The 57,671-nt window shown below is 47.3% G+C and carries 51 protein-coding genes (2 of these 51 cut by a window edge); 16 read left to right on the top strand and 35 right to left on the bottom strand.

The window, feature by feature from the left end; translation table 11 throughout:
• Nucleotides 1–371 carry the 5' end (the start) of an L-threonine 3-dehydrogenase gene (locus K8U60_RS12915; protein ID WP_223640082.1) on the bottom strand. The gene continues 574 nt to the left of window position 1, outside the view, so only the first 371 of its 945 coding nucleotides appear in the window; it begins with the start codon at nucleotides 369–371; its stop codon lies beyond the left edge, outside the window.
• 446 nt (nucleotides 372–817) lie between these two features.
• Here K8U60_RS12915 and K8U60_RS12910 point away from each other — a divergent pair, with 446 nt between their 5' ends.
• Genes K8U60_RS12910 through K8U60_RS12900 form a run of 3 tightly spaced genes read left to right on the top strand, consistent with a single transcriptional unit; the run spans nucleotide 818 to nucleotide 3,116 of the window.
• Nucleotides 818–1,642, top strand: a complete 825-nt coding sequence (locus tag K8U60_RS12910; RefSeq protein WP_223640080.1) for an amino acid ABC transporter substrate-binding protein — start codon at nucleotides 818–820, stop codon at nucleotides 1,640–1,642.
• Nucleotides 1,629–2,330, top strand: coding sequence for an amino acid ABC transporter permease (locus tag K8U60_RS12905; RefSeq protein ID WP_203339677.1), 702 nt, complete (start codon nucleotides 1,629–1,631; stop codon nucleotides 2,328–2,330). Before K8U60_RS12910 ends, K8U60_RS12905 begins: the two co-directional genes overlap by 14 nt.
• A gap of 36 nt (nucleotides 2,331–2,366) precedes the next feature.
• Nucleotides 2,367–3,116, top strand: a complete 750-nt coding sequence (locus tag K8U60_RS12900) for an amino acid ABC transporter ATP-binding protein (RefSeq protein WP_223640077.1) — start codon at nucleotides 2,367–2,369, stop codon at nucleotides 3,114–3,116.
• Between the two features lie 66 nt (nucleotides 3,117–3,182).
• Here the strand turns inward: K8U60_RS12900 and K8U60_RS12895 are convergent, their stop codons facing one another.
• Nucleotides 3,183–4,298: a mandelate racemase/muconate lactonizing enzyme family protein gene (locus K8U60_RS12895; protein WP_223640074.1), complete on the bottom strand. Its 1,116-nt coding sequence runs from the start codon at nucleotides 4,296–4,298 to the stop codon at nucleotides 3,183–3,185.
• A gap of 100 nt (nucleotides 4,299–4,398) precedes the next feature.
• Between K8U60_RS12895 and K8U60_RS12890 the strand changes: the two genes are divergently transcribed.
• The gene (locus tag K8U60_RS12890; RefSeq protein WP_223640071.1) at nucleotides 4,399–5,604 is read left to right on the top strand and encodes a M20 metallopeptidase family protein; all 1,206 of its coding nucleotides are present in this window, start codon (nucleotides 4,399–4,401) and stop codon (nucleotides 5,602–5,604) included.
• A 120-nt stretch (nucleotides 5,605–5,724) separates the two neighbouring features.
• Here the strand turns inward: K8U60_RS12890 and K8U60_RS12885 are convergent, their stop codons facing one another.
• The 9 genes from K8U60_RS12885 to K8U60_RS12845 form a co-directional block, all read right to left on the bottom strand.
• Nucleotides 5,725–6,915 (bottom strand): glycine C-acetyltransferase, encoded by a 1,191-nt coding sequence (locus K8U60_RS12885; protein ID WP_223640068.1) that lies wholly within the window; start codon nucleotides 6,913–6,915, stop codon nucleotides 5,725–5,727.
• A 93-nt stretch (nucleotides 6,916–7,008) separates the two neighbouring features.
• Nucleotides 7,009–9,117: a M6 family metallopeptidase gene (locus K8U60_RS12880; protein WP_223640065.1), complete on the bottom strand. Its 2,109-nt coding sequence runs from the start codon at nucleotides 9,115–9,117 to the stop codon at nucleotides 7,009–7,011.
• A 206-nt stretch (nucleotides 9,118–9,323) separates the two neighbouring features.
• On the bottom strand, nucleotides 9,324–10,457 hold the full coding sequence (locus K8U60_RS12875; protein WP_223640052.1) for a bifunctional cystathionine gamma-lyase/homocysteine desulfhydrase: 1,134 nt from the start codon (nucleotides 10,455–10,457) through the stop codon (nucleotides 9,324–9,326).
• The gene (locus K8U60_RS12870) at nucleotides 10,457–11,389 is read right to left on the bottom strand and encodes a PLP-dependent cysteine synthase family protein (RefSeq protein ID WP_223640049.1); all 933 of its coding nucleotides are present in this window, start codon (nucleotides 11,387–11,389) and stop codon (nucleotides 10,457–10,459) included. Before K8U60_RS12870 ends, K8U60_RS12875 begins: the two co-directional genes overlap by 1 nt.
• Before the next feature lie 11 nt (nucleotides 11,390–11,400).
• Entirely contained in the window at nucleotides 11,401–11,874 is a 474-nt protein-coding gene (locus K8U60_RS12865) for an S-ribosylhomocysteine lyase (RefSeq protein ID WP_223640035.1), read from the bottom strand.
• Nucleotides 11,875–11,893: 19 nt separating this feature from the next.
• Nucleotides 11,894–12,529, bottom strand: coding sequence for a class I SAM-dependent methyltransferase (locus tag K8U60_RS12860; RefSeq protein ID WP_223640033.1), 636 nt, complete (start codon nucleotides 12,527–12,529; stop codon nucleotides 11,894–11,896).
• Nucleotides 12,530–12,781: 252 nt separating this feature from the next.
• Nucleotides 12,782–13,423 (bottom strand): YczE/YyaS/YitT family protein, encoded by a 642-nt coding sequence (locus tag K8U60_RS12855; RefSeq protein WP_223640030.1) that lies wholly within the window; start codon nucleotides 13,421–13,423, stop codon nucleotides 12,782–12,784.
• Between the two features lie 66 nt (nucleotides 13,424–13,489).
• On the bottom strand, nucleotides 13,490–13,981 hold the full coding sequence (gene ybaK, locus K8U60_RS12850; protein ID WP_223640027.1) for a Cys-tRNA(Pro) deacylase: 492 nt from the start codon (nucleotides 13,979–13,981) through the stop codon (nucleotides 13,490–13,492).
• Nucleotides 13,982–14,043: 62 nt separating this feature from the next.
• A complete protein-coding gene (locus K8U60_RS12845; RefSeq protein WP_223640024.1) occupies nucleotides 14,044–16,203 on the bottom strand; it encodes a DNA topoisomerase III in 2,160 nt (719 codons plus the stop codon).
• A 265-nt stretch (nucleotides 16,204–16,468) separates the two neighbouring features.
• Between K8U60_RS12845 and K8U60_RS12840 the strand changes: the two genes are divergently transcribed.
• The gene (locus K8U60_RS12840) at nucleotides 16,469–17,407 is read left to right on the top strand and encodes a nuclease-related domain-containing protein (RefSeq protein ID WP_223640021.1); all 939 of its coding nucleotides are present in this window, start codon (nucleotides 16,469–16,471) and stop codon (nucleotides 17,405–17,407) included.
• Nucleotides 17,408–17,566: 159 nt separating this feature from the next.
• Here the strand turns inward: K8U60_RS12840 and K8U60_RS12835 are convergent, their stop codons facing one another.
• Complete coding sequence (locus tag K8U60_RS12835) at nucleotides 17,567–18,130, bottom strand: NADPH-dependent FMN reductase (RefSeq protein ID WP_223640018.1); 564 nt, start codon at nucleotides 18,128–18,130, stop codon at nucleotides 17,567–17,569.
• Nucleotides 18,131–18,282: 152 nt separating this feature from the next.
• Nucleotides 18,283–20,106: a cation:proton antiporter gene (locus tag K8U60_RS12830; RefSeq protein WP_223640015.1), complete on the bottom strand. Its 1,824-nt coding sequence runs from the start codon at nucleotides 20,104–20,106 to the stop codon at nucleotides 18,283–18,285.
• A gap of 147 nt (nucleotides 20,107–20,253) precedes the next feature.
• On the opposite strand from K8U60_RS12830, the gene K8U60_RS12825 reads away from it, so the two are divergent.
• Nucleotides 20,254–20,436: an SE1832 family protein gene (locus tag K8U60_RS12825; RefSeq protein WP_142827060.1), complete on the top strand. Its 183-nt coding sequence runs from the start codon at nucleotides 20,254–20,256 to the stop codon at nucleotides 20,434–20,436.
• 37 nt (nucleotides 20,437–20,473) lie between these two features.
• On the top strand, nucleotides 20,474–22,039 hold the full coding sequence (locus K8U60_RS12820) for an ABC-F family ATP-binding cassette domain-containing protein (protein ID WP_223640012.1): 1,566 nt from the start codon (nucleotides 20,474–20,476) through the stop codon (nucleotides 22,037–22,039).
• Between the two features lie 42 nt (nucleotides 22,040–22,081).
• Here the strand turns inward: K8U60_RS12820 and K8U60_RS12815 are convergent, their stop codons facing one another.
• From K8U60_RS12815 to K8U60_RS12805, 3 genes are all read right to left on the bottom strand, one after another.
• Entirely contained in the window at nucleotides 22,082–23,536 is a 1,455-nt protein-coding gene (locus K8U60_RS12815) for a phospholipase D family protein (RefSeq protein WP_223640009.1), read from the bottom strand.
• Nucleotides 23,537–23,666: 130 nt separating this feature from the next.
• Complete coding sequence (locus tag K8U60_RS12810) at nucleotides 23,667–24,203, bottom strand: RNA polymerase sigma factor (RefSeq protein ID WP_223640006.1); 537 nt, start codon at nucleotides 24,201–24,203, stop codon at nucleotides 23,667–23,669.
• A 696-nt stretch (nucleotides 24,204–24,899) separates the two neighbouring features.
• Nucleotides 24,900–26,144, bottom strand: coding sequence for a CNNM domain-containing protein (locus K8U60_RS12805; RefSeq protein ID WP_223640003.1), 1,245 nt, complete (start codon nucleotides 26,142–26,144; stop codon nucleotides 24,900–24,902).
• A 149-nt stretch (nucleotides 26,145–26,293) separates the two neighbouring features.
• On the opposite strand from K8U60_RS12805, the gene K8U60_RS12800 reads away from it, so the two are divergent.
• The 4 genes from K8U60_RS12800 (at nucleotide 26,294) to K8U60_RS12785 (ending at nucleotide 30,428) form a co-directional block, all read left to right on the top strand.
• Nucleotides 26,294–27,670: a dipeptidase gene (locus K8U60_RS12800; RefSeq protein ID WP_411730366.1), complete on the top strand. Its 1,377-nt coding sequence runs from the start codon at nucleotides 26,294–26,296 to the stop codon at nucleotides 27,668–27,670.
• 78 nt (nucleotides 27,671–27,748) lie between these two features.
• On the top strand, nucleotides 27,749–28,321 hold the full coding sequence (locus K8U60_RS12795) for a glycerol-3-phosphate acyltransferase (protein WP_223639987.1): 573 nt from the start codon (nucleotides 27,749–27,751) through the stop codon (nucleotides 28,319–28,321).
• Nucleotides 28,322–28,415: 94 nt separating this feature from the next.
• Nucleotides 28,416–29,273, top strand: coding sequence for a DegV family protein (locus K8U60_RS12790; protein ID WP_223639985.1), 858 nt, complete (start codon nucleotides 28,416–28,418; stop codon nucleotides 29,271–29,273).
• A 135-nt stretch (nucleotides 29,274–29,408) separates the two neighbouring features.
• Entirely contained in the window at nucleotides 29,409–30,428 is a 1,020-nt protein-coding gene (locus K8U60_RS12785) for a DUF2804 domain-containing protein (protein WP_223639982.1), read from the top strand.
• 108 nt (nucleotides 30,429–30,536) lie between these two features.
• On the opposite strand, the gene K8U60_RS12780 is transcribed toward K8U60_RS12785, so the two are convergent.
• Together K8U60_RS12780 and kynA are read right to left on the bottom strand one after the other, a co-directional pair.
• Nucleotides 30,537–31,250: a glycerophosphodiester phosphodiesterase gene (locus K8U60_RS12780; RefSeq protein ID WP_223639979.1), complete on the bottom strand. Its 714-nt coding sequence runs from the start codon at nucleotides 31,248–31,250 to the stop codon at nucleotides 30,537–30,539.
• Between the two features lie 10 nt (nucleotides 31,251–31,260).
• Nucleotides 31,261–32,115: a tryptophan 2,3-dioxygenase gene (gene kynA / locus K8U60_RS12775; protein ID WP_223639976.1), complete on the bottom strand. Its 855-nt coding sequence runs from the start codon at nucleotides 32,113–32,115 to the stop codon at nucleotides 31,261–31,263.
• Nucleotides 32,116–32,252: 137 nt separating this feature from the next.
• Here kynA and K8U60_RS12770 point away from each other — a divergent pair, with 137 nt between their 5' ends.
• Entirely contained in the window at nucleotides 32,253–32,768 is a 516-nt protein-coding gene (locus K8U60_RS12770) for a YusW family protein (protein ID WP_223639972.1), read from the top strand.
• A gap of 93 nt (nucleotides 32,769–32,861) precedes the next feature.
• Here K8U60_RS12770 and K8U60_RS12765 read toward each other — a convergent pair whose 3' ends face one another.
• The 6 genes from K8U60_RS12765 to K8U60_RS12740 form a co-directional block, all read right to left on the bottom strand.
• Nucleotides 32,862–33,707, bottom strand: a complete 846-nt coding sequence (locus K8U60_RS12765; protein WP_223639969.1) for a GNAT family N-acetyltransferase — start codon at nucleotides 33,705–33,707, stop codon at nucleotides 32,862–32,864.
• 154 nt (nucleotides 33,708–33,861) lie between these two features.
• Complete coding sequence (locus tag K8U60_RS12760; protein WP_223639966.1) at nucleotides 33,862–35,688, bottom strand: ABC transporter ATP-binding protein; 1,827 nt, start codon at nucleotides 35,686–35,688, stop codon at nucleotides 33,862–33,864.
• On the bottom strand, nucleotides 35,681–37,408 hold the full coding sequence (locus K8U60_RS12755; protein WP_223639963.1) for an ABC transporter ATP-binding protein: 1,728 nt from the start codon (nucleotides 37,406–37,408) through the stop codon (nucleotides 35,681–35,683). The genes K8U60_RS12760 and K8U60_RS12755 overlap by 8 nt, the downstream gene beginning before the upstream one ends.
• Before the next feature lie 640 nt (nucleotides 37,409–38,048).
• Nucleotides 38,049–38,981: a DMT family transporter gene (locus K8U60_RS12750; protein WP_223639960.1), complete on the bottom strand. Its 933-nt coding sequence runs from the start codon at nucleotides 38,979–38,981 to the stop codon at nucleotides 38,049–38,051.
• Between the two features lie 54 nt (nucleotides 38,982–39,035).
• Complete coding sequence (locus K8U60_RS12745; RefSeq protein WP_223639957.1) at nucleotides 39,036–40,097, bottom strand: copper resistance D family protein; 1,062 nt, start codon at nucleotides 40,095–40,097, stop codon at nucleotides 39,036–39,038.
• Complete coding sequence (locus K8U60_RS12740; RefSeq protein ID WP_223639952.1) at nucleotides 40,094–40,621, bottom strand: copper resistance CopC family protein; 528 nt, start codon at nucleotides 40,619–40,621, stop codon at nucleotides 40,094–40,096. Before K8U60_RS12740 ends, K8U60_RS12745 begins: the two co-directional genes overlap by 4 nt.
• Nucleotides 40,622–40,786: 165 nt before the next feature.
• Between K8U60_RS12740 and K8U60_RS12735 the strand changes: the two genes are divergently transcribed.
• Entirely contained in the window at nucleotides 40,787–42,793 is a 2,007-nt protein-coding gene (locus K8U60_RS12735; RefSeq protein ID WP_223639949.1) for a bifunctional diguanylate cyclase/phosphodiesterase, read from the top strand.
• A 430-nt stretch (nucleotides 42,794–43,223) separates the two neighbouring features.
• On the opposite strand, the gene K8U60_RS12730 is transcribed toward K8U60_RS12735, so the two are convergent.
• From K8U60_RS12730 to K8U60_RS12710, 5 genes are all read right to left on the bottom strand, one after another.
• On the bottom strand, nucleotides 43,224–43,691 hold the full coding sequence (locus tag K8U60_RS12730; RefSeq protein WP_223639946.1) for a threonine/serine exporter family protein: 468 nt from the start codon (nucleotides 43,689–43,691) through the stop codon (nucleotides 43,224–43,226).
• Nucleotides 43,692–43,703: 12 nt separating this feature from the next.
• Nucleotides 43,704–44,459, bottom strand: coding sequence for a threonine/serine exporter family protein (locus K8U60_RS12725; protein ID WP_223639943.1), 756 nt, complete (start codon nucleotides 44,457–44,459; stop codon nucleotides 43,704–43,706).
• Nucleotides 44,460–44,573: 114 nt separating this feature from the next.
• The gene (locus K8U60_RS12720; protein ID WP_223639940.1) at nucleotides 44,574–45,713 is read right to left on the bottom strand and encodes a zinc-dependent alcohol dehydrogenase; all 1,140 of its coding nucleotides are present in this window, start codon (nucleotides 45,711–45,713) and stop codon (nucleotides 44,574–44,576) included.
• Nucleotides 45,714–45,819: 106 nt separating this feature from the next.
• Entirely contained in the window at nucleotides 45,820–47,985 is a 2,166-nt protein-coding gene (locus K8U60_RS12715) for a beta-propeller domain-containing protein (protein WP_223639937.1), read from the bottom strand.
• A 68-nt stretch (nucleotides 47,986–48,053) separates the two neighbouring features.
• Nucleotides 48,054–49,235 carry an alanyl-tRNA editing protein gene (locus K8U60_RS12710; protein ID WP_223639934.1) on the bottom strand — a complete coding sequence of 394 codons (1,182 nt, stop codon included), beginning with the start codon at nucleotides 49,233–49,235 and terminating at the stop codon, nucleotides 48,054–48,056.
• A 109-nt stretch (nucleotides 49,236–49,344) separates the two neighbouring features.
• Here K8U60_RS12710 and K8U60_RS12705 point away from each other — a divergent pair, with 109 nt between their 5' ends.
• Complete coding sequence (locus K8U60_RS12705) at nucleotides 49,345–50,256, top strand: diacylglycerol/lipid kinase family protein (protein ID WP_223639931.1); 912 nt, start codon at nucleotides 49,345–49,347, stop codon at nucleotides 50,254–50,256.
• 99 nt (nucleotides 50,257–50,355) lie between these two features.
• Here K8U60_RS12705 and K8U60_RS12700 read toward each other — a convergent pair whose 3' ends face one another.
• Together K8U60_RS12700 and K8U60_RS12695 are read right to left on the bottom strand one after the other, a co-directional pair.
• Nucleotides 50,356–51,522: a saccharopine dehydrogenase family protein gene (locus tag K8U60_RS12700; protein WP_223639914.1), complete on the bottom strand. Its 1,167-nt coding sequence runs from the start codon at nucleotides 51,520–51,522 to the stop codon at nucleotides 50,356–50,358.
• An 18-nt stretch (nucleotides 51,523–51,540) separates the two neighbouring features.
• Entirely contained in the window at nucleotides 51,541–53,025 is a 1,485-nt protein-coding gene (locus K8U60_RS12695; RefSeq protein ID WP_223639911.1) for an aldehyde dehydrogenase family protein, read from the bottom strand.
• A 322-nt stretch (nucleotides 53,026–53,347) separates the two neighbouring features.
• On the opposite strand from K8U60_RS12695, the gene K8U60_RS12690 reads away from it, so the two are divergent.
• Both K8U60_RS12690 and K8U60_RS19060 read left to right on the top strand, forming a co-directional pair.
• A complete protein-coding gene (locus tag K8U60_RS12690) occupies nucleotides 53,348–54,217 on the top strand; it encodes a MerR family transcriptional regulator (protein WP_223639908.1) in 870 nt (289 codons plus the stop codon).
• Nucleotides 54,210–54,338: a hypothetical protein gene (locus tag K8U60_RS19060; protein ID WP_263298663.1), complete on the top strand. Its 129-nt coding sequence runs from the start codon at nucleotides 54,210–54,212 to the stop codon at nucleotides 54,336–54,338. The genes K8U60_RS12690 and K8U60_RS19060 overlap by 8 nt, the downstream gene beginning before the upstream one ends.
• 55 nt (nucleotides 54,339–54,393) lie before the next feature.
• Here the strand turns inward: K8U60_RS19060 and trhO are convergent, their stop codons facing one another.
• From trhO to K8U60_RS12670, 4 genes are all read right to left on the bottom strand, one after another.
• Nucleotides 54,394–55,356, bottom strand: coding sequence for an oxygen-dependent tRNA uridine(34) hydroxylase TrhO (gene trhO, locus K8U60_RS12685; RefSeq protein ID WP_223639905.1), 963 nt, complete (start codon nucleotides 55,354–55,356; stop codon nucleotides 54,394–54,396).
• 252 nt (nucleotides 55,357–55,608) lie between these two features.
• A complete protein-coding gene (locus K8U60_RS12680; protein WP_223639902.1) occupies nucleotides 55,609–56,559 on the bottom strand; it encodes a 2-hydroxyacid dehydrogenase in 951 nt (316 codons plus the stop codon).
• 75 nt (nucleotides 56,560–56,634) lie between these two features.
• On the bottom strand, nucleotides 56,635–57,246 hold the full coding sequence (locus tag K8U60_RS12675) for a DedA family protein (protein WP_223639899.1): 612 nt from the start codon (nucleotides 57,244–57,246) through the stop codon (nucleotides 56,635–56,637).
• Nucleotides 57,247–57,259: 13 nt separating this feature from the next.
• Nucleotides 57,260–57,671, bottom strand: partial view of a metallophosphoesterase gene (locus tag K8U60_RS12670; protein ID WP_223639896.1) — the 3' end only. It continues 677 nt past the right edge of the window; the window shows 412 of its 1,089 coding nt (coding positions 678–1,089); the start codon falls outside the window, past its right edge; it ends in the stop codon at nucleotides 57,260–57,262.

Here is a 57,671-nt window from a genome sequence, read left to right as displayed (position 1 = left end):
TTTTTAGGTGTTGATGGACCGAATGCGCCAATGGAACTGGGTGTAAAAAATTGCATGCCAAGCTCACGAGATGCTTCGAGCGCATTTACAAGGCCGCCCATGTTCAGGTTCCAGGCAAGCAGCGGTTTTTCTTCAGCAGTCGCTGACAGCAAAGCCGCCATGTGGACCATTGTATCCGCTCCAAAATCCTTTGCCAAATCGTGCATTCTCTGTGCGTCTGTCACATCCAAAATTTCAAAAGGACCGGATTGATCGGCAGTTTGGCGGATATCCGTCGCCAATACATTGTCATTGCCATAGATGCTGCGCATTTTCCCCACAAGCTCCGACCCAATCTGTCCTAAAGCACCTGTAATCATAATTCGTTCCATTTTCAACACTCCTTTTCTCCAAAACATTTGTCCTGTGTGAAAACACAAAAAATAGCTTATAAACCTTGTTAATTTAACCTTTAATATTTAGTTATTATAATGTGTTCTCTTTAAAAACACAAATGATTTCTAAAAAAAGATTACCGTCAATTGATCTCCAACTAGCAAAACGTTCTCTATCAGTGCATAACCGCTGAATCATCGAACTTCAGAAAATCTGTCTTTTTGCGTTCGCTTCATTTGAGACTGCAGGGTAGGCGTGCTATAATAAATCAGCTTTAGGATTACTTGTAGATTTCGCATCAATTTTCCTTTTTTTAAACTTTAAACCTACTAATCCGGTTGGTCATTATGTCTTTATGAACTATATTTACAGTAGGTTTAAAATACGGATGCGGCATTCGGGTAAGGAAATCCAAAAAATACAAAAGAATAGAGGAGAGTTTATGAAGAAATTTAGTTTGGCGTTTTTATTGTTGGTGGCAATGCTGGTTTTGGCTGCATGCGGAGGGTCACCCGAAGAAGATCCAACGACAGATGATGCAGTAGGAGACGAAAGCTCAGAGCAAGATCTATTGGCTAAGGTCCAGGAAGAAGGAACATTGGTTATCGGAACGGAAGGAACCTACCCTCCTTTCACTTTCCATGATGCTTCGGGTGACTTGACTGGATTTGATGTGGAAATAGCTCGTGAAGTGGCAGATCGCCTTGGCGTTGAAGCTGAATTCCTTGAAACGCAATGGGATGCCATGTTTGCAGGATTGGATGCCGGCCGTTTTGATATGGTCGCGAACCAAGTCGGGATCAATCCGGAACGTCAGGAAAGCTATGAGTTTTCAGACCCGTACATCACCTCTACTGCCGTATTGGTGGTTGCAGAAGACAACACGGATATCCAGAGCTTTGAAGACTTGGAAGGCAAATTGTCTGCGCAGTCACTGACCAGCAATTATGCTGAAACCGCAACTTCATTCGGCGCAGAACTTGAAGGCGTCGAAGGATTTAACCAAGCAATCGAATTATTGAATTCGGGCCGTGTTGATGCGACTGTCAATGATAATTTGACCGTTTTGGATTTCCTGAAACAGCGTCCGGATGCACAAGTGAAAGTTGTCGATGAGTCTGAAGATGCTGCTCAAAGTGGATTATTGTTCAGACAGGACAGCGGCGCAATCGTCGATGAAGTCAACCAGGCATTGGCCGATATGATCGAAGACGGCACCTACGATGAAATTTCAGAAAAATGGTTTGGTGAAAATGTACTTGAATAGTATTTTCTCCGATCCTGTCAGAATGGAACGGCTTGTGGACATTGCGCAATCCTCATTCCTTCCATTAATCGAGGCAACTCTTCAATTCACCTTGCCTCTATCGATCATATCCTTTATTTTCGGATTGGTACTGGCGATTTTGACAGCTTTGGCGCGAATTTCTACGGTTAAAATTTTCCAGATCATTGCCCGCGTCTATGTTTCCATCATTCGGGGTACACCGCTGCTGGTCCAATTGTTCATCCTGTTTTACGGATTGCCGACACTCGGTATCACGATTGATCCATTTCCAGCGGCAGTGATCGGTTTCTCCTTGAACGTCGGAGCTTATGCTTCCGAAGTGATCCGGGCAGCCATCTTGTCGATTCCCAAAGGCCAATGGGAGGCAGCCGATACCATCGGCATGTCTTACACACAATCCCTGCGACGCGTCATTTTACCGCAGGCATCACGCGTTTCGTTGCCTCCCTTGTCGAATACATTCATCAGTCTGATTAAAGATACATCGCTGGCATCGCTTATTCTGGTTACCGAGATGTTCAGGGTCGCCCAGCAAATCGCTGCGACCAATTACGAGTTCCTGCTGCTTTACGGGCAGGCGGCATTGCTTTACTGGGTCATCTGCTTTGCCTTGTCTCTGGTTCAAGGAAGACTCGAACACCGCTTTGACCGGTACGTTTCCAGATAATAAAAGCAGTTCACTTATTGCAGTAAGGAGTCCCAGATGATTTCAATCAAAAATTTGCATAAAAAATTCGGCGATCTTGAAGTATTGAAAGGCATTGATGCAGACGTCCAAAAAGGTCAGGCCATCGTGGTCATCGGGCCATCCGGGTCCGGAAAAACGACATTCCTGCGCTGCCTAAATACGTTGGAGACACCGACTTCCGGGTCCGTAACAATCGACGAACAAACCATCGACTTCTCCAAACCTTTGTCGAAAAAGCAGATTATGGCTTTTCGCAAGCAATCGGCTATGGTCTTTCAGCATTACAACCTGTTCCCGCACATGACAGCTCTTGAAAACGTCATGGAAGGTCCGGTTACTGTCCAAAAGCTGGACAAAAAATTAGCCCGCAAAAAAGCCGAACAGCTGCTGACGAAAGTCGGTCTCGGCGAAAAGATCAATGACTACCCGTTCCAGCTGAGCGGCGGCCAACAACAGCGCGTCGGCATCGCACGCGCGCTGGCACTCGAACCGAAAGTCATGCTGTTCGACGAACCGACGTCTGCGCTCGATCCGGAATTGGTCGGCGAAGTGCTGCAGGTTATGAAAGACTTGGCTGCTGAAGGCATGACGATGGTCGTGGTGACACACGAAATGCGCTTTGCCAAAGGCGTCGCTGACGAAGTGCTGTTCATGGACGAAGGACGCATCGTCGAGCGCGGCAAACCCGAAGACATCTTCAACCATCCGACAGAAGAACGGACAAAACGTTTCCTGAGTTTGATACAGAAAGCCGATACGATTTAAGAAAAGCGTAAACTGAATGAAACAGAAAAACTCGCCTCTCTTTTGAGATTGCGAGTTTTTTTGCGGTCATTTTTCGATGATGCATGATTTAACCGTCAATTTCTCCAATTGCGCCTGATCCACTTCCACACCCAGACCTGGCTTACCGGATAATAAGACATTCGGGTGCTGATAGGTCAAGTCGCCGATTTCTTCACTGAACAGCAACGGCCCCGTCAATTCGGTGCTTTCGATATTGATGCGTGACATCGCAACGTGGTAGCCTGCGGCTGAACCGATGGATGATTCCACCATGGAACCGATTTGGCACAGCATACCCGCTGCTTCAGCCGTCTTTGCCATTTGCGCAGCATGGAAAATCCCCGCACATTTCATCAATTTGATGTTGATGACATCCGCCGCCTGCAGCCGGATGATTTCCAACAGGTCTTCCATCGATTGGATGCTTTCGTCGGCCATGATCGGCACGGCGGTCTTCGAACGGATTTCAGCGAGTCCCCGGATGTCGCCCATGCGGATCGGCTGCTCGATCCAGGCAATGTTGGCCCCTTCAAGTTGTTTGATTGCCGCCACGGCAATGCCTGGAGACTTCCATCCTTGATTGACATCGACTCGGATCGGCATGTCTTTGCCGACTGCTTCGCGAACGGCCAAAATCCGGTCGACATCTTCCTGCGCCTGCCCTTTCCCTACTTTCAGCTTTAGGGAAGCATAGCCCATTTCAACGGCTTTCTTCGCTTTTTCCGCCATGATTTCAGGTGCTTCGATGCTGAGCACTTTCGGATAATCCAAATGAGCCGTTGCCTGCCCGCCAATCAGGTTATAGACTGGCTGCCCGGACGCTTTACCCATCAAATCATAGCAGGCGATATCCACAGCGGCTTTAGCCGCTGGATTGCGGGCCATCAACGCGTTTAGTTTCGAATGGATAGTTTCAATATCGAACGGGTTCATTCCGATGATCGCCGGGAGGAACAGCTCTTTCAATAGTTCAAACGCTGCAGTGAAATACTCTCCCGTCACATGTTCATCCGGAACTGCTTCTCCGTATCCGACAAGGCCGGTGTCTGTTTCCAGTACCACAATCAATGCCGGCATATCTGGATAAGTTGCATAAGAGATGATGAATGGTTCGCTGAGAGGAAATCTGACTGCATGCAAAGATGCTTTTGTGATTTTCATTTGAGTGCCTCCAATGATTTTAACTTATTGTATACTTACTACTATAGTGAAATTAAAGAATAATTGGTATTTTATTTTATATCCAAAGGAGCTTACATATATGACATTAGCTGAGCAGATTGATTCACTGTACGAGGAAATGGTGGAAACAAGAAGACACCTGCATATGCATCCCGAGCTGTCGCATCATGAGATTGCGACTCCGGCTTTTATTGCGGACCGTCTGGAAGAATTGGGCGTTGAGGTTCGCCGGGGAGTTGGCGGGCGCGGAGTCGTCGGGACGATCGGTGGCGGCAAGCCTGGCAAAACGATTGCATTTCGTGCAGATTTTGATGCCTTGCCGATCGATGATCAAAAAGATGTCCCTTATAAATCCACTGTTCCCGGCGTCATGCATGCTTGCGGACACGATGGACACACTGCTGCTTTACTCGGCTTCGCTAAAGCGATGATGGCCATTCGGGAAGAGCTTCCGGGCACGATTGTGCTGATCCATCAATTCGGCGAAGAGTTGTCGCCGGGCGGTGCACGTGCCATGATTGCAGATGGCTGCCTGGACGGTGTGGATGCCGTCTACGGCGCTCATCTGCAAAGCAAAATGGACAGTGGCCGTATTTATTTGCGCGATGGCTTTCTGCAGGCGTCCGAGGATACGGTCAAAATTATCGTCCACGGCTCGGGAAGCCACGGAGCCGAACCGCATAACGGCGTCGATCCAATTCTGGCAGCGAGCCATATCATGGTGGCGCTGCAATCCATCGTCAGCCGAAATGCGGACCCGCTGAAGGAGTTGGTCGTCTCCATCGGAAAATTCCATGCGGGTGATGCCGATAATGTCATTCCGGGCAAAGCCGTGCTGGAAGGCACCATCCGCGTCTTCGATCCTGAGCTTCGCGAGCTGGCCAGCCAGCGCCTGCGGACGATTGTGGAGAATGTCGCCATCGCAATGGGCGCCACGGCTGAAGTGATCATTGAAAATGGCTATGATGCGCTGTGGAACCATCCGGCTGAAACCGAGCGGGTCCGCAGCGCAGGCCGCGGCTTGTTGGGTGAAGAAAACGTCGTGGAAATCGACCCGGTCATGCCGGTCGAGGACTTCACTTATTTTACGCAGGCAAAGCCTGGCGCCTACTTTTTTATTGGGGCGAAAATGGCAAATAATGCCGCAGTTTACCCCCATCACCATGAAAACTTCGATTTCAATGAAACCGCCATGCTGGTGATCGCAAAAATGTTCGCTGCGATTTACTTTGAGGCGCAGGAAATGCCTACGGACAGTATTCTGGTTGATTTGGACAGTATTTAAGCTAGTTTGGACAGTATTTCCTGCCACCTGGACTGTATATCACACCATCCGAACTGTATATCCTATATTTGGAAATAAAAACACGCCCAGCGGCGTATCGCCGGGCGTGTTTTCGTTTATTTACTTGATGACGCCTAATTCTTTGCCGACTTTTTCGTAAGTGGCGATGGCTTCATCCAACATTTCTTTCGTGTGGGCAGCTGTCGGCATGTTACGTACGCGTCCAGTGCCTTTTGGAACGGTTGGGAAAACGATCGACTTGGCATAAACGCCTTCTTCGAACAAACGCTTCGAAAATTCCTGCGTCAGCTTTTCGTCGCCGATGATGCAAGGTGTAATCGGCGTTTCGGAATGGCCGATATCAAAGCCTAATGCATCCAGCCCTTTTTTCAGGTAATCGCCGTTGCTCCATAATTGATCATGCAATTCCGTTGAATCCATGATCATTTGGACTGCAGCGGTGATAGCTGCCACGTCGCCTGGAGTTACCGCTGTCGAGAACAGGAATGGACGTGAACGGACTTTCAGCCAATCGATGAGATTCTTTTTGCCGGCTACATAACCGCCGACAACTCCGACTGCCTTAGACAAAGTTCCCATTTGCATATCGACTTCTTTTTCAAGGCCGAAATGCTTCACAGTTCCTTTTCCTTTGCCAGTGACGCCTGAACCGTGCGCATCATCCACGTACGTGATCAAGTCGAATTCCTTGGCGATTTCCACAATCTCAGGAAGTTTGGCGATATCGCCATCCATTGAGAAGACCCCGTCCGTGATGACCATAACTTTATTGTAGAGGCCTGATTCTGTCGCTTCTTTCGCTTTCATGCGAAGGTCTTCCATATCGGAATGCTTGAACGCGATGATTTTCGCTTTTGACAAGCGGCAGCCATCGATGATTGATGCATGGTTCAATTGATCGGACAGAATCGCATCGTTCTTGTCCATTACAGCTGAAATCGCCGCCATGTTGCAATTAAAACCGGATTGGTAGGAAATAGCCGCTTCGGTTCCTTTAAACTCGGCTAATTTCTCTTCCAATTTCACGTGCAGATCAAGCGTTCCGTTGATAGTGCGGACTGCCCCTGCACCGACACCATATTTATCGATAGCATCTTTTGCCACTTGCTTCAACTCTTCGTTGGTCGCAAGCCCCAGGTAGTTATTTGAAGAAAGGTTGATCAGTTCCTTGCCGCGCACTTTGATGATGGCGCCGTTCGGTCCTTCAACCGGATCGATTTCATTATAGAGGCCCTGCTCTTTTAATTCTGTTAAATTTTCATCTAAAAATGTATCTAGTTTTTTCGACAATGTCCTCTTCCTTTCACAAACAATCTCAGTTTCCATCTTACCATACGGGGCTTTTTCTCCAAAAGAAAAAGCGGACCGAGGTCCGCTTTCAGCTTATTTATTGCTTTTTTCTTTGTTCTTGCCTTTGTTCGGGTTGTCTTGCTTATAGATTACTTCATACGTGAATTCTTTCGCTTCTTTTTGCCCTTCTTCTGCAGCGTAAGAAGTGATCATTTTCACATTGCCTTCACGAAGAACCTGGTTAAGGTCCAACGCCTGCTTTTCTGTCACGTTAAATGGATCAACGTGGAAAACGCGTTCTTTGCCGTTTTTCTTGGTTTGGATGAATGTTGTCGTGAAGTTGACATAGTCACCTTTCAATTGACCCAATGACTGGAACACATCCGTTGAAGTGCCATCAGCTGTGAACTCGCCTAATTCAATATTCTTGATGAACCACCCTGAATTGTTTGAACCCCAGTCAGTCAGGTTGCGGAATGAAACCAGAACATCCTGTCCTGCATAAGCGGATAAATCAAAGCTTTCAGTTGCCCAATCACCATTCGTTCCAGTAAATCCAGGCACGTTTTCCTTGATGGTCGGGTAACCTTCTTCAACTACATCACTGCGCGTGTTTTCATTTTCAAGAGAAGTCCATGAATCGCCATTGTCAGTTGAAACCTGAACCATACCGAAATCCCATTGCTCTTCAGTATCGTAGTAATGCTCGAACGTCAATGTCGCGTCGGCAGCAGGAATAGTTGCTCCAAAAATCAATTCCTGATCTGCTTCGTCGCCGTTATTTGCGTGTAGCACCTGTGCACCAGAACCTTTTGGATCTGCTACAGTTTTCCATTGCAATGGCAGGAAGTCGACGCCGTCAAATTCCAGGCCGCGGACATCTTTGCCGAAGTTGAATTCCTTAAAGTCGCCGCCCCATGCTGGAACGCCTTCTTTTTCAAAGGTCTTCGCTTTTTCAAAGTCTACCGTTTTGCCGCGCACGTCACCATTTGTACCGACCGGCAGTTCACGCAAATCAATGCTTTCGAAATTATAATCGCTGCTGACGTCTGAGTTGTCCAACGTCAACGCCGTCATGAAATTCTGGTAGACTTCAGTGAATGTCTTATTGGTGCCATAATCCTGCAATACTTTATCGACGCTCGCCATTCCCTGGCTGTCGCCGTCTGTCGCTAATTCACGGATGAACTCTTGTCCGAACTTGTCGTACATATAAAGAGTGAACAGGTAAACCTGGCCGTAATCCGCAATTGTTTCAGGACCGGTTGCTGCAGTTCCATGCTCGTCCCAGTTGACTAATGAGTTTTCCGGGTGGTCCAAATAGAAGTTGATTGATCCTTCTCCGTGACCATATCCGCCCAGAAATTCAGAGAATGTCGACATGCCTTCATTCAACCATGTTTCTTCAGAAGGGTCATTATCAGCTTGGATCAAATGCTGCAATTCGTGGATTGTTGTCCCGAAGAATGTGCTCTCCAAACGTGTTTCCCATGAATTCGTATCGATGGTGATGATGTTGCGGTCTGTGTAGTTTTCAAGCGTCTGCCAGAAGAAGCCGGCAACAAAGAATGGGTAACTTGGGTTGTTCCAGCCTTCATCCTGGACATTATCGACCAGCATGATGACTTTATCAGATCCTTCGTAATAGCCTTCAGGAAGGTTAACCATACCGGGAAGTGGCGAGTTAGAGCCATCCAATTGATCCGGTGTTCCGAAGAAGTCAGTTGCTACCGGATAGATGTTGCTGTCAAACTCAGCCTTTAATTTATCCACCTGAGCCTGTGTGACCACGTCAGCCGGTTTCGGGTTATTTGGCCCGTAAGCCAAATCTTTGGCTACCCAGATTTCCACGTTGTCGCCAATGCTCCGAAGTGTAAATTCTTTAAAAGCTAAATTGCGGTCCAGGAATAATTTCGTCCCGTGATCTTCTGTAAATGCTCCGTCGGCTGCCGCCTCAGACGTTCCGTCTGTCACGTCATCCGCCTGTTCTTTTATCTTTTTATCCGCTTCTTTTTTGAAATTTTCATCCTGCGCTAAATCATTCAAGCTTTGGTCGATATCGATCCGGTCCCCGTATCGTTCACTGTTCCAGTCGTTTGCTGATGGTACTGCCTCGGTTGGTGCCGCTGCAGCTGCTGGCGCGAATAAAGATAGGGTTAACGCACTAGCCGATAAGATCGATACCCATTTGCTGTTCTTCATGTTGCATCCCCTTCCAAACTGTCAGAATATTATTTCTTTCAAAATCTTACCATGACAGAATAGTCAGAAGAATAGGGGAAAAGGTATATTTCGAGTTACGAAATTACAGGTTATAAGATTCATTTTTCCCTATTACAAATAGTTCAAATGGTTTTAATTATAGAAAGAGAACGTAAAAAAACCGCCTTTATTAGGCGGTTTGTCACTTATTTTAAAGCATTTTCCAGATCTTCGATCAAATCTTCAACATCTTCGATTCCGACTGAAATTCGAACGAGTCCTTCGACGATGCCCAACTCGCCACGGCGTTCAATAGGAATTGAAGCATGGGTCATTTGTGCCGGTACGGAAATCAAGCTTTCCACGGCGCCTAAACTTTCAGCCAAGGTAAAGTATTTCAGCTTCGCCAATAATTCTCCGGCCTTTTCCTTGCTGCCTACATCAAATGAAATCATGCCACCGAAACCAGTCGCTTGTTTCTGCATTAATTCGCGTCCTGGATGGCTTTCAAGTCCTGGATAGATGACTTTGCCGACGGCGTCATGCGCTTCCAAAAACTCTGCAATTTTCTGTGCATTGGAATTGGCTTCTTCCATGCGTAAGCCCAATGTCTTCAATCCACGGATCAGCAGCCAAGAATCCTGCGGCCCTAAAATCGCACCGATGGAGTTTTGCACAAAGTGGACCTCTTCAGCAAGTTCCGCTGAATTGACGACAACCAAACCTGCTACGACATCACTATGCCCGCCGATGTATTTGGTCGCACTGTGCACAACAATGTCAGCACCCAAAGCAATCGGATTCTGCAGGTAAGGCGTCATGAACGTGTTGTCGACAATCGTCAGCAGATCCTTCGATTTAGCGAAGGCAGCGACCGCTTCGATATCTGTCACTTTCAACAGCGGATTGGTCGGTGTTTCAATGAAAATCGCTTTGGTATTTTCTTTGACTGCCGCTTCCACTTCCGCCAGGTTGCCGGTATCGACAAACGTGAATTCCAAGCCGAAACGGTTCAGTACTTTATTGATGACACGGTAGGTACCGCCATAAACGTCGTCTGTCAGGACGACGTGGTCTCCGGCTGAAAACAGCATCATGACTGACGAAATCGCAGCCATCCCTGAACCGAATGCAAAACCGGCGTGGCCGAATTCCACATCCGCGATCAATTCTTCCAGTGCATGGCGTGTCGGATTGCCTGTCCGTGAATATTCATAGCCTTTAAATTTGCCGACCGCTTCCTGCTTATAGGTGCTGACCTGATAGATCGGCGTAGACACGGCGCCTGTCGCTTCATCTCCGACAATGCCACCGTGGATTAATCTTGTTTTTGGTTTCATTACTGATCCTCCTCAAAACTTCTGCTATAAATATTTTGGCTCATATAACGTTCGCTTGAGTCAGCAAAGACAGTCACAATATGGCTTCCCGGCGTAGCAGTTTCCGCTTCCCTGAGCGCTGCTACAAAAGCTGCACCGGAAGAGCTTCCTACTAATAAACCCTCGTTTTTTGCCAACTCGCGAACGGCCATAAATGCTTCTTTATCCAGGATGGTGTGGATGGCTTCAAAATAGCTCTCATCCATGTAATCCGGCAAAAATTCCATGCCGATGCCTTCCGTCAAATGTGGTCCTGATGGCCCGCCGTTTAAAATCGAGCCTTCCGGTTCCACAATGACGGTTTTGATGGCTGGCTTTTTTGATTTCAAATAACGCGCTGTGCCCATGAAAGTGCCTCCGGATCCTGCCCCGGCAATAAAAATATCGATTTCACCGTCTAGCGCTTCCCAGACTTCCGGCCCAAGTGTCCGGACATAGGTTTCGGGATTGGCTGGGTTGGAAAATTGGGAAGGGGAAAATGCCCCTTGCTCTTCCACCAGTTCCTTGGCTTTTTCGATTGCGCCTTTGATACCCTTTTCAGTCGGCGTATTAATGACTTCCGCTCCCAATGCGCGCATCAGCCCCTGTTTTTCCTGGCTGAATTTTTCAGGCACTACAAATTTCACGTGATAGCCTTTGCCGATGGCGGCGATCGCCAAACCGATGCCGGTGTTGCCGGCTGTCGGCTCGATCATCGTACCGCCCGGTTGGAGCAGCCCGCGTTTTTCAGCATCTTCAATCAACGAAACGCCCAAACGGTCTTTGACGCTGCCGCCGGGGTTAAAATACTCCAGCTTGGCAAAAATGCGGCAGCCGTTCGGAATTTCGCTGTGTGTCAGTTCCAACAGTGGCGTATTGCCGATCAGTTGTTGAATTTCAGTAACATAGTTCATCGTTATTCTCCTTAGATCGCTTCATCCGCGAAGACTTGGCGCCATTGGTCTTTTTTCGCCAGCATTTCACGCGCCAGTTCTTTTGCGCCTTCTAAGCTATGGCTCGCAGCCCAACCGCATTGAACTTCATTGCATGCCGGCACTTCGTCCGCTTCGATTACATCCTTCAATGTGTTTTCAAGAATGCGGAGAATGTCTTCATAATCGTCATGGTTGATGACGGACAGGTAATAGCCGGTCTGGCATCCCATTGGCCCGATATCCACAATGTTATCTGAATGGTTGCGGCTGTGTTCTGCCATCATATGCTCAAGGGAATGAAGTCCGGGCATATCCATATGTTCTTTGTTCGGCTGTTTGAAACGGATATCGTATTTGCGGATCGTATCGCCTTTGGCTCCAGTTTTTTCTCCTGCGAGGCGTACATATGGCGCCACTACTTTTGTATGGTCCAAGTTAAAGCTTTCAACATTCATTTTTTTCATCTCAATCGCTCCTTGTTTCTTATTTTTTCGTTGCATCAATCAGAAATACGTAATTGTTCAACTTCGACAATTCTACCGTAAACCCTGCATCTGTAATCAATTTTTCCATGACAGGCACCGTGGTGTAATATTCCCGGTTCAAGTCCTCTACTAGATTAGCATGACCTCTTGCTTGTTCAAATGCAATTATTTCCTTTTTAGCATCTTCTGATTCGAATAGCGTATCTGCGAAAACCACTTTGCCGCCTGCCGGCAATTGCTCCGCATAAATCTGGAATGCCCGTGCTTTTTCGGCATCCGTCAAATGATGGAAGGCGTAAGAGCTGACAAAGCTCTGCGGTGTGACGCCTGCCTCAAATTCCAGAAAATCTCCGTCTGTGACTGTCAGGTCTTTCAGTTTTTCCGCGACCACTTCACGCATCGCCTGATTCGGTTCGATTCCCACCACTTCCAGGCCACGGGCAAGAAGTTTTTCGGTCAGGTTTCCCGTACCGACACCGAATTCCACCACCGGACCAACTGCCGCATCGGCCACTGCCTGCAGAATTTCATTATATTTTACGAATACATCCTTGTATTCCTCATCTTTTCCATTAACTGAATCATCATACGTATGAACCCATTCATCAAAGATTTCTACAAATTCACGTCCCATAAAAATGCCCCTTTATGCTTATATTTAATAAAACCAATAGAGTTACTCGGCTTTATTTATACCATATCAGCAGAGCGGTTTCAACTATATGAGACGGATGGAAGATTCAGCTTATTTCCTGCATAGCGTCAAAAGGAAGCCAGGCAACGTACACCTGGCTTCCTTTTTCGTTTGCCCCATCAATGGGCCATCGCTGCAGATTTCATTTGTATAAAAACAAGCTTTCCTGTTTTCATTTTAAGCTGGCCCAGCTCAAATTTTGAGCACAGGCGGAACTTCTTCTTTTCTGCCGATGAGCGTCACCAGCAGCTTTTCAAATTGCGGCAGGGAGATTTGCACGATCCTCCCGGTCAGCAACGCGACAGCAATGGTACCGACTCCGACCGGTCCACCGAGCAGCCAGCCGAGCAAGGCGACCCCCACTTCGATCCCCGCCCGCACGACGCTGATGCTGAGTCCGGTCTTTTCAACGAGCATCATCATCAGGCTATCCCGCGGCCCCGCTCCGATTTTCGGCGACACGTAGAGACCGACGCCATAACCCGAAACGACGATTCCGGCCGTCAAAATCAGGATTTGCCCGACCAGTGTGTGGATGTCCGGAATCAGGAAGTTGAAAATATCGATGAAGACGCCGATCAGCACCATATTCAGGAAGGTGCCGATCTGCGGAATTCGCCGTGTGAACAAAGCGGTGCTGGCAATCAGCACAAACCCCGCGATGACCGACCAGGTGCCGATCGTCAATCCGAAATTCAGGTACAGCCCGACATGGAGCACATCCCATGGTCCGATGCCCAGTTTGCTGCCTTTGATGGTCATGGTGAAACCAAGAGCGAGCACGATCAATCCGACAATAAAAAACAGCCAACGGTAAAACAACGAACGCTTCATCCAAATCCTTCTTTCTGCTAGTATGATATGAAAAATCCACCCATTCGAAAAGAATGGATGGAGGCCTCATTGACCGGAGGCTGTTAATTCGGCAAACTGGGCATTTGTCACACGGGCCAGTTCGACAGGAGCCAGTTTCAGCTGCATGCCGATTTTGCCGGCGGATATGATCATTTCGGGCAATTGTTCCGCTTCTGCTGAAAGGAATGTCGGAAACGGTTTTTTCATCCCGACAGGTGAACAGCCCCCCCGGATGTAGCCGGTCAATGACAGAATGTCTTTGGACGGTGCCATGTCGATTTTCTTTTCGCCGGCGGCTTTGGCCGCTTTTTTCAAGTCCAGCTCTTCTGCAACCGGAATGACGAACACAAAAGCCTGCTTTGACGCACCGATCGCCACCAATGTCTTGTAGACAAGGTCAGCAGAGGCGCCGATTTTAGCGGCAACAGAAACGCCATCCACTTTGCCGTCATCTGTACTGTAATGAAGCAGTTCGTAAGAGATTTTCTCTTTGTCGAGCATGCGTGCCGCATTGGTTTTTGCAATTTTCTTAGCCATGGCGTTTTCTCCTTATTTGAAAACTCTCTTCGTCACAGCATACCATCTTCACCAACGGGTTTCTATTCAGTTTGGCCCAATAATTTTTTCAATGCATCGGCCATTGCCGTATTTTGCGGCGCTTCATCCTGCTGGTTCAAGTATTTATTGACGTCTTTCTTATTGGCTTTTGACTGGCCGGATTTTTTGCGTTTTTCAAAGGCCGACAGCTTCTCGCGATGTCCGCATTTGCAGACGAAAATCTTGCCGTCGCCTTCGCCCTGCATCTCGAGTTTCTTGTGGCAGTTCGGGCAGCGGGCATTGGTCTGCATTGCCACATTCTTTTTGTAGCCGCAGTCACGGTCCTGGCAGACATTCATCTTGCCGCGCTTGCCGTTGACTTCAAGAAGTGGTTTGCCGCAATCCGGGCACATTTTGCCGGTGATGTTGTCGTGCTTGAATTTCTTGTCGCTCTTCTTGATGTCCGACACCGATTTCTCGGCGAAGACGATCATTTCTTTGATGAATTCTTCTTTTTTCAATTGGCCCTTGGCGATCTTGGTCAATTGCTGTTCCCAGTCGGCTGTCAGTTTCGGTGACTTCAAGTCTTCCGGAACAAGCTCGAGCAGCTGGCGGCCTTTTGACGTGATCGTCAGGTCCTTGCCTTTTTTCTCGATCAGGAAGGTGTTGAACAATTTATCGATGACATCCGCACGCGTCGCAACCGTGCCGAGGCCACCTGTTTCGCCAAGTGTCTGGATCAGTTCTTTCGATTCGCCGCTCATGAACTGCGCCGGGTTTTCCATAGCGCCGAGCAGCGTTCCTTCATTGAAGAAAGCGGGCGGCTTGGTTTTGCCATCAGTCAGGGCGATGCCTTTGATGGCCAGCTTCTGGCCGTTTTCAAACGGCGGCAGCGTCGTATCGTTGTCGTCGCCTTCATCTTTGTAGACGCGTTTCCATCCTTCATTGCGGATCGTATTGCCTTTCGCCTGGAAGGTTTCCCCGCCGGCAGTCAGCTTGACGGTCGTCTGGTCGTACTCATACTGCGGATAAAATACCGCGAGGAAGCGCTTGACGATCATGTCGTATAATTTATGCTCTTTGTCGGACAAGTCATGCAGCGGCGGCGTTTCTTCCGTCGGGATGATGGCATGGTGATCGGAAACTTTGCCATCGTCGATGACGCCTTTTTGCGGCGCCACCGGATTTTTCAGGATCATCGCGGCCAGGCTGCGGTAAGGTCCCATCTGCACCGCCTTGACGCGGTCTTTCAAAGTGTCGCGCATATCGCTCGTCAGATGCTTCGAGTCGGTCCGCGGGTAGGTCACGATTTTGTAGCGCTCGTACAGGTTCTGCAACGTGTTGAGCGTCTCTTTCGCCGACCAGCTATAGCGCTTGTAGGCTTCTTTCTGCAGTTCGGTCAAGTCAAATAAAGGCGGTGCCGGCTGGCGTTTCGGCGTGATTTTGATATCCGTCACCGTGCCTTCATGCGTATTCTGGAGTTTATTGAACAGCTGGTCGACTTTGTCCTTGTCGAAGGATTGCGTCGAGTTGCCGTCCGTCCAGGTGAAGGCGGCCTTGTCGGTAATCGCCTGCATGCCGTAATACGGCTTCGGCTGGAAATTACGGATCTGCTGCTCACGTTCGGCAATCATCGCCAGTGTCGGCGTCTGCACGCGGCCAGTCGACAATTGCGCATTGTATTTGACGGTCAGCGCGCGCGTCGCATTGATGCCGACCACCCAGTCCGCTTCCGCACGCGCGACAGCTGCCGCGTAAAGGTTTTCGTAAGCTTTGCCATCTTTCAGGTTATTGAAGCCGTCTTTGATGGCTTTGTCGGTGACGGACGAAATCCATAACCGCTTCACAGGCTTGCGCGTATTCGTTTTCTCCAGGATCCAGCGCGCCACCAGCTCGCCTTCGCGCCCGGCGTCTGTCGCGATGATGACATCTTTGACATCGCCGCGCTGCAGCTGTGATTTAACCGCATTGAACTGTTTCATCGACTGCTTGATCGGCACCAGCTTGAACGGCTTCGGAATGATCGGCAGCGTGTCCATCTTCCATTCCTTAAAGTCGTTGTCGTACTGCTCCGGCTGGGCATGCGTCACCAAGTGGCCAAGCGCCCACGTGACGATATACTGCTTGCCTTCCAGGTACCCGTTGCCTTTTTGTTCGCATCCGAGAACACGCGCAATATCACGCGCCACGGACGGCTTTTCTGCTAAAACGATTGATTTCATTTGGATTCACCCTCATTTCTGATGTGGTTATTGTAACATTTTCTGATTTTAAAGGAAAAAAATGCGCCAGAATCATATTTTCCGTTCTATGGAATATATTTAAAGTTTTGCGAATCGTATTTCAGAACTTATGGAACGTATTTCACTCCCAATGGATCGTATCCAGTTAAAACTGCATTACCTTGAAAATAAAGTCGGAATATTCTTGATTTCATTAGTCGATAACGCTATATTATTTTAAACTCCCTTGAAAGGAATGATGTGTTTGCAACTGTTTGAACGCCGGCGGCCCAATATCCTTATTTATTTGGAAGCACTGCTGGCCCGCACCCCTTTTCATCATCCAACGTATGCCGATGTAAAAGAAAAAGTGAGGACGTGGACCGCTGGATATGCCGGCGAAAGGTGGTTTGACCGAATCTGGCATGATTATGCAAGCGATGAAGTCTTCAGAGTTATCCCCGACTATGCCATTCCTGCTCATCAAATGGATGCTGTCTGTGTCTTTTCCAAATTCATTGCCATCATAGAGATTAAAAACATCGGTGGAGTTATTGAAATGGACGGAACGACTCGGCAATTCACCCGAACACTACATACAGAAACCATGGGTATGAGAAATCCCGACGATCAGCTTTATCGCCACGAAAAAAAGATCCGGCAGCTGACCAACTATAAGATTCCTGTTATCGGCATTGTTGTATTTACAAATCCCTCAAGCATCCTCAAGCTCGAAGCTGTTGAACGACGAGTTATCCATCTCTCTGGGTTTCCATTTGTATTAGATCAATTGATTGAACAACATGCCACCTACCCGTCATTTGATGTTCCCCAACTATGCGATCTTCTCCTGGCTTACCAATGTCCGCCCACAGCCTATCAGTCCGAACCCATTACTTTCCCATTACAAACCGGTGTTTTTTGTTCCGCATGCTCTTTTTCGAAAATGGTCTATTCCCGCGATTTATGGCGGTGCCTCAATTGCAGCAACCGGCAGCAGGATGCCCATTTATTAGCCCTACAGGATTATCGCTTATTAGTTGCGGACACTATTTCAAATCAGGAATTCCGGAGCTTTACGGAGATGGAGTCAAGGTCGAACGCTGTGAAAATTTTAAAGCGTTGCGGTTTCAAAACTGTTGGCAACTATAAAAGCCTCAGATATATGATTCCTGAGATGGACTTGCGGAATAAAGCCAAATAGGGAGGAAAATCGTATTTCGGGCTCAATGGATCATATATGCGTGGCTGTGGATCGTATCCTATTCCTAACGAGTCGTATTTCCAGGCTTATGGAACGTATTTCATTTCCAGCGGAACACAAACAAAAAAACCTCCCACACAGGGAGGTTTTTCTTATCAATCAATGATTATCCAGCGTTTCCTTCGATAGATGCTTGCTCATCTCGGCGTATTGCACGAAGACACGCGCCAATTCGCGCAGGCGGTTGTGGACGTCTTCGTTGGTGATGGTGTTGGTTTCGTCGAAATGGCTGCTGTGGGTGTAGACGTAGTTCGGCGTCACCAGGCAGCGGAAGTAATCGAGAATCGGCTTGAGCTGGTTTTCAATGACCAGATGATGCTGATACGTGCCGCCGTTCGCCACGATCGATACCGGCTTGTAGCGCATCGTGCGCGGATGCAGCATATCGAAAGTGTTTTTCAAAACACCGGGAATCGACCCCTGGAAAATCGGGGACGCGATGATATAGCCGTCAGCGTCTTCAAAGCGGCGGACGATTTCCTGCATGCTGTCGTTGTATTCGCCGAGTGGGCGGCCATCGACGAATTGATGGTCATAATCGGCCAGCTTTAATATCGTCAATTCCATTTCGGGATTGAATTCTTTGATGTAGATCTCCACCTGCTCCAGGATAGCCCCGGTCTTGCTCCCCAGAATCGTTCCGTCTACTAATAAAACCTTCATAATCCTATGTCCTCCTCAGAATGCGTAAAGTAACTGTCGGTTGTCTGTTTTGAATTCGTATCATTACAATAAAATCCGCAACAATCCGTTTGTTTTCATCATAACAAACCCTGTTTCACAATACGCATCGAAAAGCTTAGAAGGGAATGATTTCATTCTTTAGACTGAGTGGCGAGTTTGAAGCGTTTGTTTTCCAAGCGCTCTTGTGCACGGTCCGACTGGCGGGCCGGTGAAGTGAAGCTGACAACGGTATCTCCAGCTTTCGGCTCAAGCTTATTGTTTTGAGCGAAGAATTCAATTTTTCCTTGTGGCCGCTGGATAAAGAGCGGAATGTTTTCGCCGGTCCATTTGCCTTGGAAATCTTCAAAACTGAACCGCTCCGTCAACTGCGTTTTGCGCATCGTATAACCTTCTTCCGTCTTCATCTCCAATTCGTGGATGTTCCACGTCTCCCCGAACAGGGTCCGTCCGCTCAATGAGGAGTGGAAATCGGCCGGATCTCCTTGGTGAATGGCCGTCTGGTACAGATTTGCCCGGCCCAGTTCCGGTACGAAGTTATTGACGACAAGCGCATTGTAGGAATCGGTTTCAGTGGCGACGATCATTGTCTCATATGGCGTCAATTCCACTTCGTAATCTGTGTGCTCCGATAGGATTTCACCGGCATAAGTCTTCAAGCCAACCTGACGGGCTCCTTGGAGACGGCCCCAGGACGGATCCATGATCAACACGTTTTTATTGAGATTAGCCAGTGCTTCGCCAAGCTTGGTTGCGAATCGGCTGGCACCCACGATGATGATGCCCGGATCGTCGGCTGTCGCCAGGCCAAGCTTTCTTCCCAGCCAGCCGATGGTGAAGCCGTGGACCACAACCGTCGAAAAGACCAGCGCGAATGTCAGGGCGGTCAGCAGTTCTGCATCCGCGAAACCGGCATCGAGCAGAACTCCCGCAAAATAACCGGAAACCGTCAATGCCACAATTCCGCGCGGCGCAATCCAACCGACCAGTGTTTTTTCCTGAAGGGTCAAATCGGTGCCGATCGTCGACAGCCAGATGGACAGTGGACGAACGACGAACAACGTCGCCAAGACGAATGAAATGATTTGCCAATTGAAGATTCCGATCAATACATCAAGACTTAAAGAAGCCGTCAGCATGACAAAAATACTGGAAATCAACAGGACAGAAATATTTTCCTTGAAATGGCGCATGTCGTTGATCGAGGCGATGTTCATATTGGCCATGATCATGCCCATAGCGGTAACTGCCAACAGCCCCGTTTCGTGCATAATCAGATCCGACACGACAAATGTCAGCAGCACCATACCGAATACCATCGGGGCTTTCAGAAATTCCGGGACCTGTCCTTTCTCGAACATCAGCCCCATCAGCCCCCCTGCTCCTGCGCCAAGTGCGGCGGCAAAAAGCGAGGCCAGGAAGAACAGGCCAAAAGCGGCGGCTGTTTCGTCGCCATTAGCGAACAGCACAAACTGGAACGCAAACAAAGCCAGCAGTGCCCCGAAAGGATCTACGATAATGCCTTCCCATTTCAAGATGGCGGCTGGTCGCGATTTCAGCTTTGCCTGCCGAAGCAGCGGCAGAATCACCGTTGGGCCGGTGACGATGAATAGTCCACCGATGACAAAGGCTACCGCCCAGGACAATCCGGCGATATAATGCGCTGCCAGCGACCCGACGATCCAGGCGATAAAAGCACCAAGTGTAACGATCCGTAAAATCGGTTTGCCGAAAGTGCGGATTTCCTTGAAATTCAAGTTCAAGCTGCCTTCAAACAAGATGATGGCGACTGCCAACGAAATAAAGGGATTGAACAGATCTCCGAAACTTTCAGCCGGATGGATCACTTCGAAAATCGGTCCGACAAGGAGACCCGCGATCGACATCAGGACAATGGCAGGAAGCTGAAGACGCCAGGCGACCCATTGGGAGAGCACTCCCAGAAAAATAATTAGCATCAAGTCGAATAATAGGGTATCGATGGCAAGTCACTTCCTTTTGTTCTTTTTTTGGAATTATACAGGTTTTATATAATGAATGAAAATCGTTAAGGATTCAACTTTTGTGTTTTTGTGTTACAATGGTAGAAAAATAAGGATGATTTTGTGAACAAGCAGGAATTGGAATACGCGATTGCTGAGCTGAAGATGGATTATGTGCGCCATCAAGGTGATATCGAGAAGCTGGAAACGACTGGACATGCCGGAATGGTAGAGAAAGCGGAATTGCGTTTGGAAAAAATGGAACTACAACTTGCGGAATTAAACCAAAAACTCGCGGATCTGTAACCGCGATTTTTTTTATGATAATGGAGGAATTTATTAAATGAGTTTATTGACAGTAGAAAATTTAAGCCACACGTTCGGTGACCGGACCCTTTTCAACGATGTATCGTTTCGATTGGTCGAAGGTGAACATGTAGGATTAGTCGGGGCCAATGGCGTCGGGAAATCGACAATGATGAATATTTTAACAGGCAAGATCATCCACGATGACGGGCGCGTTGAATGGCAGCCGCGGACCCATTACGGTTACTTGGACCAGCACACCCAGCTGCAGTCTGGACGCACAATCCGCGAAACCCTTCAGGACGCGTTCCTGCCTCTTTACCAGAAAGAAGCGGAATTGAACGATGTCGCCATGCAAATGGGTGATGCCGATCCTGAACGGCTGGAAGAACTGCTTGAGCAGATGGCGGAAGCACAGGACGCTTTGGACGCTGGCGATTTTTACACATTGGACGGCAAAGTCGAAGAAATTGCACGCGGCTTAGGCCTTGATGCAATCGGGCTTGACCGCAATGTGGAAGCTCTTTCCGGTGGACAGCGCACCAAGCTGCTATTGGCGAAATTGCTTCTTGAAAAGCCGAAAGTATTGCTTTTGGATGAGCCGACCAACTATCTGGACGAAGAGCATATTCAATGGCTCGTCAATTACCTGAAGAACTATCCGCATGCCTTCCTGTTGATTTCTCATGATACGGAATTCATGAGCAGTGTCACAAGCGTCATTTTCCACTTGGAATTTTCACGTCTGACGCGTTATACAGCGACTTACGAAAAATTCATCGAACTTGCTGAGCTGAGCAAGCAACAGCATTTGGACGCTTACGAAAGACAGGAAGACATGATCAAGAAAACCGAAACCTTCATCGCGAAAAACAAAGCACGCGCTTCTACAACCGGCCGTGCCAAGTCACGCCAGAAACAGCTGGACCGCATGGATCGTATCGACAAACCGGAAGTTGCGGCAAATCCGCAATTTGCATTCAAGGAAACACGCAGCCCGAGCCGCTACGTCGTTGAAGCCGAAGCGCTTTCCATCGGCTATGACAAGCCGCTCTTGCCACCATTGACCTTTATGATCGAACGCGGTGAAAAAATTGCCCTTGTCGGTATGAATGGTGTGGGGAAATCGACTTTGCTTAAAACGATGCTCGGCAAAATCAAGCCTTTGGACGGCGATGTGCTTCGCGGTGAATATTTGACTCCGAGTTATTTCGAACAGGAAGTCAAAGCACCGACGCATACACCACTCGATGAAATCTGGGCAGCTTATCCGAGTATGGACCAAGGCCAGGTGCGCGGCGCTCTTGCCCGTACTGGTTTGAAGAACGAACATATTTCGCGTCCAATGACTCAACTGAGCGGTGGCGAACAAGCCAAAGTCCGCCTTTGCAAATTGATGATGGAAGAAAGCAATTGGCTGATTTTCGATGAGCCGACCAACCACTTGGATATCAATGCAAAAGCTGAACTAAAACGGGCGATGCAAGCTTATAAAGGCACCATCGTTCTGGTAAGCCATGAACCTGACTTCTACGAAGGCTTGGCAACAAAAGTCTGGGACGTTGAAGAATGGATTACAGCCGGCAAACCGGTACAATCGTAATAACAAAAAAGCCTCTTCCGGTTTTTCCGGAAGAGGCTTTTTTCAATACGTCGTCAATTTGAACAGTTTTTGGAATCCATAGATGCCGCGTTGCCAAAATGTGAAGTCATCTTGGTATTCTTCAGTATCCAATGTATATAAGGCATCTTCATTGTTCCAGAGCCGATCAAAATAAGTTTCCATATCTCCAGTCAGTTCGCTGTCGTTTGGCGCCACAATCCTGATATTGCTTTCCAGATTATAATCATTGAACGCCCGCTCGGTGTAATTTGTGGACCCGCCCGAAACGATTGTTTCGTCCGATGTTTGGATCATGATGGATTTTGTATGGAATTGTCCGACAACCGCATTATACCAGCGTACCTGCAGACGATCTTCCGTTTCAGCCAACATCTCATGGACCACCGGCCGGTTCGGTAAACCTGTCTTTTCAGTACCAAAAGCATTTTCATTGGCGTCCAGGATCAAGCGGATCTCCACTCCGCGATTGGCTGCGTCCGTCAAAGCCTTGACCACACTGCTTTCAGCGATGTAGAACATCGCCAATTGGATGGTGTCGCCTTCTGCCGTTTTTTCAATATCCGAAAGCAAAGCATCCAACACTTTCCGTTCCGTCAAGTATTGCACTTGATAGTCTCCCTGTTGTTCAGCCACTTCGATTCTGGGCAGCTCCGGCCCACCTGAAAATCGGGATACGGCTTCCTCTGCTTCCAAAATATCATTGACAACCGGTCCGCTGACCTTAAAGGCCATATTGCCATGCAAGCCACTGGCATTATGGGGATTCGCCGAACTGATCAATGCCTCATTTTCCGTAATGACCGTTTTCCGGTGATTGGCTTTAATATTCATCATCTTCAAGTAAGAAGACAAGGTTAAGTCAGGTGCATCACTCGACATCCCGTTCGGTACCCAGCCTTTTCCGCCAGCATCAAACCATTGGAAAATCACCCGGTAAAATCCCGAATACAGTGGCGTAGAATCTCGCAGCTTGTCCAGGTCTGTCGTAATGACTTCGACGCCTTCGTCTTCCAACGTGCCCAAAAATTGATTTTCATAAGATCCGTAGCCAAAGTTCAGCGGATCTGTAATAAAATAGATAGGGAAATCCGGATTTCCTTCTTTTTTGTCGAGTAAATGATCCGTCAAAGTTTCCGATACCGCTGGAAAGTCCGTATCCTGGTCATTGTAATTATCAAAAAGGAAAAGATCCAGGACGATGAATTCTTCCGCCTCATCGATCATGTCATAAATTTCATTGAATATCCGTAATTCGCTTTCAGTTTCCATACCTTCTTTATCTTGCGCGTAAGATAAATCATAAATCATTTCAACCTGTTCAACTGCATGGAGGTCACCTGCGCTTGAAATCCCTTCAGGCAAAGGCTTGAAAGTCTGCCACACGATGACTGCGATATACAGGAATGCCAGAATACCGACGGTGCCCATAACAATCCGCCTTCTTCTGCTCCAATCCTGAAACTTCTTCTTTTTCATGGACTTTCCCCCTCCTGTTTATTATAACCAGTAAGAGAATAAAATCCTTATAATATTTCCCATAAAAAAATCACCGAATTTGTTGGCAGTTTCCGACAATTCCGGTGTTGCAATATACGTTTTTTCAATTTTAAATAGCTACCACATATTCGCGTGTACGATCGTCTTCCATCAGCATGTCTTTCAAGCGCTGCTTACCGCGGAAAAGGCGGGATTTCACTGTTCCAATCGATACTTTCATCGCGTCTGCGATTTCAATCAGCGAATATTGATGGACGTAGAAATAGAGGATCGTCGTGCGGTAAATCGTGTCCAGCTCTGAAATCTTGTGGCGGATCATGACAGATACATCCTGTTTCTCAAGCAATTCAGCTGCACCGGCTGAATCAGAAGGAATCAGATCCAATAACGAAACATCCAAGCCTTCTGGCTGTTGAATCAGGTGTTTGCTGCGCCGTACATTTTTGCGGTAACGATCACGGAACGTATTCATGCAGATTGTCGTCAACCATGCCTTTACATGATCCACTTCAGCAATCGAAGATTCATAGCGTACAACCTTCAGCCAAACTTCCTGCATCAAGTCCTCCGCTTCGGCTTTATTGCGTGTCAGTTTCAAGCATAAATGATAGATGTAGCGATTATATTCTGTGTATAAGGTTTCCATGATCGTGCCCCCGTCCGTTCTGCTTGTCCAGCGGAGCTGTTGTTGCTTCCGCTTTCTCTTATATCCTTATCTTGACGGAAGTTTACCTTTCACTCTATCGCTTCTACTTTCATTTCCCTTACAAAGGTGTAATATAGGGAACTTTTTATAAACCGGGTTTCTCCTCGTTTGAATCCAGCCTGAACGAAAAACCCCCTGTCCGAGGACAGGGGGTTTGAGCTTGTAGACAAAAGAATATTGATGTCATTTAAAGAATGAATATACATTTTATTATGTTTATACCGGATCCTGTGCTTCAGGCGGACGCTTTCCGCGGGCTCGCCGCCTTGCGCTCCGGATCCTTGAGTGAAGGAGTTACCAGGTTTGTTGTGATTATTTTTTCTAAAATTGACTAGCAAGTTTCTCTCTTTAATTGAAGCAATACACCCCCAAGCGGGCTGGCCACGAAGACTCCTGTGGGACAGCGATAGCTGAAGACCCCGCAGGAAAGGCATTGGCCGAAACTTGTGAGGTCAAGCCTTTGCGACGAAGCTAGCGCAGCGATGCAGGAGCATGGGTTTTCCAGTGACGAGGAGGCTGAAGCTGAGCCCACGGAAAGCGGAGTGGCCGGACCGCTTGGGGATTATGCACCCCTATACATTTTGGTCAAACTTTGTCTACAGTCTGAAACCCCCTGTCCGAGGACAGGGGGTTTCTCTATGCTAACACTTCTTCTTTATCTGTTTTTGTAATGGTTAAGCGCACAATACGGTTACGGTCCATTTCGTTGATTTCAACGTGAAGGTTTTCATAGGTGAACTGTTCCCCTTCGTCCGGCACATGCCCCAACTGCTGCATGACAAAACCGGCGATGGTATCGTGGTCATTGGGTACTTCCACTTTGAACATGTCATTGACGTCTTCAATTTCAAGACGGCCATGGCATGACAATAAGGTGTCCGTCATTTCAAAGACCAGTTCATCGTCTTCTTCATCTGTTTCATCTTCGATATCCTGGCCGATCATTTCTTCGATAATGTCTTCGTGCGTGACAATTCCAAGCGTTCCACCGTATTCATCCAAAATAACAGCCATATGCTTTTTCTTCGCCATCATCATCTTAAAGACTTTTTCAACGCTGACCGACTGGACTACAAATAGCGGGTTATCGTCCATCAATTCTTCCAGTGTCAAGTTCGGATTCATTGACCATTCGATCAGTTTCTTCGAATAAAACAAGCCGACGACATTGTCCATGCTTTCTTCATAAACCGGATAGCGTGTGTAGGAGGAATCCAGGATCAAGTCGCGAACTTCTTCATAGGTCGAGCCGATTGCAATGCCCACTGTATCGGTTCGGTGAGTCGACATGACGTCCGATACGTCTTTATGGGGGAAATCCAAAACCCCTTTGATGCGCTCGGATTCACCTTCTTCAAACGTACCTTCCGTCGATGCAATGTCAACCATCGTCCGCAGCTCTTCTTTTGTCATAGTCGCTTCCTTCACCGAACCTTTGGAGATGATGCGGATAAAAATATTCGTGAATTGTGCCAGCAACCAGGTCAATGGCATCAGAATGACGACCAGGAAACTGATGACCGGGAATACAATGTAAGCTACTTTATCAGCAAATGTCGCCGCAATTGTTTTCGGCAGCACTTCTCCGAAGATAATAAGGACAATCGTCAGAATAGCCGTCGCAAGCCCGACTTCCCATCCCCTGGTAATTGCAATAGTGGTCACTAAGGTCGGAAGCATGATGTTGGCGATGTTATTGCCGATTAAAATTGTCGTAATCATTCGGTCCGGCTTCGCAATTAATTTCTGCAGTTTCTGCGCCTTGGCGTCACCCTGCTCTGCGCGAAGATGGACCTTCATCCTATTTACTGCGGTCAATGCCGTTTCGCTTCCGGATAGGAAGAACGACATCACCAAAAAGATACCTAATGCTATAAACAATTTTATTTCCTCCAGTGCCTTAAACACATAATTTTACGAACTCTTTCCGTAGTAAACACTATACCACAGCCAATTTCCACTTGTCGAAAACCAAAACTTGGTATGTTATAATTTTTTCATACTCAAAATACACGAATCGAGGGATCCTGATGAACGCTCAAGCGATAGACCAATACTTCAAAGACAACCGGGAAGCACACCTGGACGAATTAAAAACGTTTTTGCGCATCCCTTCTGTCAGCTCTTTATCCGAACATAAAGCGGATATGCAAAAAGGGGCTGAATGGCTGATCACCGCATTTGAAAGTGCTGGCCTGGAAAACGCAAAAATCGATGAAACCGATGGACATCCGGTTGTTTATGCTGACTGGCTGCATGCAGAAGGCAAACCGACCGTATTGGTTTATGGCCATTACGATGTCCAGCCAGTGGATCCACTGGAGCTGTGGGAATCTCCTCCATTCGAACCGCAAGTGCGCGACAACAAACTGTACGCCCGTGGCGCAAGTGATGACAAAGGCCAGGTATTCATGCACATCAAAGCTGCTGAAGCTCTTCTGAAACTGAATGGCGAATTGCCGGTCAACATCAAATTCATCATCGAGGGCGAAGAAGAGATCGGCAGTCCCAATCTTCCGAAATATGTCGAAGAAAATCAGGAATTATTGAAAGCTGATGTCATCGTCATTTCCGATACCGGCATGCAAGGGCCCGGACGCCCAGCTGTCTGTTACGGATTGCGTGGGCTTGCCGGCATCCAAATCGATGTCAAAGGGCCAAAAGGCGATCTGCATTCCGGACTATACGGCGGCGCAGTCCAAAATCCACTGCATGCCATCGTTGAAATCCTGCAATCGTTCCGTGACCAGGAAGGCTTGATTCAAGTGGACGGTTTTTACGATGACGTACTCGAAGTCTCCGATAAAGAGCGTGAAGAATTTGCAGCGCTTGAATTCGATCTTGAGCATGAGAAAAAAGAGATCGGCATTTTAGAAGACTTCGGCGAAAAAGGCTATTCTTTTGTAGAGCGCACATGGATTCGTCCGACACTCGAAGTCAACGGCATTACCGGCGGCTTTTCGGGTGAAGGCATCAAGACCGTTTTGCCTGCAGAAGCCAGCACGAAAATCACCTGCCGTCTGGTGCCGAATCAGGATCCCGACGATATCGTCGCAAAATTGAAAGCGCATGTGGAATCCCATAAACCTGCAGGCGTCTCAGTTGAGATTTCCGAGTTCGACAAAGGGAAACCTTTCCTCACTCCTTTCGACCATCCTGCGATCCAGGCAGCCGGCCGCTCGTATGAAAAAATCTATGGTGTACCGACTGCATTCACCCGCATGGGTGGCTCCATTCCAATCGTTGCTGCATTCGATGAGATTCTTGGCTTGCCGATCGTCTTGATGGGCTTCGGGCTTGCTTCAGAGAATTTCCATGCACCCAACGAACATTTCCATCTGGAAAACTTCGATAAAGGCCTTCGTGTCATCAGCGATTATCTTTTCGAAACTGCAGAGCTAAACTAAACTTTTCCATCAAGGCCTTCCCGCTCTGCAGGGGAGGCCTTTCTACTCTGCTTTACTATCAAAATTGGAGGCTTCCTCATGATCGCATACTGGCTATTTTCTTATTTTATCGGTAATTTTTTGACAGCCTGGTGGATCGGCAAATGGAAAGGCGTTGATCTGCGGCAGCAGCGCAGCGGCAACCTGGGAGCTCGGAACGCCGGTGCCATCCTTGGAAAATCTGCTTTTATTTTGACTTTTCTTGGTGATGCCGGCAAAGGGGCACTGGTTGTCTGGATCGGCTTCTTTTTCGATTTCCCGATCTGGGAAATCGCTGTTGCGGGTCTCGCTGTCATTCTTGGCCATCTATTCCCGTTTTGGCTCAAATACCGCGGTGGCAAAGGAATTGCCGCTTTCATCGGTGTCACGTTCTGCTTAACGCCGGATTTGTTTTTGGCGATGCTCATTCTCTTCCTGGCATTTTATCCTTGGCTCAAAAGCGCGACACTTTCGATGCTTGCCAGCTTTTCCGGTTTTATCGCAATGGCCCTCATCCTTCAGGTCTGGCTCATTATCTGGCCCTTGATTGCAGCTGTTTTTATTATTGTAATTAAACATAAATCCGATATTATAGAATCGTTCAACAACCGATTCCGCGCTTCTTCTTTGTAAGTAATTCACCTTCGACGGCTATTGCTACCGCAGAAATATTATCCATGTTATAGTTTTTGTATTCTAACTATTCTAAAAAGACGGGGGTTATATCATGAAAAAGCCGATTGCGTGGGTTATGGATACCACAGGATTTGTTACAGAGGAATTCAAGGCCCATCCGGACGTCTACATTGTTCCGTTGAACATTCATTTTGGGACCGAAGAATACATTGATGATGGGGTGCATCTGACGAATGACGAACTTTATCGACGGATAAAGGAGGCATCCGAATTCCCCAAAACCTCCCAACCATCCGCCGGTAAATTTGCCGAACTTTACGACAAACTCAAAGAAGAATATGAATGCGCAATTGCCGTCCACGCTTCTGCAAAGCTCAGCGGAACGATTGCCTCTTCTACTGCCGGCGCTGAAATGAGCGAGTTTAAGGTCTATGCAATCGACTCACTCGCGCTATCCTATGGCTTGTCAGGATTGATCGAGCGTGGCCTCAAACTTCAGGAGCAGGGACTTGAAGCTGAAGAAATCGCGCAACGCCTGGAAAAGGAAACTGCAAATTTCCGCAACTACATTTTGATCGGCAATCTGACACAGTTATACAAAGGCGGCCGAATGAGCGGTGCCCAGTATTATTTGGGAAGCCTGCTGCAGATTAAACCGATTGTTCAGCTTACTTCTGAAGGTGAACTCCAGCCGATCGACAAAGTCCGATCCCACAAAAAAGCAATTCAATATTTGATCAATCATGCGAAAAAAGATTACGAGGAGTTTGGCATCCGACACTTCCAGATCATGCATGGCCATGTGATGAAAGAAGCCGAAAGCCTAAAACAAGAAGTGTTGAAAGAGATGCCGGATGCTGAAATTCTAATCGGAGACTTGAGTTCATCACTTGCTGTCCATGCAGGAGAAGGAACACTTGCCTTCCAGTGGAGACGGGACGCTTTGTAAAAGAAAACTGCGACTAATGACATATACGTTATTTTTATTTTTCAGACTTTTCGGCTGAACCGGCCCTCCCTAAACGGATATTCCTCTTTTGTTCTGCTACAATAAGAGTAGAAGAATGATGGTGAGGTGGATTTAATGCAACATGTGGAACGAGAGCTTACTGAATTTGTAAAACTTTGTGATGCAAGAGGCCAATTAAATCCAAAAGCCATTGGGTATGCCAAACAGCCATTGGTGGAAAGCAATTTACGCGGCAATTTTATGCGGAAGAAAAAGTGGAATTATTGGTGTGTGTTCGGAGATGAAATCCTGTTTTCGGCTACGATTTCCCATCTGGATTATGCAACTGTCTGCTTCGTGTACTTCCTTAATTACGAAACGCAGCGGTTTTATGAAAAAACGATTGTAGTTCCTTTCACGCGACATGTAAAACTATCTGAAAACGCATTGGATCCTTGCTATTTCCGCAGTGAAACCATGACAATCGAATCAGTATATAGTCAGGACGCTACACATTTAACAGTCAGCGTCAAAGAATTTGATGGAGAAGATCTGGAAGCGCTTTTAGTCATTTCCCATCCCGAAGATTATGAATCCTTAAACGTCGTGGTCCCTTGGAATCGCCAAACTTTCCAATTCACCGGCAAACATACATCCCTGCCGGTCAGTGGGATGGTGAAAATCGGCAGCCAACAGTTTGAATTTGAAAAACTCGATAGCTTTGCCGTATTGGATTACGGCCGCGGCGTCTGGCCGCGGGAATCCGTTTGGAACTGGGGAATGGCATCCCAACGCTCGCTCGGAAAAGTGATCGGCCTGAATTTAGGCGGTAAATGGACCGATGGCACAGGAATGACCGAGAACGCTTTTTTCGTAAATGGCAAAATGACGAAAATCCATGAGGATGTTTTGTTCCATTACGATAAGGAAGATTATAAGAAGCCGTGGCTGATCCACAGCAAATTTTCCGATGATGTCAGACTGACGTTCTCCCCATTTTTTGAACGTGTTTCCAAAACCGATGTGCGTCTCGTCAAATCGGAAGTCCATCAATGTTTCGGCTATTATAATGGTTATGTCCGTTATCCCGATGGCAAAAAACTGAAGATCACCCAGCTTCTCGGTTCCATCGAGGAGCATTACGCCAAATGGTAAACCAAAAAGACGAATCGGAGAAATCCGATTCGTCTTTTTTAAGGAAAAAATATAAACTATACAAGTGGTGGAGCAATTTCATCAAAATATAATTACGTAGTTTAACTATCAGCTGAAATGTGCCAGCATCTTTTCGGGGTAATCCGTAAAGATGCCGTGGACTCCGATTTTTTGCAGTTCTTCTGCGTAAGTCTGGTCATTGACTGTATAGACATAGACTATGGCACCCTTGCGCAAAGCGTCTGTAGTCATTCTTCTGAACGCCGATGGCAAGGAAACATGGATTCGCTTCGTCCCAACAATACGGGCATAGTCGTAGACATCCACCAGGACTGCAAAGGTCAGGATGGCGCTTTCCACTTGTTTTCCCAGGACAATGGATTGAACGTCTTCGTGGTTAAAAGAAGAGATCAGCACACGATCCGTAAATCCGCGCTTTGCAGCCAGATCGACCACTTTATCGGCTAATCCATCGTACGGGAAGACATCTGTCTTCAATTCGATATTCAGCCGATGGTTGGTTTCTTCAAAAATATCGAATACTTCGTCCAAGGTCGGAATTTTTTCATCGTTCCATTCTTCGGAATACCAGGAACCGCAATCCAGCTCCCTCAGTTCTTTTAAAGTCATTTCTTTTACATAACCTTTGCCATTTGTCGTGCGGTTAACTTTTTCATCGTGAATGACAACGATTTCGCCGTCTTTGGTTAAATGCACATCAAGCTCGACACCCGTAATCGGCAATTCAGCCGCTGCACGAAAGGCTACTAATGTGTTTTCCGGATAATTCCCTGAGCAACCTCTATGCGCGTAAATCTTCACAAAACCCCTCCTAAATATCTGTCCGTATTTCCCATAATTCCGGGAAGAAATATTGATCAAGAACTTTCTTCAAATAGTTGACTCCTGATGAGCCGCCAGTTCCTTGCTTAAATCCAATCACGCGCTCCACTGTCTTCATATGACGGAATCGCCATTGCTGCAGCCAATCTTCAATATCCACTAATTTCTCTGCCAATTGGTACAACTCCCAATAGGTATCCACATCGCGATAGATGGTTTTCCATGCTTCGCGCACACTTTCGTTGGATTCGTAGACCATGCTGACGTCCCGTTCCAGTATTTCCTGATCGATGGCAAATCCGCTTCTGGCCAGTTTTTGGATCGCTGCATCATAAAGGCCCGGCGCATTGAATGCCTTTTCAAGTTCCACATGAAGCGGCGCATCTTTTTCATAGATCTTCAGCACATGTTTAGTTTTGTAGCCAAGGGCAAATTCAATCATTCGATACTGATAAGACTGAAATCCACTGGCATTCCCCAAATCATCGCGGAACTCCATGTATTCAGCAGGCGTCAGCGTCGACAGCACATCCCAGCCTTGGATAATTTGCGATTGGATGCGTGACACCCGTGCTAATTGCTTGAAGGCCGGCTGCAGATCGTCGTTATTGACATTGTCGATGGCCGCCTGCAGTTCATGCAAAATCAGCTTCATCCATAGCTCTGAAACCTGGTGGATGATGATGAATAAGGTCTCATCATGATGTCCACTGACCCCTTCCTGGGCTGTCAACAGCTTGTCCAAGTGCAAGTATTCCCCATAAGTCATGCTTTCCTTGAAATCTGTGCGGATGTTCTTTTCGGCTGCTGCGGCGATATTCTGTCCATTTTCGTAGTTGTTCATCAAAGTTGCTCCGTTCAATCTCGGCTTGTTCTCTGCTGGGCTCAGTTGGTGCCTTTTCTATAAGCTATTGATTAATTCCAGAAAATTCGGGAATGTGCATAGTAATAAGTATAAGCTAAGGGAAAGGATGAAATCAGATGATCTTCAATAAAAGAAATATAATGGCGCCTCTGCTGTTTTCTTCTGCTTTGCTGTTAGCCGCCTGTGGTGATGACGAGCAAGTAACGGAACCTGTGGACAACGAAAGCCAAGAACAGCCTGCCGATCCTGGAGGCACGGAAAATGCCTCTCCTGAAGGCGGATTGGACCAGGACAGCATCGGTGGCGAAACATTCGGTTTCACCGAGCTCGACATCAATGTCGACTACCCTGATATGGATGATATGATCGAAATCAGCTATGAGGAGGACCGCGATAAAGTTGAAGCTGAATTTAAAAACCAGATGACGGAAACGGATTTATCTGGAAATGATGCCATGGATGAAATTGAACCCGGACTCAGCCAATTGGAGCTGACAACGGATACTTCCGATGACGAAGTCATCACACAAGTCATTGACGCTTTTGGGATTGAGGACGGATTTACTGAAATTGAAATCGAAGTCACATATCCTGACGGCACAGATAAAGAATACAGACAAACCAGCAATTGATTCAGTCTCTGGATAAACTTTAAGCTTGTGTTGCATCAAAACCCATTCGCTTACCCGCCTTACCTGAGCCGGGAACCTGCGGATGGTTTTTTGTTATACGGTTTTACGCTTCCAATAAGAAATGGTTTGTATCCGCATGAATCCTGATTTTTCGTAGACATGTAATGCTTCATTATCCGTTTCGACATCCAACAGGACTTTCGTCAACCCCCGCTCGGAAGCAAGCACCCGGCACCATTTCAAAAACGCTTTGCCATAGCCCCTGCCTTGGTGAACAGGATGCACAGCAAAAGCCGTCACCCACAATGCCCCTTCTTCAGTCAGCAGCGTGGCAGTGGCAACCAGCTGGTTTTCTTTCTTAAGCAGCCAAATCTCCCTTTCCAGATCCACCAAATTATGCTCCAGAATCGGCAGGATCGTATCATCAAATGCCGCCGTCAGCAACTCGGCCAGCGCTTCATCTTCCCCTTCGTAAGGAACAATTGCCAGTCCTTCAGGCAAAGGATTTCCGGATAATGGTTCTGCAGAAAGAAGGATTTCATTGAAGTCTGGACCGTAGCCGATCTTTTCCATGAATGCAGCAATTTCGGTGTCGTCTGCAAAAGCCGCCAACTCGCTTTCAGCCTGGCGCTGCGACAAGGCGTGGGATACACCATCTGCCAAAGCCGTCCCAAGCGAAATTCTGCGGTAATCCGGATGGACAAACAGTGACCACTCGTAATGATGCAGCCCGACCATATCCGCCGCTGCGGCAAAGCCGATCAGTTCTTCCTGATCCGTGTAGGCAATCACAGCAAAGCCTCTTGCCTCCGCTGCTCTCCATAGGGATGGATGAAGGACCATTCTTTGCTGTTCCGGCAGTTCTTCCAGCAATTGTGCCATGTCCCTCGCTGTTTGTTCATCTACCGGAAATGAAACGATTGATAACGATAAATCCATTGGGATGCCTCCTCAGCTTATGCGTTAACATTCAATGGCATTGAACTTCCGATTGAATGAAATGCCTCTTTGTTTTTATCGTATCATATAGCCTCTGGAATGTAAGGAATGCTGCGAAAAAAGCCAAGTCCATTTAGCTGGACTTGGCTCTTCTTTATAATTGTGCGTCAGCCAGCATATTGGCGTAAATGCCGCCTTTGTCCAATAATTGCTGCTGTGTGCCTGATTCCACCAGTTCTCCCATCTCCATAACCAGAACCAAATCGGCTTTTCGCACCGTATTCAATCGATGGGCGATGACAAAGCTGGTACGCCCAGCCATAAGCCGCTCCAATGCTTCCTGTATCTTCAATTCGGTGACGGTATCGATGCTGCTCGTCGCTTCATCCAGCAACAGGATGACCGGATCGGCAATCAAGGCGCGGGCAATCGACAGCAATTGCTTCTGGCCCTGGCTGATCATTGAACCGTCTCCAGTCAAGATCGTGTCATAGCCATTCGGCAGCTTTTCGATAAAGTCATGTGCGTTTGCACCTTTTGCCGCCTCCACCACCTCTTTATCCGTAGCGTCCAATTTGCCGTAGCGGATGTTGTCACTGACGGTCGCTTCGAAGAGAAAAGGGTCCTGCAGCACGAAAGCGATTTGCTTGCGCAATGTTTCACGTGGCATGTCAGCAATCGGCGTGCCGTCCAACCGGATTTTTCCTTCATTGGCATCATAAAAGCGCGCCAATAACTGCATAATTGTTGTTTTCCCTGCACCGGTTGCCCCGACAAGCGCCGCGGTTTGGCCAATGCCGACGGTGAAGCTGACATCACGGATGGTCCAGTCTTCTTCTGTTCCTTCGTATTTAAAGGACACACGGTCGAAGATCACTTCGCCTTCCAATTTCTTTTCGACATTGAAGACCTGGTCATCCTTTTCTTCCGTCTCATCCATGATGGAGAAAACCCGTTCAGCGCCGGCGATTGCCGACAGGACGGTATTGAACTGGTTAGCCAGGTCGTTCAACGGACGTGTAAATTGCCGTGAGTACTCCGTAAAAATCACGATGACACCGATCGATACAGAACCATTGAGCGCCAGGATCCCCCCAACACCGGCCACAATCGCAAAACTGCCGTTGTTGAGGAAGTTCATCACTTTTGGAATGAACCCGGCATAGGTCCATGCCCAGAATCCTGCACGCCGGAGCCGCTCACTTTTCTCCCGGAACTCTTCCATCACACGCGGTTCCTGAGAAAAGGCTTTGATGATTTTTTGTCCGGAAATCGTTTCTTCAATCATTCCGTTCAATTCCCCGATCGCTTTCTGCTGCTCTTTATAGAGGCGGCCTGTGCGCTTGGTGATCCATTGAATGGAAATGTACATGAGCGGAATGATGATCAGCGTCAATAACGTCAATAACGGGCTAAGCGTCAGCATGACGATTGCCGTACCGGTCAAGGTCAAAATGCTTGAAAACACTTGGATGAAGGACGTGTTCAATGTCGAAGAAACATTTTCGATATCATTCGTCATCCGGCTCATCAATTCTCCATGCTGGCGCTTGTCAAAGAAAGTGACAGGCAAGCGCTGGAGGTGTGAAAAGAGCCGCGTCCGCATGCGGAAAATCACCTGCTGGGCAATCCCCACCATCCAAAAGTTCTGCAGGTACAGAGAAACGGAATGGCCGATATATACGACAATCAACCACAGCACCACAATTCCCATCCCATTGAAACTTTGCGGAACAATGTATTCATCGATGATGAAGCCGATTAAATACGGACCAAGCAGGGCCAAAGCCGAGCTGACGAAAACAAGCGCCAATACCACGATCAGCAGGAAGCGCTGCTCATCCACCAGTCTCCAGATTTTCAGCAGCGTCGATTTCCAATTTTCCGCACGCTCTGTTTTCTTGTCGTCTTTCTTTTTCTTCAAGTCTTCCTTGGTAAGGATCGGTTCATGGCCGAAAGGACGGCGAATCGCATCAAACATATTCATCAACCTCCTCTTCCTGCTGGGACATTGCAATCTGGCGATACAGTTCGGAGCTCTTCATCAGCTCTTCATGCGTCCCATAAGCTGAAATCATGCCATCTTCCAACAGCAAAATACGGTCGGCTCTCATCGCCGTCCTGATTTTTTGCGTGACCATCAGCATTGTCGCTTCTTCCCGGTCCAGCTCTTCCCACAACGCCGCCTCGGTTTTGACATCCAACGCACTGGTGCTGTCATCCAAAATTAAAATCGAAGGCTTGCGCACCAAGGCGCGCGCAATGGACAGTCGCTGTTTTTGGCCCCCGGATAAATTGACGCCTTTTTGTCCGACGCGGGTAAAATACCCTTTCGGAAAACGTTCCACCGTTTCATGGATCTGGGCCTTGATGGCTGCATCAGCCAGTTCCTCCTGCACCACTTCATCTTTGCCCCAGGAAAGATTATTGGAGATAGTTCCTGTAAACAGAAGCGATTGCTGGGGCACGATGCCAATCGTTTTGCGCAATGCCCGCAGCGACCATTTCGTGACATCACGGCCATGCACCGACACCGTTCCCTCAGTTCCATCATAAAACCGTGGAATCAGCTGCAGCAAAGAGGATTTCCCCGATCCTGTCGCTCCCATGATCGCCAGTTTTTCATTGGCTTTCAAATGGAAAGAGATATTTTTCAGCACAGGCCGGGTAGTTTCCGGATAGGTGAACGAAACGTTATCGAAACGGATTTCACCACGGTGGATGGCTTCACTTTCTCCAACTTCCTCTTTTTCACGGATATCCTCCGCCAGCAGCACTTCTTCAAGCCGCTCGGAAGAAGCTTTCGCACGGGCAAAAATCATGATGATGAAGGAAAACATGGAGAAAGCACCTGTCATCCGCATCGCATAATTGACGATGGCCACCAGTTCACCGATCTGTGCTCCGCCGCTCCGAATTTCAAATGCCCCGAACCATAAAACAGCAAGCAAGGAAAGGTTCATACCGAACAATAAAATCGGCAGGATGATTTCCATGATCCTGAAAGCTTTTACAGTATCTATTTTTAGAGAGCCTGCCACTTCTGCAAAGCGATTGGTTTCGTATTTCCCACGAAGGTAGGCTTTGATCAGACGCACAGCCTGCAGATTCTCCTGAACGATCCGGTTGACCCGATCCAGCCGTTTTTGGACAAAACCAAAATAGCTGACTCCTTTTTTGACCATGACATACAGAAAAATAAGCAGAAATGGAAAAACAATCACCAAATAGAAAGCCAGTTTAGGATTGACGACAAATGCCATGATCATACTTCCCACCACAAGCAAAGGAGCACGCAGCATAATCCGCAAGCCCATATACAGAACCTGCTGGACCAGCGTTACATCGCTCGTCAACCGTGTGATCAAACCGGAAGCCGGAAATTTATTGAACATGGCCAATGAAAATGATTGGATGCGTCCGTAGACGGCCTGCCGAAGATCAAATGAAAAGCTTTGCGAAGCATGCGCCGCAAAATAAGAATTGACGATTCCGGAAACAAAAGCGATGACGGATAAGGCCATCAACACGATTCCCAACTGGATGATGACGTCCTGATCCCTTGCCACAATTCCTTCATCAATGATGCTGGCAATGACAAGCGGCTGCATCAATTCAACCGTCAGTTCCAGAAGCATTAAAATCAGTGCAATCACAATATAAAATTTATATGGTTTGGCATATGAAAAAACTGTTTTCATGGACGTGCCTCCTAAACGTTTCGATACTCGAACCTTTGTACTGAATAGTATGCCATAATTTTCAGATATCGAATAGAGATTTCTATTTTGGCACGTAAAAGCGATGCCGTTTTAAGCGGCATCGCTGACATTAAAATTATATAGGCAGCAATCAGCAAAACTAGTTTTGCTCAGAGTGTAGACAAAGCCTGACCAAAATGTATAGCAGTGCATAATCCCCAACCGGTCCGGCCACTTCGCTTTCCGTGGGCTCAGCTTCAGCCTCCTCGTCACTGCGTTCCTGCGGGGTCTTCAGCTTTCGCTGTCCCACAGGAGTCTTCGTGGCCAGCCCGGTTGGGGCATGTTGCTTCAATCAAAGAGAGAAGCTTGCTCGTCTGTTCTAGAAAGAATAGTCCCAACAAATCTAGAAAACCCTTCACTCAAGGATCCGGAGCGCCAGGCGGCGACTCCTGCGGGGACAGCGAAGTGCCGAAATCCACTCGGGCGCCAGTCCGAGTTAGTTCGGCGCGAGCCCGTGGAAAGCGTCCGCCTGAAGCGCAGGATCCGGTTTAAACAGGATGAAATGTGTATTCATGCTTTAAATGACAGCAATATTCTTTTGTCTACAAGCTCAGCAAAACTAGTTTTGCTTTATCTATGTTTATTCAGAAGACTGCGGCTCCTGAGTCCGCCCTTTTTTCTTTTTCGTACTTCCTGCAAGCGACAGCCACGTGACGAACACCAGCATCAACAGCGCGCCGAGCATTTGAACCGGCGACAGGACCTGGCCGAACCAGAACATGGAAATGACCATTGCCGTTAAAGGCTCAAGTGATGACAAGATACTGGTTTCAACTGCCGTGATATAACGCATGCTGCTGAGGAACAGGACGAAAGCTGCTGTTCCGATGAAGATGATCGCGATGATTGCCCCAATAACAGGCGGCTCGGTTAAAATCGGCCATTCATCTGACAGGAAAACCGGGTTTACCAGCCCCAGGAAAACCCCGCCAAAAAGCATCGACCATCCCACAACAACCAAAACTCCCCATTCCTGCATGAGCCGCGCTGGATACAGCGTATAGAAGGTGAAAGCCAATCCCACGAGGATGCCCCAGAAAAAAGCTTCTCCACTGATGATCAGTTGATCCGGCCTGCCATTGGTCAGCAATAGAAATAACCCGGCTAAAGTGCCGACCATTCCGATGATCTGGTAGCTGGGCGGCATTTTTTTATGGGTCATGGAAACAAACAGAATGACATAAACAGGAGCCAAGAACTGCATCAATGTCGCCACTACTGCGTTGCTTGCTTCAATGGCCGCGACAAAGCTGTACTGGACACCAAGCATTCCCAATATCGAGAATATCAGCAAGGGCCGAACCCAATACTTATTGCGAAAAATTGCTGTAATTCGGACGCCTTTCAGTTTCAGGAACAGAAGCAACAAAAGACCCGCTACGGTCAAACGAATGGTTAAAAGAAACGGTACAGAGATACCGTAAACTTCCATTGTCCATTCCATCAAAGGACCTGTAGCTCCCCACAGTATGGCCCCGATCAATATCATGGAAATCCCTTTTAAACGTTCCATTTCCCCACTCCTTTCCATAGAAAAACCAATCCCGGAAGATTGGCTGTAAATTAATTAAAATGAAAGACTCAACATCAATCCTGCATAAAAACAGATAATGAATCCAATACCGAACAACAACGACAGCCAGGCATTCAACTGACGGGAAAAGCCCAATAGCATCAATGCCAGTAAGAGCAAGCTCAGCCCCATCAGCAGCGAGCCATTCAACGTCAAATCCAGTCCAGCTGTAAGCGGGATGTATAATGGACCAGCCAATTGTTCAATAAACCATCCACCGCCTTCGATACGCAAGGTATCATTAACATCATGAGGCGGTGCCTGCTTGCTCATAAAAGCAGTAAAGACAAAGACGACAAGCAACAAAACGCTTTCAAGCTTCAACCAAGACTGCTGAAACACTTTCTGTTTGTTGAGAAATCCATTGATTAATGCTGCCAGCAGCACCGGAATGATGCTTATATGTTTCAACAGCAGCAATTGCCCATAAGGCAAAGCCCAAGAGTTTGCATAATCGGATGGTGCCACGAAAAAGAACATGATGACGATTCCGCTGGCAATAACCGCAGCTACACAGAAAAAGGCAAAAGGCGTAAACCAGGCCAGAAAACTGCGCCAGTTCGCTCCATCTTTTGTAAACCAAGCCACATGGAGCAAAACTCCAGCCCACATCGACAGAAAGAGAATATGAATTGATTGAAGCGCAAATCCAGTCCAAAGGTCAAGCGTCGAAATATGGCTATAGAAACCGACTGTCAAAATAAGCAGGAACAAATACAATCCCTGGATATGCCGACTGCCGCCAAAATAGATGGTGAGAGACAGGATGATACTGAGCAGCAAAGTGATCAACCATCCCTGTCCAATCCGAAACCCGGTAATGGCATTCAGCCAAGCTTCTCCCCAGCCTTGGCTGCCCTGCAGAAAGACCACGAGTTCATAAACCGGGAAAAATGACAGCAGAACGATGCCTGTGGCACTGAGCAGGAGCAGAATTTTAGATTCAGCAAGCGGTGGTTTTCGGTCTTCCGGTACAAATTGCAGCACGATATACCCAGCAAGATACGAAAAAGCGATATACAGCAAGACATCGGCAAATGCGGTGAAAAACGTCATTCTTTCTTCAACAGCAATTTATAGATTCCATAGATGACCAAAACAGCAGCAAGGATAAGCAAGACGGTCACCATCAAATTACCGCCAGACTCACCTTCAGCAGACTCAACGACTGGGTTTGCCAGCTCTTCCGCTACCTCAGTCTCGACTGGCGAAGTTTCCACTTCTTCCTCAGCTTCAATAGAGACACCGAATGCTACTTCTCCTTCAATCGGATGTCCGTCTTCTCCGATAATATTCCATAGAATACGATACGATCCATTCGGTAAGGTTTCCTTAAAATCCCCCACCATCGTGTCCTCTGCAATAGCAATATTGGCGAATTCGAAAGACTCACTTTCTCCTTCAATTGTCATTGTGCTGCCTTCTTCGATTTTCGTACCGAAAACCAGTTGCACTTCCTCTAAAGCTTCAGCTACATTTTCGCCTTCAGCGGGCGTTGAGGACAATAAAGTTGTATGCGCTTGAACCGAAAAAGGTATACTAATAATTAGGAATAATAATACAAAAAGTTTCTTAAACATTTTCTTACCTCTATTTTCATATGATTTATGCCTATTCTCTCACGATTACCAGCGAAAGGATAGTGAAAAATCCGTGAATTTCCTGTAGAGATTATTTTGAAAAGGATGACGATAGACCTTTTCTTCTTTATAATGAAAATAACTACGGTTAAGGAGCGTTAATGAATGAGTGAATTGCAAGGAAAACTGGCTGATACCCTCGTTTTTAATCATATCCCTTTCCCCATCATCATAATCGATAAAAACGGCTTGATTGTCTGGTGCAACCAGCATGCCGAGCGCGTTTTCCAAATAGAATCCGAAGCAGTCAAAGGACAGCTTTCTCCTTATATGAATCCCGAAAAAGCTGCATTAAGCAAACATCCATGGGATAAATTACTACATACTGAGGAACCGGTAAGATTTGAAGATGTGGAAATAGAATTGAGCGAGGGCATAAAAGCGTATACAACAGTAGTAGCCAAATCCTATACATCCGACAACGAACAGTTCGTCATGACCATCTATGAACTCGATGAAGCGGATGAAGACGGCTCTGCCCCTAAAGAATTAAATCAATTACGAAATGGTTTGGACGACTCGTTCATGCTGCTGTATTTTGATGAAGAATTTTTGATCACATATGCAAATCCATTGTTCCTGAAATTGAGCAAATGGACTCCGAAACGAATCTTAGGCAAGCCTGTATGGCATATGTTTGGAGACGGTGAAGAAGAAGTCCAATTCGTCGATTCCATTCTTTCTACGTTAAGAGAAGGGAATGTCTGGAACGGCGAAGCGAAAAAGGTGAAAAAAGATGGTGAAGTTTATTGGGTTGATTTGACAGCAATTCCGATGCAACTTTCGAGTGAAGACACGTATTATATTTTCCTGGAAAAAGACATTACAGCAAATAAGAAAGCCCAACAGCATCTCGAAGAAATCGCTTTTATCGATCCTGTGACTGGATTGGAAAATCGTCATCGGCTTGAGCAAGTAGTCAATGAATACATAGAAGAAGGTCGGCATTTCTCCTTTATTTTTCTGGATATTGACCGTTTCTATACGCTGCGCGATGTTTCCGATACAGACACGGAAAACGAATTGCTCACCGAATTCACCAAGCGCCTGCGGATGTACTTTTCCGATTCCATCATCACACGTGCCGGTCTGCATGAGTTTGCTTTAGTAACCCCTTTAAGCAATTGGTTTATCGAAGGATTTCTCCATTATCTTCAGCAACATCCGATTTACCTGAAGGGTACGGCGGTGCCGATGACCATCAGCGGCGCCATTACAAAATACCCCGAAGATCAGCAGAGCTTCATGCATTTGATCAAAGCTTCCTATGCAACAATCAAAAAAGTGAAAGATCGCGGGGGCAGTGCTATTGCCGCGTTGACATCCGATGACCATGAACGGTTGAATCGTAAAGCGCTTATCGAAAAACGGCTCATCTACGCATTGGACCGTAAGAATTTGCAGCTTTTGTACCAGCCACAGGTCAATTTGAAGAACGGTAAAGTGGAGCGCGTCGAAGCATTGGTGCGTTGGACCGATTCAGAAATCGGTGTCGTCACGCCGGATGAGCTCATCCCGATTGCAGAAGAAAATGGCTTGATCAATGAAATCGGTAGCTTCGTTATTGAAACAGCGTGCAAACAATTAAAAGACTGGAAATCCAAAGACATCGATCTGCAGATCAGCATCAACTCATCCATCCGTGAATTCAGGGACAAGGATATGGCGAAGATGCTGCTTGAACAATTGAAGGTCAATAATTGCCAAGCCAGTTCATTGATGATCGAAATCACTGAGAAATTCGCTCTCGAAGCCGAAGCAGAACGTTCGATTATGGCACAAATGAAAACTCTTCACCAAGCAGGCATAAGTTTTGCATTAGATGACTTTGGGACTGGCTACGCTTCGTTCCGCTATATGCTTATGTTGCCAATATCTTCATTAAAAATAGATCAAATGATCATACAGTCGATTACTAAACAAGAAAAAATACAAAAATTGATCAATGGCATGATCCAGTTCGGAAAATCTCTCGACTTCCAAGTAACAGCAGAAGGCGTTGAGACAAACGAACAATTTGAACTCCTGCGTGCCATGGGCTGCGACAGCCTCCAAGGCTACATCATCGGCCACCCGATGAGTGCCGCAGATTTGGAGAAATGGTTGGGGTAGACAGAAAAACGGAAGCAGCCGTTAAGCCCCGACAAGCGCTGGAAGCCTTACCGGTAATGGCGTTCTTTGCCATTGCGGGTAAGGCTGAAGCGACTCGAGGGGCTGGCTGCTGGAGCTGGACAAAGAAAAGCGGAAACGGCCGTTCAGCTCCGACAGGCATAAGACGGTCTGGCGAAGCAGCATTTTTTCAGCTGCACAGCCAGAGTGGCTTATGTCCCGAGGAGTTGGCCGTTGGAGCTGGACAACACGAAAAGCGAAAGTGACCGTGTAGATTCGACGGGCATAAGACGCGATGGCGAAGCGGCGTTCTTTGCCGCACAGCCAGCGTGGCTTATGACCCTAGAATCTGGGCACTGCAGCTGGACAACAAGAAAAGCCCACCCCAACCAACATATTCCCAAAACATAAAAATGGGTCTGACAAACAAGAATTATTCTTGTGTCAGGCCCATTTTTCTTTGTATTCTTCTAGCCTGCCGCTTAAAGTACAGCTGCATCAGCACTTCAGCAAAAACCAGCCCCATCGCAACAGCTCCGGAAATCATCAATGCTTCGGAAGCAAAAGCGATAGCTTCCAAGTGATTGTTTTCAACGATGTTTCTCATAGCGTTGTACGCCTTGCTTCCCGGCACTAATGGAATAATTCCAGCGATACTGAAAATAATCATCGGCATCCGGAATTTTTTAGCCAGCAAATGTGCCACAATCGAAACAGCAAATGCGCCGGCAAAAGAAGCCTGAACCGAGTCATCAAAAGCCAGAAAGAATGCGCGGTAGATGAGCCAGCCGCTCATCCCGACCAACCCACAGCTGACCAGGGTCCGGCGCGGGGCGTTGAAGATGACACCGAACGCGCCTGCTGCCAAAAAACTGAGAAATGCTTCCAATGGCCAGTTCATTTGATTACCCCCTTAAAATGATAGTACTACTGCGATTCCAGCACCGATAGCAAATGCCGTCAAAAAAGCCTCCGCTCCCTTGGATAATCCTGATACGAAATAACCTGCCATTAAATCACGTACCGCATTGGTAATCAGCAATCCCGGAACCAGCGGCATGATGGAACCGATGATCAGCGTATCCAAATTTGTCGCGATTCCGGTATAAACAGCGATGGATGCGAGTATTCCGATGACAAAAGCACCAATGAATTCAGCAAATATTTTTACCCGTGTCTCGATCAGTATGGTTTCTACTATAATGAACCCGATTCCACCGATTACAAAAGGAAAAGGAATATTGGACCAACTGCCACCCAATAAAATAAAAAAGCAGGCACTCGCCACCGAAGCAGCCAGCGTCTGCACCCATACACTGGTTCGGTAATTGGTTTGGTCAATGATCATCATTTCATCATAAGCCTGTTGCAATGTATATTCGCCGGATACCAGTTTGCGTGAAACCGAGTTGATAAGCGCCACCCGTTCCAAGTCGGTACTCCGGTTATTGATGCGGACAAATCGTGTAGCAAGCTCTTCACTTGGCGAAAACATGATGCCTGTGGGTGTTACGAAGCAATGGGAATTCACCATATTTTGTGATACCGCCATCCGGATCATCGTATCCTCAACACGATAAGTTTCAGCTCCACTTTCCATCATGATTCTGCCAGCCAGCAAAAAACAATCCAACGCGAGTTCACGCCTAGTCTCTCCTATTTGCGCCACATGCGTCTCTCCTCTCGCTGTCGGTTTCTGTACTCATCATAACGCACATAGGCAAAAAATTAAACGCCCCAGTAAATCGGGGCGTTTAATAAAATTTTTATCGTGTGTCGGAAGTTATGGTTTCAGGACGACTTTCGTACAATTGTCTTGATGGTCATTGAAGATTTGATAAGCTTCACTGGCACTTTCCAACGGCACGATATGCGAAATGATTTCGCGCGGATCAAACTCGCCATTTTCGATTTTTTTATACAGCATCGGCATCAAGTGGATAACGGGTGCCTGTCCCATTTTCAAGGTGACATTCCGTTCGAACATGTTACCCAGCGGGAACATATTGTAAGTCAGTCCGTAAACACCAGTCAATTGAATGGTACCAAATTTGCTGACAGCGTCTTTCGCAATGTTAATGGCGCTGAGCGTACCACCTTGCAGCATCAGCTTTTGCTGGGCGGCTTCTGCTGGTGACTTTTTGCCGTCCATCCCTACACAATCAATGACGACATTCGCGCCCCCCTGCGTAATCTCGTGGATCAGCGCGCCCGTGTTGTCATGTTTACTGAAATCAACAATTTCTACATTGTTCATTTTTTTGGCAAGTTCCATTCGGTAAGGAATCTCATCCACTGCAATAACGCGGCTTGCACCCTGCATCCAAGCGAATTTCTGTGTCATGAGTCCAATGGGGCCACATCCCAGAACAACTACGGTATCCCCTTTTTTTACGCCGGCATTTTCAACACTCCACCAGGCTGTCGGCAGGACATCTGATAGGAACAGCAATGATTCATCTTCCAATTCGGAGGATTCAGGAATAACAAGAGGCATGAAATTGCCATAAGGTACGCGAAGATACTCAGCTTGCCCTCCTGCATAATCGCCATAGCGCTCCGTTAACCCAAAATAACCGCCCGTATCGAAATGGGGATTGCCATTTGAGTTGTCACATTGGCTCTCTAATTCATTGCTGCAATAAAAACAGTGGCCACAGCTGACGTTAAAAGGAAGGACGATGCGATCGCCTTTTTTCACTTTGGTGACATCCGGTCCGACTTCTTCCACAATCCCCATTGGCTCATGGCCAATGACGGTGTCTTTTGTCGTCGGCAATGCACCTTGATAAATATGTAAATCTGTACCGCAAATAGCAGTTGAAGTTATTTTTACAATGATGTCGTCTTTTTTCTGAAGTTCAGGATCCTTAACATTTTTCACCTGCATATTTTTTGTTCCTTGAAACGTTACTGCTTTCATCGATATCCCTCCAGTTATAGTTTTCAGAATACTTCTCAACTTCCCTTTTTCTGCTAATTGAAAACATAAAAAAAAGAAGAGGGCGATAAAAACACGCCTCTTCCCGCTATTTATCAAACACCAGACTACCGATTGGTTCGAATGTATCCAATCCATAGCTTTTGATTTCACCATTTGCCACTGTGTACAATTCCCCGCCAACATAGAGGATGCGCTGAATGGCCGTATTCCAGTCTTCGTATTGGTCATCGGTTTGTTCAATTAAATTTGCTGCTTGTGAAATTCCGTCTGGTGTAATTGTGTAGATCAGTGCACCTTCCCCTTCAAACTCCACATAGTCACCACCCGTTTCTGCGTATAGCGCAGCAGGAAAACCAAACAGGTTTTTTTCCTGATGCGTGAACAATGCTTTATGGTCATATTGGAGCGCCGAATAGGTTCCGGGTCCACCGATAATCTCTGTATCTTTTTCCAGTGGGTCAGTAAAATCGCTGACATCAAATAAAGAAATTTTCATGCCGCCTGTCACGACCCGAGGTTCTCCGCCTTTTACTGGCACCAGTTTCGTATCATAGCCAAAGCCGATCAAATGATTCTCATCCAACGGGTGAAGATAATTTGAGAAGCCCGGTATTTTCAGTTCTCCGAGCACTTCTGGAGAAGATGGGACAGAAACATCAATGACGAAAAGCGGATCCGTTTCTTTAAAAGTCACCATGTAGGCTTTTTGTTCAATAAAACGGGCTGAATAGATCCGTTCTCCGGGAGCCAGATCTTCCACTGATCCCACTTGGTTCATCTGCCCATCGAGGATGAACAGATGATTTTTCGACGGGGAAGTCAAGTCCCATGCAATTCCTTCTGTTGTTACTGCCCTAAAGTAGCCATTGTATTCATCCATGGAAAACTGATTGAGCAAAGAACCTGTTATTTCTGCAGAAGCGAGGAAATCGACAGCTGTTCCGCTCAAACTGAATTTAAAGACTTCAGTATTTGCCTGCTGTGGCAGCCAGATAGCCATTTCCCTGTTGCCCGGCATTTGCTCCTCATCCAACGGAACATAAGCAGACGCTGTTAAATAGAGACTTTCTTCATTCATGTAAAGCTGCTCATTGCCTCCTAAAAACCCTTCTGTCGAGATGTCGTTGGTTTCAGGAGCATTCAAGTCGATGGTTGTAATGACGCTGTAGCTGCCCTCCATAGTCCCCGGCAAAACCGCGATGCTGTCATAAGGCAGAGGCTGAAGCTCGCCTCCGTCATTTGAGTCATACCGATGCGGCCGCAGTTCAGGTTCATCTTGCTCTTCCAGCACCCAATAATCCGGATAGACGTTGGTGACAAAGTAAAGGACATTGTTTGCCAGCCTTGCGCCACTTAAATTTCCTTCAGCGCCGAATTCACGGATCAACTGAGGAGATTCGGGGCTACTGATGTCATATAAATAGACAGAGGTGATGCCTAAATGCGGCAATTGGCTGTGCGGCAGCTGAAAGTTATCGATTGGCATGGCTGAAAAACGGCTTCCCATGACCACCAATGTATCTTCCGATAAGAAAAGCTGCTGCGGGTAGGTTTCTTCTGTAAAGGGCAGCTCAGCTGCGACCACCATCTCCTGCGGATTTCGGACATCCGAAATCACCACACGCGATTCACTGATGGAGTAGATATACGAACCATCCGTTTTCACAAGATCGGCTTCATCCACACCTTCCACCTGGTTATTGGTAGTCGAATAATCCCCATTCGCTCCCGAGCTTCCGCTTTCACCTGCTGCAGAGTCAGCGGATTCCGCGGTCTCTTCACTGCCTTCCTGCATGATGCCTCCGAATTGCCGGTTGTTTTGTTGCATTTCCATCAGACGCGCGAAATAGTTCCGCAACTCTTCTTCACCTGATAGTTTTTCCAGTTGTTCCTGTACAGCGAAAGAAACTTCTGTATCCACTAAACTTTTCATAAAACTGTTCTTTAATGCTGCATTTTTGATATGCAATTGGTATTCACCTATTGGGATCCCCCGAATTTCCAGCGTCTTTCCATTTTCATGGATAAACATTTCGGTGTCGACACGGTCACCATTTTCATCCGTGATGTATATATACCCCTTATCAATGGCTTCCTGATGGAGCGATGAAGAGAAATTGGCTTTCCACCCCTGCTCCGCTAAAGCAACAGAGGAAGCGCTGACTGATACTTTATCATTGAAAAAAACAAACGACAGACCGGCAACTGCAATCGCAATGGCAGCAATGAGCCAGATTTTTTTCTTCTTCATGACCACTCACGCCCTTTCAGACATCCCTTTTTCCATTAGACAGAGAAGCACTGGAAAAGTTACACATTTCACTTGAAATTTTTTAGGGCTGACCGGAAAACACCCTTGAATATTTCCGGTGAGTTATCGGTAGCACCGCCACCTTGAGCAAATTGTGCGTTTCCTCCGCCTTTGCCTCTAGTCAACGCCAAAAGTTGCTGCAACACTTCACGCATATCGCCCGGCGCCTGTTCCCCTCTTGCACAGACAAAGCGTACATCTCCTTCTGAAGTACTGATGAACAGCACGGTTACTGAAGGATTTTTAACAATCACCAAGCGGGCAAGCTGCTGCAGTTCCTTAATCGGACGGCCTTCAAAGAGCTTTTCTATAATTCCATTAGCCGGATTAATCGTCTCAGCTTCCAGGTTCAGCAGTTGTTCCTGAAGATTTTTGATTGCTTTGTCAGCAGACGCCTTGTCTGCCAATAGAGTTTTCGCTGCCTGCGGCAATTCGGCAGCCGGTGCATTCAGTTGAGCCACCAGTTTATCAGTCGTTTCCATCAAAAAGTTAAAATGCTGCAAGGCACGATCACCGCATAAAAAATAAACCCGCATTCCGCCTTTGGCTTTCTCTGTAGAGATGATCTTCAACAAACCGATATCCGCTGTATTTTTGGGATGGGTGCCTCCGCAGGGATTGAAATCAATTCCTGCAATTTCAACCAGCCGAATGTCCCCTTCCACTACCGGCGGCTTTCTCAGATTCAGCTCTTTTGCTTGTTCGGAAGTGATCCAGCGTTCGGAAATTGAAAGGCATTGGCGGATTAACCCATTCGCCTTATTCTCAACCGCCAGCAGTTGTTCTTTTGTTGCCGAATCCAAGTCCAAATCGATGGAGACCCGTTCTTTTCCTAAATGAAAACTTTGGGTTTTGAAACCGAAATCGTCTTCAAGCAAAGCACTCAGTAAATGTTGCCCCGCGTGCTGCTGCATATGATCCCATCTTCTTTGCCAATCCACATGGGCAGAAAAGTTGCCTTTCGGCAGCTGAATATCTGTGTAATGACGGATTTCGCCTTCGACAGACTGTACATCCAGCACTTTGGCAGGTCCAATCTCTCCCTGATCCGCCGGCTGTCCGCCGCCTTCAGGATAGAAGCAGCTTTGGTCCAGGATAGCGTAATAGCCGGCTGCATCCTTTCCGCTGTCCATCACGCCCACACGAGCTTCTGAAATTTCCGAATCCTGGTAATATAATTTAATTGTCATATTGGCACCTCTTTTTTATAGTTGCTTTCATTTTACTGGCTTCCATTGTTTATGTATTCTTGATTAGTGGAATTATATAAGCAAATAGAAGTACAGGAGGACATATGAAATGCCTAAGTTCAATCGTTCCGTATTATTGTATAACGGCAATGCAGGAGCGTCTACGGTAGACTCTGTTCTGCGGCTGGCTGTACCTCATCTGGCTGAAGCGTCCAAGTCACTCGAGCTGATCAAAACCGATTCGCCGGAGGAATTCGAGAATGCCTGCCAAACTGCTGCTACGCATGCGGATATTCTGTTTATTGCCGGAGGCGATGGAACTGTCCATTCTGCGGTCCGCGCTTTGGCCTCCGTTCCCGCTCCGCCTCCAATGGCTATTATTCCAAGTGGTACCTGTAATGATTTCGCACGCACCTTGAACATTCCTTTAGACTTGGACTTAGCGGCTTCAGAATTGGTCAATGGGGAAATTAAAGAGATCGATACAGGAAAAATCAACGGCGGCTCTTTTCTCAATTTTGCCGGCATCGGCCTGATTACTGATGCTTCTTCAAACATTGATCCCCACCTAAAAGAACGTTATGGAAAAATCAGCTATTTCATGAGCGCGCTTCAGTCCATGCGGCAGGCAGAACCATTTCCAGTGCATTTGAAGATTGACGGAATCAGCTATGCCGAGGAGGGTGTGCTGGTGCTTGTCATGAATGGCAAGTCGATCGGTACACACAACTTTCCACTCGCAACGATCGACCCGACAGATGGACTGCTGGACCTGTTTATTATCCAAACTTCATCTTTGGCCGCTTTACGAGAGTGGTTTTCTTTATCACAGCCTGAAGTGGTCGCAGAGGAATTGGAGCATATCACCCATTACCAGGGAAAATCCATTTCCATCAAAACAGAAGAAGAACTCGATGTGGATACCGATGGCGAAATCTATTTGACCACGCCACTCGACATCGAGATTCAGCCTGCCAGCCTGAAAATGCTGGTCCCGAAAAAAGTGGAAGAACTTCTATAAGAAATGAAAAGAAGGATGGCGCCGTCTGGGGCCATCCCTCTTTTACTGTTTGACCATACATACTTTAGCGCTCTTTGTTCTATAGATACACACAAACCTTTAATTCTGAAGAGCTGAACGGTGAACGGTTTCTTTGATTTCTACACCGCGCTTTGCCATCTCTGCAATATATTCGTCTCCTGGAACAACCATTTCCGGTGGGTAGGCACCCGCCTTATCGATTATGCCTTTGCCGATCATCTGTGCGACAACTGAAATGGTATAGGCGGTCGCACGCGCCATTGCGGTAACGCCCGTATCAGGATCTTTCACCGTCACCATATTGTATTCATAGCTGATATCCTCACCAGCCTTCACGCCTGACACCATTACCCGCAGAACGACAGCATCTTGCTTGTCCCCAAGTGCCGTTATGGGTTCCAGCACAGCCTTCAAGACCGAACGCAGCTTCACTTCATGACCTTCCACTTGGACTGTTTTTGTCCGGTCGGTAAAGCCCAAATCAACCAATAGTTTAAATTTCTCGGCATGGCCTTTGTAGCGCAATGTTTTGTATTCCAGTGAATTTACATCGCTGAAGGTATCCGTCAACGTCGACGTTCCTCCAGATGTATGGAAGGCTTCCAATTCACCGAAGCCTTCAAACTCGATATGTTCAATTTCAGATAAGGATTCAACTTCCAACAGTTTCCCTTCACGGATGACATGGGATTTATCCGTGTAATGGTCGAACACGCCTTCCAGCGAAAAAACATGATTGTATTCGAGCGGCGGTTCCGGATGGACAGGAATGCCCCCGACATACAAACGGATATCAGAGACCTGGTCAAGCTTGCTGGCACCATATCCTGCGAGGATGTTGATCATTCCAGGCGCTACCCCTAAGTCAGGAATGAGCGTGACGCCCTTTTGCTGTGCCTGTTCATGCAATTCCAGCACAGCATCCGTCGCTCCGCCAATATGGCCGCCCAAATCTACAGCGTGGACACCGCATTCAAGCGCAGTAGCCGCCACTTTTTCATTGAAGGTATAGAAAAGGGCATTGATGACGATATCTCCTTTTGCAATCACTGCCGCCAATGCTTCATCATTGGCCGCATCCAATTCCAGCACTTCCAGCTTGCTGCTGCCGAGCTGTTCTTTGAAGAGTTTGGCCTGTTCAGTATTCCGATCTGCTAAGAACACCAATTCCACAGCATTGTCAGCGACCAAGTCCCGAGCCGCCTGCTTCCCCATCAAGCCTGCACCTAATACGACGACTTTCATCTCTCTATCCCCTTTCCCTTAAACTTCATTGTCGATTTGCGCACGCTGCAATTTACCGCTGTAATCGACATAGACGCTTTTCCACTCCGTAAAGACATCCAATGCCGCAACGCCTGAATCGCGGTGGCCGTTGCCTGTGCCTTTCGTCCCGCCGAACGGCAAGTGAATTTCCGCTCCTGTCGTTCCTGCGTTTATATAGACGATCCCTGTATCCAAATCACGCTGAGCTTTGAACGCACGGTTGACATCAGCCGTATAGATAGAGCTGGACAAACCATAGATCACACCATTATTGACATCAATAGCCTCTTCAAAACTCGACACTTCGATCATCGATACGACTGGGCCAAAAATCTCTTCCTGCGCAATACGCATATCCGGCGTCACATCCGCAAACAATGTCGGAGCGTAATAGTTCCCTTTATCGTAGATGCCGCCTGTCAGGATTTCTCCGCCAACTAACAGGCTGGCTCCTTCTTCTTCTTGGCCAATCGTGATATAGGAATGGATTTTTTCAAGAGCTTTTCGATTGATGACCGGTCCCACTTTAATCGATTCATCCGTGCCATCGCCAATCGTCAAGGTATCCATTTTCGACAGCAGACGCTTCTGCAACTCCTCTTTGACCTCTGTATGGACAATCACCCTGCTGCAGGCCGTACAGCGCTGGCCGGCCGTACCGAATGCACTCCACAAGATCCCTTCCACAGCCAAATCCAGGTCAGCATCCTCCATGACAATGACAGCATTTTTGCCACCCATTTCAAGTGATACTTTTTTCAGGTTGCGCCCTCCCGCTTCTGCCACTTTACGTCCTGTCTCAGTCGATCCCGTAAATGAAATGACCCGCACGCCTTCATGTTCAATGAGTGCGGTCCCGACCTCTGAACCCGCTCCAAAGACAATATTGGCGACGCCTTCGGGAAGGCCGACTTCTTCAAATATCTTCGCCATTTCATAAGCCATCATCGGCGTTTCGGTTGCTGGCTTCCAAACAAAGGTATTGCCGGCCACAATCGCCGGAAACGATTTCCAGGTAGCGATGGCTATCGGGAAATTCCATGGAGTAATGAGCCCCACCACACCAATCGGAGAACGGACGCTCATCGCGAATTTGTCCGCCAGTTCCGATGGCGTCGTTTCACCGAACAGTCGCCTGCCTTCCCCGGCCATGTAATAGGCCATGTCGATTCCTTCTTGAACTTCGCCACGCCCTTCTTCGATGACCTTCCCCATTTCTTTGGTCAACACTTGAGCCAACTGTTCTTTTCTCTCTTTCATCAGCCGCCCGATTTCATATAAATAATCCGCACGCTTGGGTGCCGGAACTTTCGCCCATTTTTTCTGTGCTGTCTGGGCCGCCTTGACCGCTGCATCGACATCTTCTGCCGTAGACATGCGGACCTGTGCCAACTCGTTCCCGTTTGCCGGGTTCAGAACTGGCCGGAATTTCGCCGTTTCATCCTGCTGCCATTTGCCGTTTACAAAATTGGTCAATTTCATTGTCATTACTCCTTTCATAAAGAGGTTAATGATAGCGCTTTCAATTTCATTATTTCATAGATATCTAGTAAATCCTAGGAGATTTCTGAAATATCTGTTTTTATTTTTTCAGCTAATCCCTTAAATAACCTTCCAATCTTAGAGTGAAGATTAAAAGGACTATTTTTATATACAAATCTGCAGCAGGCATTATAAGCCGTCAAACTGTTCTTCGACTTTTTAACAGCTATGATACAGAAATAATACATTTTCACATCTTTTCCCCTAAACTATTGACACTGACGGTGCGTTATAGTGTATTTTAAAGAGAGAGGTGATTAGATTGTACAAAGTACAAGAAGTAGCAAAAATAGCGGGCGTGAGTGTCCGAACTCTCCATCACTATGACAGCATCGGTTTACTGAAACCATCAAATATCGGAACCAACCGATATCGTTATTACAATGGAGCAGATTTGAAATTGCTTCAACAGATTTTGTTCTTGAAGGAACTGGATTTTTCATTAAAGAAAATCCAAGAGCTAGTAGCTGATGGCATTGATCGGGAATATGCATTGGTGCAGCACATCGAATTGCTGGAACAGAAAAAACAACGCATCGAAAACCTGATCCGCAATGCGGAACTGACCCAGCAAGAGCTGCAGGGTGCGCAGAGTTTGACCGATACAGAACGGTTTTCCGCTTTCGCGACCAGCAAAGCAGAAGACTTGATGAAGAAATACCAAAAACCGGGCATCGGCATAGCTGTTTTGGAACCGGTTGAACCGCAGCTGGAATCCTTGCAGGCTGCATCCGGCGGATACGGTGAAGAATCAGCTGTTGCCGTAGCGGTCGCTCCCGTTGAAACAGCTCTAAACGAAGAACCTGCCGCAACACTGAGCGAGCCTGTACAAGTGGAAAAAGAAGAAGAGGATTTGGATGAGATCAACCGCGAAGGAGACCGCATTTACAACACGGTTGCCAGCTTGATGCACCTGCCTCCACAGGCGGATGCCGTCCAACTCGAAATGAAAGCATATTATACGCTTTTGAACCGTTTCTATGACTGTTCACCGAAAATGTTCCGCGGTCTCGGCGATCTATACGCATCAGACAGCCGTTTCGCCAAGAATATCGACCAGCACGGCAAAGGCTTGGCCAAATACCTGAAAGATGCGATGTACGTCTACGCCGAAGGTTTACAGGATGCTTGAGCTGATCGGGCCATGCAGTAATTGTGGCAAAGACGTCTATTGCCGTGATGGTTTTCTCGATGGCGTATATGTAGACGCGGAATTGGTCTGCTTCGACTGCCAGGAAGAAGTCGAAAAATAAACTGAGCAAAATAAAAGAAGCTGCCGAATCAATCGGCAGCTTCTTTTGCATTCATTTATACTTCAGTTGTTTCTTTCAAGGCATCCAGACGCGCCTGTACCTGCTCCCCAGTCAAACCGTGTTCAAAAGCATAACGGTTGCGCGGGTGTTCGCGGCACTCGTCTGAACATGACCGCATGTACTTGTGTTCGTTTTCTTCAGAAGCCAGAATCTTCGCGTTGCAATCTGGATTTGCGCAGTTCACATAGCGTTCGCAAGGTTCGCCTGTAAAATGATCTTTGCCGACAATCACGTGTTCCAATTGGTTTACCGGAACAGCAATACGCTCATCGAATACGTATAATTGGCCATCCCATAGGTCACCTTTCACTTCAGGGTCTTTTCCATAAGTGACAATGCCCCCGTGCAATTGAGCGACATCCTCAAAGCCTTCTTTTTTAAGCCAGCCAGAGAATTTTTCACAGCGGATTCCGCCTGTGCAATACGTCAAAATTTTCTTGCCTTCAAATTGCTCTTTGTTATCGCGGATCCATTCAGGAAGGTCACGAAAGTTTTCGATATCCGGACGGACCGAGTTGCGGAAATGCCCAAGGTCATATTCATAATCATTGCGCGCATCCAAAACGATCGTGTCCTGCTCCTGCATTTGTTTGTAGAATTCGACCGGCTCCAGATAAGTCCCTGTCAGTTCGTTCGGATTGATGTCTTCTTCCAGTCCGAGATGAACAATTTCTTTTTTCGCACGTACGTGCATTTTTTTAAACGCGTGTCCTTCAGCGGCATCAATTTTAAAAACGATGTCGGAGAAGCGCGGATCGCTTTTCAACATTTCCATATAAGCTTCAGTTTGTTCGATGGTTCCTGAACACGTCCCATTGATCCCTTCTTCGGATACGAGGATCCGGCCTTTCAGCTCGAGTCCTTTGCATGCTGCCAAATGCTCAACCGCAAATTCCTCCGGGTTTTCAATCGATGTATATAAATAATAAAGTAAAACGTTGTGTGTATGATTTTGCATGAATCATACCTCCTATTTCCTCAATTTGCTTCTGTGCCGTAAAGGCAGCAAAACCTCAATCATTTTACAATAAATAACGCCAAACTTCAACTTCTGCAAAGCTGGAAAAGTGCAGGGCCCAAGTTGATGCCTTGCGCTATGCTCTATATCCCATTGCAGAAGGGCCACCTTGCCCCGTTTAGATCCAACCGGCAGGCGGTTCTTACATTTCAAAAAAGGCAACTGAACGTCAGCTGCCTTTTCCTGCCTCACTCAGCAGACTCTATTTTTCACTGATTTATTTTCCAGGCACGCCTTGATTGCTTCGGCATTCAAAGCCATCATTTCAAGACGGGTTTGAACAGTGGCACTGCCGATATGCGGCAGCACTGTCACATTCGGCAGCGTCAATAAGGGATGGTCCAACGGCACCGGTTCCTGTTCAAACACATCGAGGCCAGCACCCCAAAGTTTGTTTTCTTTCAATGCTTCATACAAAGCCATTTCATCGACGATGCCTCCTCTGGCGACATTGATCAAACAGGCCGTTTCTTTCATCAAGGCCAGCTCGTCCGCTCCGATCATCCCTTCTGTTTCAGGCGTCAACGGCGTCAGAATCACGACATAATCCGAAACCTTCAATAGCTCCTCAAATTCGGCATAACGTACATCTTCCAAACTCCGGCGCGTACGGTTGTGATACAGGACATCCATACCAAAACCGTGGGCTCGCCTGGCCACGGCTTCACCGATCCGTCCCATTCCAATGATGCCAAGCGTGGCACCAGCAACGTTCTGGCCAGTCATCCCCATCGGCGTCCAAGATTTCCATTCCCCTGAACGAACCGTTTTTTCTGCTTCAATGATTCTGCGGGCGGTTGCCAACATTAAGGCAAAGGTCAGGTCTGCTGTGGATTCCGTTAAGACGTCCGGTGTATTGGTGACGGTCACGCCATGTTTTCTGGCAGCCTCCAAGTCGATATTGTTATAGCCAACTGCCAGGTTACTGACGATTTTCAAATTGGGTGCCGCTTCAAACACCTCATTGTCTACTTGGTCGGACAGCATGGTCCAAAGCGCATGTGCCTCTTTCGCTTCTTCCAGTAATTTTTCGCGCGGCGCAGGGGTGTCTTCATCCGCCCACATCCGGACTTCATATAATTCTTCTAATTCAACTACTGCCTGGTCCGGCAACTTTTGCGTAATGAATACGATCGGCTTCATAGAAACCCTCCATCCTCTATTATCCCATTATTATAACAATTTAAAAAACTGCCGGCAATTGCCAGCAGTTTCCTGTTAGTCACGCGTTCTTATTTTTTTGATGTAATACCAGATAGCCACGATGGCGCCCAGCCCAATCAATGCATAGACCGCGTTGGAGTAAAGCTCCAATTGCCGCATGATCTGCTCCCGATTTTCTCCGACTGCTTCACCGACAAACACCAACACCGTATTCCACAGCAAGGTGCCGAGAGTGGTGAAGCTTATGAATAACCAGAACTTCATATTCGACATCCCGGCAGGAATGGAAATCAAGCTGCGGAGCAATGGGACCAAGCGGCCAAAGAACACAGTCCAAACACCAAAGCGATCAAACCAAGCGTCCGCTTTGTAGATATCTTCCTTCTTTACACGCAGCCAATTGCCATATTTGTCGATGATCTTTTCCAGCCGCTCAACATCCAGCAATAAACCGACGCCATACAAAATAACTGCTCCAAGGACTGATCCGGCAGTGGATGCCAGTACTACTCCCGGTATCGTCATTTCAGTCGTTGTCGTCATAAATCCACCGACCGTCAAAATCACTTCCGACGGAATCGGCGGAAATACGTTTTCCAACATGATGAGCAGGAAAATTCCAAAGTAGCCATAATCTGACATGACTGAAGTAATCCAATCTTCCATGTAAACACTCCTCTTACGAAGTTGGCCGGAAATTCATCTTGACCGACCACAACTCTGAACGGCTTCCAATCCGCAATGGCGGTCCCCAGAAGCCGAATCCTGAAGACACCAAAAAATGCGTTTTCTTAATTAGACGGTAGCCGTAATCCAACTCAAAAATTCGCTTCGTCAATAGATGGTTTGGCCACATCTGGCCTTTGTGGGTGTGCCCAGACATATGAAAGGCCGCACCTAACTCGACCGGCATCTTCAGATCGGAAGGGGTATGGTCCATCACAATCCAGGGCAGCTTCCCTTTTTGCGGCTTCAGCTGAGACAGCGGACGCCGTTTCCCGTTGGTCCGGTCTTCACGCCCCGTCAAATAAAAACGATTCGCGATCAGAATAGTTTCATCTCTTAAGATATTCACACCTGATTTTTCCATC

The sequence above is a fragment of the Planococcus circulans genome (genome assembly GCF_020023385.1).
Taxonomy (GTDB): Bacteria; Bacillota; Bacilli; order Bacillales_A; family Planococcaceae; genus Planococcus.
This window is presented reverse-complemented; position numbering and strand designations above follow the sequence as displayed.

What these genes read in the sequence shown, in the direction of transcription:
- K8U60_RS12800 (WP_411730366.1), top strand. Translation starts at nt 26,294, where the DNA reads ATGAACGCTCAAGCGATAGACCAATACTTCAAAGACAACCGGGAAGCA.
- K8U60_RS12900 (WP_223640077.1), top strand. Translation starts at nt 2,367, where the DNA reads ATGATTTCAATCAAAAATTTGCATAAAAAATTCGGCGATCTTGAAGTA.
- K8U60_RS12835 (WP_223640018.1), bottom strand. Translation starts at nt 18,130, where the DNA reads ATGAAGGTTTTATTAGTAGACGGAACGATTCTGGGGAGCAAGACCGGG.
- K8U60_RS12895 (WP_223640074.1), bottom strand. Translation starts at nt 4,298, where the DNA reads ATGAAAATCACAAAAGCATCTTTGCATGCAGTCAGATTTCCTCTCAGC.
- K8U60_RS12830 (WP_223640015.1), bottom strand. Translation starts at nt 20,106, where the DNA reads ATGCTAATTATTTTTCTGGGAGTGCTCTCCCAATGGGTCGCCTGGCGT.
- K8U60_RS12680 (WP_223639902.1), bottom strand. Translation starts at nt 56,559, where the DNA reads ATGAAGCCGATCGTATTCATTACGCAAAAGTTGCCGGACCAGGCAGTA.
- K8U60_RS12810 (WP_223640006.1), bottom strand. Translation starts at nt 24,203, where the DNA reads ATGGAAACCTTATACACAGAATATAATCGCTACATCTATCATTTATGC.
- K8U60_RS12700 (WP_223639914.1), bottom strand. Translation starts at nt 51,522, where the DNA reads ATGAAAGTCGTCGTATTAGGTGCAGGCTTGATGGGGAAGCAGGCGGCT.
- ybaK (WP_223640027.1), bottom strand. Translation starts at nt 13,981, where the DNA reads ATGGCTAAGAAAATTGCAAAAACCAATGCGGCACGCATGCTCGACAAA.
- K8U60_RS12770 (WP_223639972.1), top strand. Translation starts at nt 32,253, where the DNA reads ATGATCTTCAATAAAAGAAATATAATGGCGCCTCTGCTGTTTTCTTCT.
- K8U60_RS12675 (WP_223639899.1), bottom strand. Translation starts at nt 57,246, where the DNA reads ATGGAAGATTGGATTACTTCAGTCATGTCAGATTATGGCTACTTTGGA.
- K8U60_RS12760 (WP_223639966.1), bottom strand. Translation starts at nt 35,688, where the DNA reads ATGTTTGATGCGATTCGCCGTCCTTTCGGCCATGAACCGATCCTTACC.
- K8U60_RS12695 (WP_223639911.1), bottom strand. Translation starts at nt 53,025, where the DNA reads ATGAAATTGACCAATTTTGTAAACGGCAAATGGCAGCAGGATGAAACG.
- K8U60_RS12705 (WP_223639931.1), top strand. Translation starts at nt 49,345, where the DNA reads ATGCCTAAGTTCAATCGTTCCGTATTATTGTATAACGGCAATGCAGGA.
- K8U60_RS12880 (WP_223640065.1), bottom strand. Translation starts at nt 9,117, where the DNA reads ATGAAGAACAGCAAATGGGTATCGATCTTATCGGCTAGTGCGTTAACC.
- K8U60_RS12870 (WP_223640049.1), bottom strand. Translation starts at nt 11,389, where the DNA reads ATGAACTATGTTACTGAAATTCAACAACTGATCGGCAATACGCCACTG.
- K8U60_RS12730 (WP_223639946.1), bottom strand. Translation starts at nt 43,691, where the DNA reads ATGAACTGGCCATTGGAAGCATTTCTCAGTTTTTTGGCAGCAGGCGCG.
- kynA (WP_223639976.1), bottom strand. Translation starts at nt 32,115, where the DNA reads ATGAACAACTACGAAAATGGACAGAATATCGCCGCAGCAGCCGAAAAG.
- K8U60_RS12845 (WP_223640024.1), bottom strand. Translation starts at nt 16,203, where the DNA reads ATGAAATCAATCGTTTTAGCAGAAAAGCCGTCCGTGGCGCGTGATATT.
- K8U60_RS12745 (WP_223639957.1), bottom strand. Translation starts at nt 40,097, where the DNA reads ATGACGTTTTTCACCGCATTTGCCGATGTCTTGCTGTATATCGCTTTT.
- K8U60_RS12890 (WP_223640071.1), top strand. Translation starts at nt 4,399, where the DNA reads ATGACATTAGCTGAGCAGATTGATTCACTGTACGAGGAAATGGTGGAA.
- K8U60_RS12820 (WP_223640012.1), top strand. Translation starts at nt 20,474, where the DNA reads ATGAGTTTATTGACAGTAGAAAATTTAAGCCACACGTTCGGTGACCGG.
- K8U60_RS12740 (WP_223639952.1), bottom strand. Translation starts at nt 40,621, where the DNA reads ATGTTTAAGAAACTTTTTGTATTATTATTCCTAATTATTAGTATACCT.
- K8U60_RS12735 (WP_223639949.1), top strand. Translation starts at nt 40,787, where the DNA reads ATGAGTGAATTGCAAGGAAAACTGGCTGATACCCTCGTTTTTAATCAT.
- K8U60_RS12710 (WP_223639934.1), bottom strand. Translation starts at nt 49,235, where the DNA reads ATGACAATTAAATTATATTACCAGGATTCGGAAATTTCAGAAGCTCGT.
- K8U60_RS19060 (WP_263298663.1), top strand. Translation starts at nt 54,210, where the DNA reads ATGCTTGAGCTGATCGGGCCATGCAGTAATTGTGGCAAAGACGTCTAT.
- K8U60_RS12865 (WP_223640035.1), bottom strand. Translation starts at nt 11,874, where the DNA reads ATGAAAAAAATGAATGTTGAAAGCTTTAACTTGGACCATACAAAAGTA.
- K8U60_RS12720 (WP_223639940.1), bottom strand. Translation starts at nt 45,713, where the DNA reads ATGAAAGCAGTAACGTTTCAAGGAACAAAAAATATGCAGGTGAAAAAT.
- K8U60_RS12750 (WP_223639960.1), bottom strand. Translation starts at nt 38,981, where the DNA reads ATGGAACGTTTAAAAGGGATTTCCATGATATTGATCGGGGCCATACTG.
- trhO (WP_223639905.1), bottom strand. Translation starts at nt 55,356, where the DNA reads ATGCAAAATCATACACACAACGTTTTACTTTATTATTTATATACATCG.
- K8U60_RS12765 (WP_223639969.1), bottom strand. Translation starts at nt 33,707, where the DNA reads ATGGATTTATCGTTATCAATCGTTTCATTTCCGGTAGATGAACAAACA.
- K8U60_RS12790 (WP_223639985.1), top strand. Translation starts at nt 28,416, where the DNA reads ATGAAAAAGCCGATTGCGTGGGTTATGGATACCACAGGATTTGTTACA.
- K8U60_RS12785 (WP_223639982.1), top strand. Translation starts at nt 29,409, where the DNA reads ATGCAACATGTGGAACGAGAGCTTACTGAATTTGTAAAACTTTGTGAT.
- K8U60_RS12795 (WP_223639987.1), top strand. Translation starts at nt 27,749, where the DNA reads ATGATCGCATACTGGCTATTTTCTTATTTTATCGGTAATTTTTTGACA.
- K8U60_RS12815 (WP_223640009.1), bottom strand. Translation starts at nt 23,536, where the DNA reads ATGAAAAAGAAGAAGTTTCAGGATTGGAGCAGAAGAAGGCGGATTGTT.
- K8U60_RS12875 (WP_223640052.1), bottom strand. Translation starts at nt 10,457, where the DNA reads ATGAAACCAAAAACAAGATTAATCCACGGTGGCATTGTCGGAGATGAA.
- K8U60_RS12860 (WP_223640033.1), bottom strand. Translation starts at nt 12,529, where the DNA reads ATGGGACGTGAATTTGTAGAAATCTTTGATGAATGGGTTCATACGTAT.
- K8U60_RS12755 (WP_223639963.1), bottom strand. Translation starts at nt 37,408, where the DNA reads ATGAAAACAGTTTTTTCATATGCCAAACCATATAAATTTTATATTGTG.
- K8U60_RS12910 (WP_223640080.1), top strand. Translation starts at nt 818, where the DNA reads ATGAAGAAATTTAGTTTGGCGTTTTTATTGTTGGTGGCAATGCTGGTT.
- K8U60_RS12715 (WP_223639937.1), bottom strand. Translation starts at nt 47,985, where the DNA reads ATGAAGAAGAAAAAAATCTGGCTCATTGCTGCCATTGCGATTGCAGTT.
- K8U60_RS12905 (WP_203339677.1), top strand. Translation starts at nt 1,629, where the DNA reads ATGTACTTGAATAGTATTTTCTCCGATCCTGTCAGAATGGAACGGCTT.
- K8U60_RS12855 (WP_223640030.1), bottom strand. Translation starts at nt 13,423, where the DNA reads ATGAAGCGTTCGTTGTTTTACCGTTGGCTGTTTTTTATTGTCGGATTG.